The following is a 57,671-nucleotide window of genomic DNA, read 5'->3' as shown; positions in this document are numbered from 1 at the left end:
GGCGCAAACCAAAATGCCGCTACCAATCCTGGCGAATACTGCGCCCCGGCGGGCGCTAGCATGAAGCCATGACCAGCGAGGATGCAGTCCCCAGCAGCGTGCCGGCGACGCCCGGCACCCGGATCGAGGCCGACGTCGTCGTTGTCGGCGCGGGCCTGGCCGGCCTGGTGGCGGCGGCCGAAGCCTATGCGGCCGGCCGCCGGGTGGCGGTCCTGGACCAGGAGCCCGCGGCCTCAGTCGGCGGCCAGGCGCACTGGTCCTTCGGCGGCCTGTTCCTGGTCAACACCCCCGAACAGCGCCGGCTGGGCGTCCGCGACAGCGCCGAACTCGCCCTCGCCGACTGGCTGTCCTCCGCGGCCTTCGACCGCCCGGAGGATGCCCTTGCCCGGGACTGGGCCGAGGCCTACGTGAACTTTGCGGCGGGCGAGAAGCGCGCCTGGCTCGCTTCGCTCGGCGTCGGGCTCTTCCCGCTCGTGCAGTGGGCCGAGCGCGGTGGCTACGGCGCGGACGGCCACGGCAACACGGTGCCCCGCTTCCACGTCGCCTGGGGAACCGGGCCGGCGATCGTCGAGCCCTTCCTTGCCAAACTCCGCGAGGGCGAGGCAGCCGGCCGGGTCTCCTTCCACTTCCGGCACCGGGCCACCGAACTGACGACGACGGCGGGCCGGCTCAGCGGCATCCGAGGCGAGATCCTGGAACCCAGCGACGCCGCGCGGGGCGAGCAGTCCTCCCGCGTCGCCGCAGGCGCATTCGAGTGCTCCGCCGGGGCTGTCATCGTGACCTCCGGCGGGATCGGCGGCAACCACACCGCCGTCCGGCGGCAATGGCCCGGCGGCAGCGCGCCGGAGTCCATGCTGAGCGGCGTGCCGGCCTCGGTGGACGGCGACTTCCTCACCGCCGTGGACCACGCCGGCGGCCGGCTGATCAACGGCGACCGGATGTGGCACTACCCGGAGGGCATCCACAACCACAGCCCGGTCTGGCCGCAGCACGGCATCCGGATCCTGCCCGGCCCCTCGGCGCTCTGGCTCGACGCCACCGGAAGTCTGCTTCCTGCGCCGCTGTTCCCCGGCTTCGACTCTCTCGGCGCCCTGCGCCACATCCTTGGGACCGGGCACACCCACTCATGGTTCGTGCTGAACAAGGCGATCGCGCTCAAGGAGTTCGCCCTGTCCGGCTCCGAGCAGAACCCGGACCTGACCGGCAAAGACGTCCGTCTCCTCGCTGCCCGCCTAATACCGTCCGGCGACAGTCCATTGCAGCGGTTCCTCGACCGGGGCGTGGATTTCCTGCAGGCCGGCACGCCGACGGAGCTGGCTGCGAAAATGAACGGGCTCGCGGGGGCTCCGCTCATCGACGCAGCAGAGCTGGACCGGTTGATCAGGTCCCGTGACCGGCAGTTCGCAAGCGGACTGGGCAAGGATCCCCAGCTCGCCGCGATCCGCGCCGCCCGCCTTTTCACCACGGACAGGATCATGCGGGTGGCCCCGCCGCACCGGATGCTGGACCCCCGGCACGGGCCCCTGCTGGCGGTCCGGCTCTCCGTCCTCACCCGCAAGAGCCTCGGCGGGATCCAGACCGACCTGCACTCGCGGGTGCTGGACGGCACGGGCCGGCCGCTCGCCGGACTGTACGCCGCCGGGGAGGCCGCCGGCTTCGGCGGCGGCGGTATCCACGGATACCGCGCCCTCGAAGGGACGTTCCTGGGCGGGTGCCTGTTCTCGGGCCGCACGGCGGGCCGTGCCGCGGCCTCGGCACTCTAACCGGCAGGGAGGATCAGATGGACTGGCAGACGGACATCCTGGGCGACGACTTCGCGGCCTGCGCCTTCACGGCAGCCGGACCCGACGGGGTCGAGCGCACGGCCACCCTGGTCCGGCACATCCCCTCGGCCGGCGCCGGCCGGGCACCCGAGCGGGCCGTGCTCTTCCTGCACGGCTGGAGCGACTACTTCTTTAACGAGGAACTGGCCGAGTTTTGGACCGGCCAGGGCTTCGGCTTCTTCGCGCTCGACATGCACAACCACGGCCGGAGCCTCCAGCACGGTACGCACGGCGGCTACGTGGCGGACCTCGCCGACTACGACGCCGAAATCACGGCAGCCATCGACATCATCGAATCCCTGGGTCCCAAGGGTTCCCCTCCCCCGAAGATCACGCTGATGGGTCATTCAACCGGGGGACTCATCGCGGCCCTCTGGGTGAGCCGGCACCCGGGCCGCGCCGCCCAGTTGGTCCTCGACAGCCCCTGGCTGGAGATGCACGGCAGCCCGGCCGTCCGCCGCGCCGCCCGGACCATGCTGGAGCCGCTGGCCCGCTTCCGGCCCGAATCGGTCATCCGGCTTCCCGAGCGTGCTTTTTACTGGCGGAGCATCAGCAGCGCCGCCGAGGGCGAGTGGGTCCTGGACGACAACTACCGGCCGCCGCGGGCGTTCCCGGTGCGGGCCGGCTGGCTCAGCGCGGTGCTCGCCGGGCAGTCCCAGGTGGCCCGGGGCCTGAACATTGACGTTCCCATCCTCGTGATGATCTCCGGGGCCAGCGCCAACGGGATGTTCTGGAAGGAGTCCATGCGTCGCACCGACGCCGTCCTGGATGTCAACACGATTGCCCTGCGCGCCCTGAGCCTGGGCCGCAGCGTGACCCTGGAACGGATCGACGGGGCCCTGCACGACGTCTTTCTCTCGGCCCCGAGGGTCCGTGCGGACGCCTATGCCCGGCTGGCCCGCTGGATCCGCGCCTACGTGCTGGACGACGGCGGTCCGGCGTGACGGTGCCTGCGAGGCCAGGGTGGCAACGGGATGTGCTGGGAAGCCGGTTTGAGTCCCTGGAGCTGACGTTGAGTCCTGACGAAGAGGGACCCGTCGTCGCCACCCTGGTCCGGCATTCCGCCCCTGGCAGCGCGGAGGGCATGGCGGACACGAAGCGCGCCGACGGCCCGGGCCGGGGCGGGCGGGCGAAGGCGGTACTGTACCTGCACGGCTGGGCCGACTATTTCCTGCAGGCCGAACTCGCCGAACAGCTCGTTGCCGGTGGTTTCCACTTCTATGCGCTGGACCTGCGGAAGTTTGGGCGCAGCCTGCGGAGCTGGCAGACACCCGGCTATACGACGGACTTGGCGATCTACGACGAGGACCTCGCCGCCGCACTCGCTGCCGTCAAGGCGGACCTCGCTCGCCGGACGGGCAGCGAGGGAGAACCGACCATACACCTGCTGGCACATTCCTTCGGCGGCTTGGTGGCCGCGTTGTGGGCCGACCGGAATCCGGGGGCGCTGGGCACCCTCGTTCTGAACGCTCCCTGGCTCGAGCTTCAGGGCAGCAGCCTGATCCGGAACATCGCGATGCAGCTGGTGGAACCGCTGGCCAGAACCGATCCCCGCAGGCCGTTGCTGCTTCCCAGCATGCCGGGCTACTGGGACAGCCTCAGCGGCACAGCCCATGGGGAGTGGGATTTTGATCCCCGCTGGCGGCCCCGGGCCTCGTTCCCGATCCGCCCCGGATGGACGAAGGCAGTCCTGGCCGGCCACGCCGCCGTTCAGCGGAAGCTCGCCATTACGTCTCCGGTGCTGGTGCTGCTGTCCGGACGCACCCGGATACAGGCCGAATGGTCCGAGGAGTTGATGGAGCTTGATGCAGTGATCGATGTCGAGGAAACAGCGCGCAGGGCCCTCGGGTTGGGCCGCAGGACGGCAGTCTTCCGCTACCCGGGGGCAACCCACGACGTGTTCCTGTCCCGCCGCGCGGTGCGGCAGGAAGCCTACGAGGATCTGCTGCTATGGCTGAGCCTGTACCCGGGGTGACTGGCTTGCCCGGGCTGCGACGGCCCGTCCGCGTGCGGCGTGGTGCTTACGCCGAGCCGACGGGGGCGGCGGCGTCCACCGCTCCCCCATACCGGCGGTCCCGCTTCGCGTAGATCTCGACGGCGTCCCAGAGGGTGCGGCGGTCCACATCGGGCCACAGCGTGTCCAGGAAGACGAATTCGGCGTAGGCCGACTGCCAGAGCATGAAGTTGGACAGGCGCTGCTCGCCCGAGCTGCGCAGGAACAGGTCAACGTCCGGCAGGTCCGGCTCGTCCAGGTACTTCTGGATGGTGCGTTCGGTGATAGCACCGGGTTTGAGCCGGCCGGCGGCCACCTCTTCGGCGATGGCGGCCACGGCGTCGGCGATCTCCGCCCGCCCGCCGTAGTTGACACACATGTTCAAGGTGCAGGTGCTGTTGCCACGGGTAAACTCCTCGGCCTCTTCGAGCTCGCGGATCACCGAGCCCCAGAGCTTGGGCCGCCGGCCGGACCAGCGGATCCTGACTCCCCACTCATCCAGCTGGTTCCGCTGGCGCCGCAGGACGTCCTTGTTGAATCCCATCAGGAACCGGACTTCTTCGGGTGAGCGCCGCCAGTTTTCGGTGGAAAACGCATAGACACTGAGGTGCTCAATGCCGAGTTCGATCGCGCCGGCCACGACGTCCAGCAGGGCCGGCTCCCCCGCCTTGTGTCCCTCAATCCTGGGCAGTCCGCGCTGGTTGGCCCAGCGGCCGTTGCCGTCCATCACGATCGCGACATGCCGGGGAATGAGCTCCGCCGGGATGGCCGGAGGCACAGCGCCGGAGGGGTGCGGGTAGGGCGCCACTACCGGCGTACTGCGCTCACGGACCGGGTTCTTCTTCGCTGGAGATTTCTTGCCTAGGGCCACGGTTAGGTTCGCTCCACATGTTTGAGGGATTTCAGGACTCGTTCCAGGTGCCACTGGAGGTAGCTTGCCACCAGGCCTGCGGCCTCCCTGCGGTGCAAAGGCGCAGACGCATCCGCGGCCACCCAGTTTCCGGTCAGCAGCGCCCCCAGGAGCAGCACCGTCTCCCTGGCTGGCGCGGGCGAACCCGGCGGCCGGCACTCGCCGCAGACCATGCCGCCCAGCGGGGCGGAAAAAGCGGTGTGCGGTCCCGGGGCGCCGCAGCGGGCGCAGTCGGTGAAGCTGGGGGCCCAGCCGCCGGTGGAAAGCGCTCGGAGCAGGTAGGAGTCCAGGATGAGCTCCGGGGCGTGGTCGCCCCGGCTCAGGGAGGCCAGCGCCCCGACCAGCAGGTTGTACTGGGCGGTTCCCGCCTCGCCGTCGACGTCGGTGAGCTTTTCGGCGGTTTCGGTCATCGCCGCGGCCACGGTGTAGCGGCCGTAGTCGGCTGCGATGCTGGAGCCGTAGGCGCCCTTGGCGACGGCCTGGGTGACGACGTCCAGGGTGCGTCCGGAGATCAGCTGAAGGTCCGCGACCATGAACGGCTCGAGCCTGGCGCCGAAGCGGCTGCTGGTGCGGCGGACGCCCTTGGCGACGGCCCGGACCTGGCCGTGGTGCTTGGTCAGCAGGGTGATGATGCGGTCCGCTTCGCCGAGCTTATGGGTGCGCAGGACCACGGCGTCGTCGCGGTACGCACGGGCAGCAAAGGAGGAGGGTTGGGCCACAGTTAATCTTCGCACTGACTTTCGGGAAACGACGCCATTGGGAGAGCGCACCGGGGAAACAGCACTGCGCCGCCGGGGTCTCCGGCGGCGCAGGGCTCATGGCTTCGGGCCTGTGCAATCGCGCTGGAGGTTTAGGCGCGGGCGTCCCTGATGGCGCGGTTGACGGCGGAGATGACGGCCTTGAGCGAGGCCATGGACGTGTTGGCGTCGATGCCGACGCCCCACAGCACCCGTTCGCCGACGGCGCATTCAACGTAGGCGGCGGCCTGGGCGCTGCCGCCCTCGGACAAGGCGTGCTCGCTGTAGTCCAGCACGCGGACGTCGACGCCGTCCTCGCGCAGGATGCTCAGCAGGGCCGCGATCGGGCCGTTGCCGACTCCGGTGCGCCGCAGCGGCTTGCCGTCGACCTTGAGGGCGGCGGTCAGTGTCATGGTGCCGTCCTCTTCGGATTCGGTGCTGACCGCGCCGAGGGCGTAGCGGCCCCACTGGGCTTCGGCCGCAGCCGAGGGCAGGTATTCGTCCTGGAACAGCTGCCACAGCTGGGCACCGCTGACTTCGCCGCCCACCGTGTCCGTGCGGCGTTGGATCACGCCGGAGAATTCGATCTGGGCGCGTCGCGGCAGGTCCAGGTTGTGCTCGTTCTTGAGCAGGTAGGCCACGCCGCCCTTGCCGGACTGCGAGTTGACCCGGATGACGGCTTCGTAGCTGCGGCCGAGGTCCTTGGGATCGACCGGCAGGTAAGGAACCTGCCAGGCGTAATCCGCGACGTCCTTGCCTGCGGCGGCGGCGTCCTTCTCCAGCGCCTCCAGACCCTTCTTGATGGCGTCCTGGTGCGAGCCGGAGAAGGCCGTGAAGACCAGGTCGCCGCCGTAGGGTGAGCGCTCCGCGACGGGCAACTGGTTGCAGTACTCCACCGTGCGGCGGACGTCGTCGATGTCGGAGAAGTCGATCATCGGGTCGATGCCCTGGACGAACATGTTCAGGCCCAGGGTGACCAGGTCGACGTTGCCGGTCCGCTCGCCGTTGCCGAAGAGGCAGCCTTCGATCCGGTCCGCGCCGGCCAGGTAGCCGAGTTCGGCGGCCGCGACCCCGGTGCCCCGGTCGTTGTGCGGGTGCAGGGAGAGGATGATCCCTTCGCGCGGGTGCAGGTGACGGCTCATCCACTCGATCGAATCGGCGTACACATTCGGCGTGGCCATTTCGACCGTGGCCGGCAGGTTGATGATCACCTGGCGGTCGGCGGAGGCTTCGAAGACGTCGGCGACGGCGTTGCAGACCCGCACGGCGTAGGCGAGTTCAGTGCCGGTGAAGGACTCCGGGGAGTACTCGTAGGTGATGTGGGTGTCTTCGAGGGTTTCCTCGTACTTCTTGCACAGCCGGGCACCCTGCAGGGCGATGTCGAGGATGCCGTCTTCGTCCTGGTTGAACACGACCCGGCGCTGCAGGACCGACGTCGAGTTGTAGAGGTGCACGATGGCCTGCTTGGCGCCGACCAGGGACTCGTACGTCCGCTCGATCAGGTGCTCGCGGGCCTGGGTGAGGACCTGGATCGTGACGTCGTCCGGGATGTGGTTGCCCTCGATCAGCTGGCGGACGAAGTCAAAGTCGGTCTGCGAGGCCGAAGGGAAACCCACTTCGATCTCCTTGTAGCCCATCCGGACCAGCAGATCGAACATCTTCATCTTGCGGGCCGGGCTCATCGGGTCGATCAGGGCCTGGTTGCCATCACGCAGGTCGACCGCGCACCAGCGCGGGGCTTTGGTGATGACTTTGTCGGGCCAGGTGCGGTCCGGCAGTTCGACCGTGATCAGGTCCTGGAAGGGGACGTAGCGGTGGACCGGCATTCCTGAGGGCTGCTGTGCGTTTCGCATTACTATCGGGGCCTTTTCTGTGGTTCTTGGTGAAAGGGTGGCCGGGCAACACAAACTCCGCAGCGAGGGTTGGCCTTGCGCTAGATCGCGTCTGAGGCCTCGCCGCGGCAGCTAAGAAGAAGCAGTTCTGCGCGCACATTTTCACAGTAACACGGGTGCGTAAGATGAAGGAGCCATACCTCCGTAACGTCCACCATGCAGACGCCGGACCGGTGCCAGGCCCGGTCCGGCCACCCACTCGAAGGAGCAGCAGTGCCGCTTTCCGGGATCGACAAGTCCACCATCGACGACGGCGTCCGCCCCCAGGACGACCTGTACCGGCATTTCAACGGTGGCTGGCTGAAGGCCACCGCCATCCCGGACGACCGGCCGCTCGAGGGCACGTTTACCGCGTTGCGCGACGGCTCGGAGCTGGCGGTGAAGGAGATCATCCTGGACGCGGCGGGCCGGGGCGAGGCAGCCACCGGGATCGAACGCAAGATCGGCGGGCTGTACAACAGCTTCATGGATGAAGCCGCCGCGGAGGCGAAAGGCGCGGAGCCGATCCGGGATCGGCTGGCCGAAGTGTTCGCCACCGGCTCCGTGGCTGAACTGGTGCAGCTTGCCGGGCGGCTGTTCCGCGCGGACGTCTCCGGGCTGTTCTACATTTACCCGGCCCCCGACGCGGGCAACCCGGACCGGATCCTGCTCTACACCGGCCAGGGCGGCCTGGGCCTGCCGGATGAGTCGTACTACCGCGAAGAGAAATTCGCCCCGATGGTCCAGGCCTACCGTGAGCATGTCCGCACCATGTTCGGGCTGGCCGGCGTTCCCGACGCGGAGGCGGCGGCGGCCCGGGTGGTGGAGCTGGAGACGGCCCTCGCCGCACATCACTGGGACAAGGTGACGCTGCGCAATCCGCAGAAGACGTACAACCTGAAATCGGCCGAGGAGGTCTCGCAGCTGTTCCCGCTGCTGTCCGCCTGGTTCGACGCCGCTGCGATCGCCCGGGAGAAGCGCGCCGAGCTCGTCGTCAGCACGCCGGACTTCTTCGCGGGCGCCGCTGCCCTGCTGGAGACGGAGCCGCTGTCCGTCTGGCAGGAGTGGCTCGCCATGCGGGTGGTCAGCGCAGCCGCCCCGTACCTCTCGGCCGCGTTCGTGGACGCGAACTTCGCCTTCTACGGCACGACGCTCAGCGGTACGCCGCGCAACCGCGACCGCTGGAAGAGGGGCGTCGCCGTCGTCGAGGCCGCCCTGGGTGAAGCGGTCGGGCAGATCTACGTCGCCCGGCACTTCCCGGAAAGCCACAAGGAGCACATGCGTTCCCTGGTGGGCAATTTGATCGAGGCGTACCGCGAATCCATCAACGGCCTGGCCTGGATGGGTGAAGAGACCAAGGTCGAGGCGCTCAAGAAGTTGGATTCCTTCCGGGCGAAGATCGGCTACCCGGAGAAGTGGATCGACTACTCCGCGGTCGAGATCGACCCGGCGGACCTGCTCGGGAACGTGGAGCGGGCCCACAGCGCCGACGTCGACCGGCACCTGGACGAGGTGGGCAAGCCGGTGGACCGGGAGAAGTGGCTCATGACCCCGCAGACCGTGAACGCCTACTACCACCCGCTACTGAACGAGATCGTGTTCCCGGCAGCCATCCTGCAGCCGCCGTTCTTCACCGCCGACGCCGACGACGCCGTGAACTACGGCGGCATCGGCGCGGTGATCGGCCACGAAATCGGGCACGGCTTCGATGACCAGGGCTCCCAGTATGACGGCAGCGGCCTGCTCCGGAACTGGTGGACCGAGGCCGACCGGGCCGCTTTCGAGGAGCTCACCTCGAAGCTGGTGGCGCAATTCGACGCCCTCTCCCCCGCTGAGGCTCCGGGCCACCACGTCAACGGCAAGCTCACCCTGGGCGAAAACATCGGCGATCTGGGCGGGCTGACCATCGCCTACCAGGCCTACCTGATCAGCCTCGGCGGCCAGGAGGCGCCGGTGCTCGACGGGCTCACCGGGGCGCAGCGGTTCTTCGCGTCCTGGGCGGCGAGTTGGCGGCAGGTGATCCGGAGCGAGGAAGCCATCCGCCGGCTCGCCACGGATCCGCACTCCCCCAACGAATTCCGTACCAACAACATCGCCCAGAACCTCGATGCCTTCCATGCGGCCTTCGACACCAAGGAGCAGGACGGGATGTGGCTGGCGCCGGCGGAGCGCGTCAGCATCTGGTAGCCGGTGCACGCCACCGGCAAAGCCAGGCGACAGAGCTTGTAGACAGAAGGCGGCCCGGGTGGTTTCACCCGGGCCGCCTTTTGTCTACAAGTTCGTCTTCAGTTAGATCCTTGGGTACAGGTCCCGCCGATGGGCTACGGGACAATCAGCTCCGGATTCGCCTGCTGGCAGACGGTGTCGCCGGCGGTCTGGTTGACGATGTTCGGCGGCAACGACACCGGCGCTTCGGCCTGCTTGGTACCGCTCTTGTAGTCGGCACCCACGTAAACCTGGACGCCCGTGACACCAGCCGCCGGGAGCACCTGCTTCGCCCGGATGCCCAGCAATTTGGCCACGTCGGCCGCCACGTCGGCGAAGTCGGCGCCGTAGTACACGGCGGTCGCGTCCACGGCCTGCGCGTCGAACTGGCTCGTCTGGGTGAAGCCGCTGGCCTTGAGGATGGCCGCGAGTTCCTGGCCCCGTGCCGGGTTACCCGAGCCGTTGGCCACGGCGATGGGCTGCAGCGTCTTGTCATAGGCCGGCGCGGCGGGAGCCTTGCTGGCCGTCGGCTTGGCACTTGCCGTCGAACTGGCCGAAGCGGCTGCCGTGGCGCTCGGCTTGGCCGTCGGGTCGGTCAGGTCGATGTCCTTGCGCATCGCGGCGAACAGCTGGGAGGCTGCAGGCTCGGCCAGCTGCAGGCGGTTGGAGTCGGACACGGCGGGCTCGGTCGGGGCTGCGACGAACGCCACCTTGCCGACGTCGATATTCTTCAGCCGGTTTCCGACCGTGAGCAGCGTCGGAACGGAGGCCAGGCCCTCGTCGATGGTGAGGTTCTTGGTGATGGCATCCGCGATGCCAAGCATCCGCGCCGGGTTCGACAGGGTGCCGTCGTCTTTGATCTTGCGGACCAGGGAGGACAGGAAGCCCTGCTGCGCCTTGATCCGGCCCAGGTCGCTGCCGTCACCGAAGGCATGGCGGGTGCGAACGAAGGACAGTGCCTGTTCTCCCTTTACCTTGGAGGTTCCCTTGGGAAGCCGGAGGCCGGAGTCGGGGTCGTAGATGGCATCGCTGACGCAGACGTCCACGCCGCCGACGGCGTTGGAGAGTTCCTTGACGGCGTTGAAGTCGGCCATCATGAAGTGGTCGATCTCCAGTCCGGTGAGTTTGTTGACGGTGTCCACGGCACAGCCGATGCCCGCCTCGGACATCGCCGAGTTGATCATCACGCCCGACTGGGCCGGGTACTGCTTGTTGTTCTTGGGGTCTTTGCACTGGGGGGTGTCCACCAGCAGGTCACGCGGGAAGCTGATGACGCTCACGCGCTTGTTGTCCGCCGAGATGTCCATCAGCATCATGACGTCCGAGTGGCCGTAGCCGGAAGAGTCGTCCTTGGAGCCGTACTGGGAGTTCTTGCCGTCGCGGGTATCCGTGCCGAGGATCAGGATCTGCATCCGTCCGGTGGCGTCGTCGGGCGCGCTCTCGGTCCGGGTGTTGCCGGCGCCCAAGGCTTGAGTGGTGATGTTCCCCTGCAAGCGGACGAGCCAGTAGGCGCCGAAGGCAATGACACCCACAAGCAGTATGGAGAGGATGATCGTGGTGGCCTTCAGCCATCCGGGGATCCGTCGCGTAGCGCCCAGATGGCGCGCAAGGCCGACGGAGGGGTCCTCCGCGTGCCGGGCAGCCGAATGTGACCGAACCGGAGGGCCGGTTCCGTCTGCGCTGTTTTCACGGGGTCGAACCACGGGTGGTGCCTTCCTTAGCGAACGGGAGTTTCCCTATTTTAGTGTCCGAAACTGGGAAAATCCCGATGGGCATGCCCGGGCGGGGCCGCAGCGCTCTCCCGCGGCCCCCCTCCGGGCGGATTGCCGACGCCGGTGTAACGCCTACTAGAAGCCCAATTTCACCAGCTGCTTCGGATCCCGCTGCCAGTCCTTGGCGACCTTGACGTGCAGGTCGAGGTAGATGCGGGCACCCAGGAGTGCTTCGATGGCCTTCCGCGCCGTGGTGCCGACGTCTCGGAGCCGCGCCCCGCCCTTGCCGATGATGATCGCCTTCTGCGACGGCCGTTCGACATAGAGGTTGACGCGGACATCCAGGAAGGGACGGTCCTCGGGGCGGCCTTCACGCGGAACGATTTCGTCCACCACGACAGCCAGGGAGTGCGGGAGTTCGTCGCGGACGCCTTCGAGGGCAGCCTCGCGGATCAGCTCGGCGATCATCACCGCTTCAGGCTCGTCGGTCAGATGGCCGTCCGGGTACAGCGGGGGCGACGGCGGCATGTGGCTAATCAGCACGTCGGCGACGGTGCCAACCTGGAAGCCGTCCGTCGCGGAGACCGGAACGATGTCCTTCCAGCCGTCCTCGCCCAGCACCTCGCGGCCCAGGGCGGCGACGGCGAGCAACTGCTCGGTCAGAGCCTGGCGGTCCACGGTGTCGGCCTTCGTTACGATCGCGATGACCGGCTTGTTCCCGAGGGCGGCGAGCTGCGCGGCGATGAACTTGTCACCCGGGCCGATCTTCTCGTTGGCCGGCAGGCAGAAGCCGATTGCGTCGACCTCCGCGAGGGTGTCCGCCACGAGCTCGTTCAGCCGCTTGCCCAGCAGGGTCCGGGGCCGGTGCAGGCCGGGGGTGTCGACCATGATCAGCTGGGCGTCGTCGCGGTGCACGATGCCGCGGATGGTGTGCCGCGTGGTCTGCGGCTTCGCCGAGGTGATGGCGACCTTCTGGCCCACCAGGGCGTTGGTGAGGGTGGACTTCCCTGCGTTCGGTCGTCCCACCAGCACCGCGAAACCGGCCCGGTAACCGCCGAAGGGCGCTTCGCCGTCGGACTTATTCTGCTTGCTCACGTGGAACTCCCTGTTGCGTTAATTCAGACTCGTCGAGAAGGTCTTCAAGGTCAGTTTCTTCCTTTGGAACCGCAGCCGCAATGATGTGGCTGACGCGGTTCCGGCGGCCTTCCAGCCGGTCGGCCCGGAGGGTGACGCCGTCGACGCTGACCGTGCTGCCGACGATCGGTACCCGGCCGAGCGCCTTCGCGAGCAGGCCGCCCACGGTGTCCACCTCGTCGTCGTCGAGCTCCAGGTCGAAGAGCTCGCCGAGGTCGTCGATGCTCATCCGGGCGCTGACCCGGTAGCTTCCGTCACCCAGCTCCACCGCTTCCGCGGCCTCGGTGTCGTACTCATCGACGATCTCGCCGACGATTTCCTCGATCAGGTCCTCGAGCGTGACCAGCCCGGCGGTTCCGCCGTATTCGTCGATCACGATCGCCACGTGGGTGGATTCCTTCTGCAGCTCGCGAAGCAGATCGCTTACCGGCTTGGAGTCCGGCACGTAGCGGACCCCGCGGGCCAGTTCGTCGACCACCGGGGGTTCCTCGCCGGGCGCCAGGTTATGCACGACGGCGGCGACGTCCTTGAGGTACACGATGCCCAGGATCTGGTCCGTGTTTTCGCCGATGACGGGGATCCGCGAGTAGCCGGAGCGGAGGAACAGCGACATGGCCCGGTGCAGGCTGGAGCCGGAGTCGATGCAGAGGATGTCGGTCCGGGGCACCATGACCGAACGGACCAGGGTGTCGCCGAAATCGAAGACGGACTGGATGAGTTCGGCCTCGTTGTCCTCGATCACGTCCGATTCGCTGGCGCGTTCGACAAGTTCGCGGAACTCTTCCTCGCTGAAAAAGGCCTCGTTGTCCGCCGGCGCACCCGGCGCGACGGCGCTGCCGAGGGTGACCAGCCAGCCCGGGATCGGGCCGAGCACCCAGCAGAGCCAGCGGATCAGCGGCGCCGAGAAACGGACCATGCCCGCGGAGTGCACCCGGCCCAGCTGGCGTGGCGACACGCCGACGATCACGAAGCCCACGAGGGCCATGATGCCGGTGGCGGCGAGGCCGGCGAGCCAGACGTTGTCCAGCAGGCTGTTCAGCAGCACGGTGACGGCCACCGCGGAGGCCATCTCGAACCAGACGCGCCAGAACCGCAGCGCACGCATGTGCGCCACGGGCTGGGCCATGATCCGTTTGAGGGCCGTGCCGCGGCTTTGCAGGATTGCCTGCTCGGCGTCGTGGCGGGGAAGGTAGTTGAAGGCGGCCTCTGCCGCGGTCAATACAGCGGCAAAGCTGAGGAAGACCAGCGCCATGCCGGCCAGAATCAGTGGGGTCACTGAATCGTCTCTGCCGGGGCGTCCTTGCCGGTGAAGCCGGAGAGCAGTTCGCGCTGCAGGCCGAACATCTCTTCCTTCTCCTCCGGTTCCGCGTGGTCAAAGCCCAGCAGGTGCAGGATGCCGTGGGTGGTCAGCAGCAGCATTTCGTCCTGGGTCGAGTGGCCAGCGTTCTTGGCCTGCACCTCGGCCACCTGCGGGCAGATGGCGATGTCGCCCAGCATGCCCTGCGGGGTGGGCTTGTCCGGCGTGCCGGGAGTGAGCTCGTCCATCGGCACGGAGAGCACGTCGGTGGAACCGGGCTCGTCCATCAGTTCGATGTGCAGCTTCTCCATGGCGGGCTCATCGACCAGCAGGATGGACAGCTCCGCCTGCGGATGGATGAAGAGCCGCTCAAAGACGAAGCGGGCCAGCGCGACCAGCTGGGCTTCGTCCACCGCGACGCCGGATTCGTTGTTGACCTCGATGCTCATGCGTGTTCTCCCCGGTTCTCCCGGGCGACAGACTGCTTGACCCGGTTCCTTTGTGTCTCGTCCCAGACGCTGTAGGCGTTGACGATGTCGCCCACCAGACGGTGCCGGACGACGTCGGAGGCGTCCAGGACCGAGAAGTTGACGTCCTCAATCCCCTGCAGGATGTCCTCGACGATCCGCAACCCGGACCGGGTGCCGAACGGCAGGTCCACCTGGGTGACGTCACCCGTGACGACCATCTTGGACCCGAAGCCCAGCCGGGTGAGGAACATCTTCATCTGTTCCGGGGTGGTGTTCTGGGCCTCGTCCAGGATGATGAACGCATCGTTGAGCGTGCGCCCGCGCATGTAGGCGAGCGGCGCCACCTCGATGGTCCCCGCGGCCATCAGCCGCGGGATCGACTCGGGATCCATCATGTCGTGCAGGGCGTCGTAGAGCGGGCGCAGGTAGGGATCGATCTTGTCGCTCAGCGTGCCGGGCAGGAAGCCGAGCCGCTCCCCCGCTTCGACGGCCGGCCTGGTCAGGATGATCCGGTTGACTTCCTTTTGCTGCAGCGCCTGGACGGCCTTCGCCATGGCCAGGTAGGTCTTGCCGGTGCCGGCCGGGCCGATCCCGAAAATCACCGTGTTCGCGTCGATGGCGTCCACATAGTTCTTCTGGTTCAGGGTCTTGGGCCGGATGGTCTTGCCGCGGCTGGAAAGGATGTTGTGCGTGAGTACGTCCACCGGGTTCTGCAGCGACTGGCTGCGCAGCAGGGATACGAGCTGCTGCAGGACCACCGGGGTTATGACGGTTCCGCGTGCCACCAGGCCGCGCACCTCGTTGAGCAGCCGCATGATGCGGGGCACGTCGGCGGCAGGGCCGTTGATGGAGAGCTCATTGCCACGGACGTGGAAGTCGACGTTGGGGAACTGGGTCTCGATGAAGCGCAGGGCTTCGTCATGGCTTCCCAGGGATTGCACCATCTGGTCGGAATTGTCGAACAGGACCACCTCCGTCCGCAGACCTGGGAGGGAGTGGGGAAATTCCCCTGCGGTGCGCTCGTTCGCGCTGATCCGGGCCTTGCCGTTGGCTGCTTCAGTCATGGTGTTGGCCCGTAGGCCTCTGGTCCCCTCCAGTTCGGAAATGGTCTCGCCGCGTCGGGTGCGGGCCGACGGCAATCCGGGCCGTCCGCGCCGGTTTCAGCGGGTTCTTCCATCTTACGCCAGCGCGGCCCGGTACCGGCGCGCGCGGGCGGCGCGGGGCCGGCACGGGCCTCCGCCTGGGCCTTCGTTTGGGCCTCCGGCACGACATTAGGTATCAACTTCATATCGTCCTCATATCGTTCCCGTTGCAGTTCGCCGGACCGCCCCGAATCCCGTCCGGAGCGCGGTCTCCCTGTGTAATGCTGGATTCGGCCCTGCCGCGCCCGCGGCGCGAGGCCCACAGCGAAGGGAACAGGGCAATCATCCAGCGCGGAGTGACCGGGACTGCAGCAGGGCGGCGTACGCGCCGCGGCTTGCTGCATCTTGTGCTGCCCGCGGCCTTGGCGCTGTCCGGCTGCGTGGCCACGCCCCAGCCCGGAATCACGAACTCGAACACGCCGACGCACACCGTCCCCGGAACTGCGGCGGGCGTCGCGACCACCAGCGCCCCGCTGGAATCGACGCAGGCTTCGAACAAGGCACCGGTCTACTGGATCGGGCGCAGCAACAACAACGTCTTCCTGTACCGCGAATTCCGCGACGTGTCCGAAGAGGACAACCCGATCACGCGGGCCCTGCGGGTGATGATGTCGCAGAAGCCGCTCGATCCCGATTTCTTCACCCCGTGGCAGAACCCCAGGATGCTGGCCACCTCGATTTCCGGCAAGAACGTCATCACGGTGGACGTGTCGGCCGATGCGTTCAACAGCAATGTCGACGCCGACATAGCCGAACGTGCGATCCAGCAACTCGTCTATACAGCCACAGCCGCCGGTGCCAGCGCGGGGCTGACCGACACCGGACAGCAGATCCAGGTCGTCATCCTCGTGGATGGACACACCGACTACGTCGCTTTCAACCGGGTCCGGCTCGGTTCACCGACCTCACGCAGCGCCGGAATGGTCGCCCCCGTGTGGATCATCGATCCGCAGGAGGGCACCGAGGTAGCGGACGGAAAGGTCAAGATTTCCGGCCGGAGCACGGTCCCGGGCGGCAAGCTGCGCTGGGAGATAATGCGGGTCGACGGCGCCAGCAAGACGCCCTACCTCGACGGCACCACCACCGCCTCGGCCGACGCCTCGGAGTCCGGGCTGTTCAACCTCACGCTGAACCTGGGTCCGGGAGAGTATGAGGTCCGCGTGTCGCAGATCGACCCCGCCAGCAAGGTCCAGGACCTGAATGTCGATACCCGCGGGTTCACTGTCCGCTAAGGGTTATCTCCGCCCTGCACTCCGGCCCGCGCCGGAGCTGTGACGTCAGCGGGTTGCCGCTACCAGCGTCCCAGAATGTCGCTGGCCAGCACGGTGGCGGCGGGTCCGGCGGTAGAGGAACGCAGCACGTGGTGGCCCAGCAGGGCCGTGACGGCCCCCGCATCGCAGAGCCGCGTTACCTCGCGCGGGCTGATGCCGCCCTCGGGTCCCACGATCAGGAGCACCTCCCGGGCTACGCCGTCGTCGGTCAGCTGCTGGGACCACGCCTCCAGCACCTGCCGCAGGGGCCGAACCGCGTCCTCATGCAGGATCACCGCGAGGTCCGCGGCGGCAACGGCCGCCTGCAGGCCGTTGCCGTCCACCGCGGCGCGGACCTCCGGGATCCAGGCCCGGCGGGCCTGCTTCGCCGCCGCCGTCACGACCGACTGCCATTTGGCGTGCGCCTTCGCGGCGCGTTCTGGTTTCCACCGGACGATCGACCGTTCGGCCTGCCAGGGAACGACGGCGTCGATCCCCAGTTCAGTCACCGTCTCGGCCGCCAGCTCGTCCCGGTCGCCCTTGGCCAGCGCCTGCACCAGCACCAGGGAAACGCCCGGCTTTGGCTCGACCGCCACTTCGCCGCACTCCACCGTCAGCTCCTGCGGGGCGACGGCGGTCACGGTGCCGGTGATTCGCTTGCCGGCGCCGTCGGCGATGTCCACGGCCTCCCCCACGGCCAGGCGCTTGACCGTCACCGCATGGCGCGCTTCGGCGCCTTCGAGGACGAACGTCGCACCGGGAACCAGCTGGTCCAGGGTGCCTGCGGGGGTGAAGAAAACCGGGTTACTCACCGCTACAGGTTACCGAGCCGGTCCCGCAGTTTGGCGAAGACGCCGCCGCTTGCGGCCAGCTTTCCCTCGGTGAACTGCTCGCCGCGGAGTTTGGCGAGCTGGCGGAGCAGGTCTTCCTGGGCGGCGTCGAGCTTGGCCGGGGTTTCCACCTGGAGGTGGACCTTCAGGTCGCCACGGCCGTAGCCGCGCAGGTGCGTTACGCCCAGGCCGCGGAGCGTGATGACCTCGCCGGACTGGGTGCCAGCCTTGACGTCAATTTCCTGCGATCCGTCGAAGGTCTCCAGGGTCAGCTCGGTGCCAAGCGCCGCGGCCGTCATGGGGATGCTGAGGCTTGCGTGCAGGTCATCGCCTTCGCGCACATAAGTGGGGTCGTTGTTGACCCGGATCTCGACGTACAGGTCACCGGAGGGACCGCCGGCCGGACCGGCCTCACCCTGGCCGGAGAGCTGGATGCGGGTGCCGGTGGCGACGCCGGCTGGGACCTTGACGGTGAGCGACCGGCGGCTGCGGATCCGGCCCTGGCCGGCGCATTCGTTGCACGGGTCCTTGATCACGGTGCCGAAGCCTTCGCAGCTGCCGCAGGGGGCGGTGGTCATGACCTGGCCGAGGATGGAGCGCACTGCGCGCTGGACCTGGCCGCTGCCGCCGCAGATGTCGCAACGCTCGGGGTGGCTGCCTTCGCGGCAGCAGGAGCCCTCACAGGTGGGGCAGGTGACGGCGGTGTCGACTTCGAGCTTCTTGTTGACGCCGAAGACCGCATCGCGCAGGTCGATCCGGACGCTGATCAGGGCGTCCTGGCCGCGGCGCACCCGGGATGCCGGGCCGCCCTGGCCGCCGGCTCCGCCGAAGAAGGTCTCGAAGATGTCCTGGAAGGCGAAGCCCTGGCCGGCGTACCCGCCGCCGAAGCCGTTGTCGGTACCGTTCTCGTTGCCCGTCGTGTCGTAGACCCGGCGCTTCTGCGGGTCGGACAGCACCTCGTAGGCGTGGGTCACCGCCTTGAAGCGCTCGGAAGCGTCGTCGCCGGGGTTCACGTCCGGGTGCAGGGTGCGCGCAAGCTTGCGGTAGGCCTTCTTGATCTCTTCCCCCGTCGCTTCACGGGAGACTCCAAGAACGTCATAGTGGCTGCTCAAAGTGTGTATCTCTTCCTTTTTGTACTGCCAGTGGGTACTGCCTGTAGTGGCGAGAAGTCCGGTGCACGGTCCGGCCGGTCAGGGCCCGAGGATCCGCGAAAGGTAGCGGGCCACCGCACGGACGGCGGCCATGGTGGTGGGATAGTCCATCCGGGTGGGGCCGAGCACTCCGACCTTGGCTGTGGCGTCCGGACCGTAGCCGGTGGCCACCACGGATGCTTCGGAGAGGCCGTCGTAGGGGTTCTCCCGGCCGATGCTGACGGTGACACCGCGCGGGTCCTGCGCCATGTCGCTGAGCAGGCGCAGCATCACTACCTGCTCCTCGAGGGCCTCCAGCACGGGGCCGATGCTCAGCGGGAAGTCCACGTTGGACCGGGCCAGGTTGGCGGTACCGGCCATGACCATCCGTTCCTCCCGGCTGCTCGCGGCAAGCGATTCAAGTCCGCGGGCCAGGGCCTGGGCAGCGCCGCGCCGCACGGGCGGACAGCTGTCCACCACGGCCTGCAGCGACTGGGGCAGCAGGCTCAGCGGGGTGCCGGAGAGTTTTGCCAGGAACAGGGAGCGGAGATCGGCGAGGGCCTCGTCGCCAAAGTCCTGGCCGACGTCGATCACGCGCTGCTCCACCTTGCCGGTGTCCGCGATCAGGACCGTGAGGACCTTGCGCGGCGCCAGGAGCACGAATTCGATGTGCCGGACGCGGGCACGGCTCAAGAGCGGGTACTGCACGACGGCGACCTGGTTGGTCAGCTGCGAGAGCAGCCGCACCGTCCGGTCGAGGACGTCGTCGAGGTCATCGGACCCTTCGAGCAGGGCCTGGATGGCGCGCCGCTCTGCCGGCGATAGCGGTTTAACCGCCGAAATCTGGTCCACGAACAGGCGGTAGCCCTTGTCCGTGGGAATCCGCCCGGCGCTCGTGTGCGGCGCCGTGATCAGGCCCTCATCTTCCAACGCGGCCATGTCATTGCGGATCGTTGCGCTGGACACGCCCAGGTGGTGCCGTTCCACCAGGGCTTTGGATCCAACCGGTTCGCGGGAATGGACGTAGTCCTCCACGATGGCGCGCAGCACTTCGAGTTTGCGTGGCTCGCTCACGCTCCACCTCCAATCGACCCGTATCGGTTCGCCGGTGCCGCCGGACGTGAAAGAAGACCCGGTGTTAGCACTCGACATGCCTAAGTGCTAACCAGTCTAATATGACTCGCGCCGTTGTTAGCATTGGATTCGCTGCGGGCGTGACCACCGGGACCGGTGTTTCCCGGCACACCACAGGCCGCGCCCCCGTTCCCTCCCCCGTAATTCCCAAGTGATTCCCAAGTGCAAAGCAGTGTGTAACCGATGTCGTACCAGAACTGGGGCCCGCAGGATCTCTCCGCGCCCGCCAAGGCCCAGCTGCCCGAAATCCCGGTGGAACGCGGCATGGTGCTAGAGGACGTGCAGTCAGGCTGGGTCGGCGCCGTAACCCGCGTGGAGAAGTCCGGCGGCATGCACGTGGTGGCCCTCGAGGACCGGCGCGGCAAATCCCGCTCGTTCCGGCTCGGCTTCGGCTTCCTGCTCGAGGGGCAGCCCATCCGGCTGATGCCGCCCGCCCCGCGGGTACCGGCAGCGGCCCCCGGTGCACGGACGGCCTCCGGCTCGGTCCGGGTGGAGGGCCAGCGCGCCCAGGTCGCGAAGGCCAGCCGGATCTGGGTCGAAGGCAAGCACGACGCCGAACTGGTCGAGAAAGTCTGGGGTGACGATCTCCGCGTCGAGGGCATCGTGGTTGAGCCGCTGCACGGCATCGACGACCTGGCTGCCGCTGTGAAAGATTTCCGGCCCGGCCCGGGGCGCCGCCTCGGCGTGCTGGTGGACCACCTCGTTCCCGACTCAAAGGAGTCACGCATCGCCGATGCAGTGATGGCCACGCCGGGCGCAGCGGGGAACGTGCTGATCGTCGGGCACCCGTATGTGGACGTCTGGCAGGCGATCCGCCCCGCCGTGCTGGGCATAGAACGGTGGCCGGTCATCCCGCGCGGCGTGGACTGGAAGACCGGCATCCTGACCGCCTTCGGCTGGCCGCACAGCACCAAGGAGGACATCGGCCTGGGCTGGCAAAAACTCCTCGGCGCGGTGCGCAGCTACGCAGACCTGGAGCCTTCCCTGCTGGGCCGGGTGGAAGAGGTCATCGACTTCCTCACGGTGCCGTAGCCCCGTCCGCGTGCTTCATACGCGTCGCGAGCAAGTATTCTTGGAAGAGCGGCCGCTGCATTTTGTTGCGGCCGCGGCTCGTAGAGGTACCAACGCTCCACCGCAATCCAAAGGACGAAACGTGGCAGAAGACGCACGCGACCACACGGACCACCAGGCCGGCCATGGCCAGTCGCAGTATCATGGCGTTCCCGCAAATGCCCTGCCGCTGACGGCGAGTGAAGACCGGCAATGGGCTACCCTTGCGCACTTTGGCGGCATCCTGGGTTGCATTCCCGCGCTGCTGATTTACCTGATCTTCAAGGACCGCGGCCCGTTCACGGCACAGGAGTCGAAGGAAGCCCTGAACTTCACGCTTCCGCCCACGATCGCCGCTGTGGTGGCCAACCTGCTCGTCTTTGTCCCCGTGGTGGGCAACCTGTTCGCCGTCCTGGCAACCGCCATCTGGATCGCCCTCGCCTGCTTCTCAGTGGCCGCCGGCATCCACGTCAACCGCGGCCAGCCGCACCGGTACGAGTACAACCTCCGCTGGATCAAGTAGCGCGGTTAGGCGATCTAGGCGCTCGCGCCCTGACTGCCTAGTCGGGCAGGATCCGTCGGACCACTGCATCGGCGAGAAGCCGGCCTTTGAGCGTGAGCACCAGCCGGCCCTTGAAGGCCGCTGCGGGGTCCACCAGCCCCTCCGCAATCAGCCCGGCAACCGCATGACGCCCGGTGTCCCCCAGCCCACCCAGGCTTGCGATCTCAAGGCCGGTGACCAGGCGGGCCTCGAGCATGACGCGTTCCACGTTGCGGGTCTCCGCGTCGAGGGTCTCCCGGCCCGCGGCAGGCGAGACGCCCGAGCCCAGCCGGCCGGCATAGGCGGTGGGGTGCTTGACGTTCCACCAGCGGACCCCGCCGACGTGCGAGTGTGCGCCGGGGCCGATGCCCCACCAGTCATCCCCGCGCCAGTAGGCCAGGTTGTGGCGGCAGGCCTGATCCGGGGTGCGCGCCCAGTTGCTGACCTCGTACCAGCCCAGGCCGGCTGCGACGATCAGTTCATCGGCCAGCTCGTACTTGGCGGCGTGGTCGTCGTCGTCGATGCCGGGCACTTCGCCGCGGCGGATCTGGGCGGCGAGCTTCGTGCCCTCCTCGACGATCAGCGCGTAGGCGCTGATGTGGTCCGGGCCGTAGGACAGGGCTGTTTCCAGCGAGTACCGCCAGTCCTCAAGCGACTCCCCCGGTGTTCCGTAGATCAGGTCCAGGCTCACTGCGAGGCCCGCCTCGCGCGCCCACTGGACGACCTGCGGCACGCGGCTGGGCGTGTGAGTGCGGTCCAGGACCTTGAGGACGTGCGGCACGGCCGACTGCATGCCGAAGGAGACGCGGGTGAAGCCGGCGTCGGCGAGCAATTGCAGGGATTCCGGCGTGACCGAATCGGGGTTGGCTTCCGTGGTGACCTCGGCGCCGGGCTCCAGCCCCCAGGTATCGATCGCGGCGCCTAGGATGCGCGCCAGGTCCGAGGCGGGAAGCAGCGTCGGCGTGCCGCCGCCGAAGAACACCGTGCTGAGCCGGCGTTCCGGCAAGCCGGAAGCCTTCAGCACCCGACCGGCGAAATCCACCTCCGCGACGGCGGTGCCGGCGTAGGCATCCTGCGATGCGCCGCCGCCGAGTTCGGTGGCGGTGTACGTGTTGAAATCGCAGTAGCCGCAGCGCACGGCGCAGAACGGAATATGGACGTAGAGCCCGAAGGCCCGGTCCGCGGCGCCCGCCGCCGCCTGGCCGGGCAGGAGCCCGTCCGACGGCGCCGGGTCACCGAGGGGAAGTGCGCTTGGCATGGCTACTTCTTGGCCTTGTCCTTGGACTCTTCCGTGGTCAGCGCGGCAATGAAGGCTTCCTGGGGCACCTCGACGCGGCCCACCATCTTCATGCGCTTCTTGCCTTCCTTCTGCTTCTCCAGCAGTTTGCGCTTTCGGGTGATGTCACCGCCGTAGCACTTGGCCAGGACGTCCTTGCGGATCGCCCGGATGCTCTCACGGGCGATGATCCGGGAACCGATGGCTGCCTGGATCGGCACCTCGAACTGCTGGCGCGGGATGAGTTCGCGCAGCTTGCCGGTCATCATCACACCGTAGGCGTAGGCCTTGTCGCGGTGGGTGATGGCGCTGAAGGCATCGACCTGTTCGCCCTGGAGCATGATGTCCACCTTGACCAGGTCGGCGACCTGGTCGCCGTCGGCCTTCCAGTCCAGCGAGCCGTAGCCGCGGGTCTTGGACTTGAGGATGTCGAAGAAGTCGAAGACGATTTCTGCCAGCGGCAGCCGGTAGCGGATCTCCACCCGGTCCTCGGAGAGGTAATCCATGCCGCCCATCACGCCGCGGCGGCTCTGGCACAGTTCCATGATGGCGCCGACAAATTCGTTGGGCGCGAGGATTGTGGCGGAGACCATCGGCTCCCGGACCTCGGAAACCTTGCCGGTGGGGTACTCGCTGGGGTTGGTCACGTGGACGACCTTCTTGTCCTCCAGCGTCACCTCGTACTCAACGTTCGGCGCGGTGGAGATCAGGTCCAGCTTGTACTCGCGTTCGAGCCGCTCGCGGGTGATTTCCAGGTGCAACAGGCCGAGGAACCCGACGCGGAAGCCGAAGCCCAGCGCAGCGGACGTCTCCGGTTCATAGACCAGCGCGGCGTCGTTGAGCATGAGCTTCTCAAGCGCGTCGCGGAGCACCGGATAGTCGGTGCCGTCCAGCGGATACAGGCCGGAGAAGACCATCGGCTTGGCGTCGGCGTAGCCGGGCAGCGAATCCGTGGCCGGCTTGGCCAGGTTGGTGACGGTGTCGCCGACCTTGGACTGGCGGACGTCCTTCACGCCGGTGATGAGGTAGCCGACCTCGCCGACGCCCAGGCCCTTGGACGGGGTGGGTTCCGGGGAGCTCACGCCGATTTCGAGCAGTTCGTGGGTGGCGCGGGTGGACATCATCTGGATGCGTTCGCGCGGGTGCAGCATGCCGTCGACCACGCGGACGTAGGTGACGACCCCGCGGTAGGTGTCGTAGACGGAGTCGAAGATCATCGCGCGGGCGGGGGCGTTCGGGTCGCCCACCGGCGCGGGAAGGTCGCGGACGATCTTGTCCAGCAGGAGTTCGACGCCGGCACCGGTCTTGCCGGAGACGCGCAGCACGTCGTCCGGGTCGCCGCCGATCAGGTTAGCCAGTTCTTCGGCGTACTTCTCCGGCTGCGCGGCGGGCAGGTCGATCTTGTTCAGGACCGGGATGATCGTGAGGTTGTTCTCCATCGCCAGGTAGAGGTTGGCGAGGGTCTGGGCCTCAATGCCCTGGGCGGCGTCAACGAGCAGCACGGCGCCCTCGCAGGCGGCGAGCGACCGGGAAACTTCGTAAGTGAAGTCGACGTGGCCCGGGGTGTCGATCATGTTCAGCGCGTAGCTGGTGCCGTCGAGCTCCCACGGCATCCGGACGGCCTGGGACTTGATGGTGATGCCGCGTTCGCGCTCGATGTCCATCCGGTCCAGGTACTGGGCCTTCATGTCCCGGGACTGGACGACGCCGGTGTACTGGAGCATGCGGTCGGCCAGTGTGGACTTGCCGTGGTCAATATGCGCAATGATGCAGAAGTTCCGGATGAGGGCCGGATCTGTTGCGGCAGGCACCGGGGCGGTGCGGGCCATGGGAGACACGCAGGGTCCTTACTCTTGGCAATACTTGGGGGCTGTATTAGTGGTCTGTACAGCCGGACTGTTCTACGGACGGGCGCAGCCGGTGTTTCGCGTTGCGGGTTCCACCGTGCTGCGGCAAGCCGCTTTTCTCGTTCCTATAGTCTCCCACGTCCCGGCGGGTGGCCATGCATTCGCGCCGGTTGCGAGCCGGGACGGTCGGCGGGGAGCACCACTCCCCGTCCCCACGCGGCGTTCCGCCGGTCCTCGAGGGTGGTCCGGCCCGTCCTCGCGGGCCGTCGGCGGACGGCCGGTAGGGTTTCCCCATGGCCTTGAATCTTCGTTCCCTCGGCAGCGCCGTCCGCGGCGCCCTGCGTTTCCTTGACCGGCTCGGCGGCGCGCCCGCCCCAACCCGCCGTCCCACCGGAAAGGCCCCAGGCAAGGCCCCCGCGCGGCAGGTGGGCCGCGGTCCCGCCCGCCTGACCGGCATCTACCCGGGCGACTTCGTGGGCAAAGCCAAAGTACAGTACAGCCCCGCCGCGAATGGCCGGCCCGAGCCAGGCGAGATCGTCTGGACCTGGGTGCCGTTCGAGGAGGACCGCTCCCAGGGCAAGGACCGGCCGGTGCTGCTCGTGGGAAGCCGGGGCCGCTACCTTCTGGGCCTTATGCTCACCAGCAAGGATCACGACGGCGACGCGCGCCGCGCGGATGACTACGTCGACATCGGCACCGGCCCCTGGGACCGGCAGTGGCGCCCCAGCGAAGCACGGCTGGACCGGATCCTGCAGATCAACCCGCAGGACGTCCGCCGCGAGGGCGCAATCCTCGACGCCGGGCGGTTCCGGGATATCTCCGCGGCGCTGCGCAGCCGGCACGGCTGGTCCTGACATCGCGGCGGGGCGGCCGCACCGGCGTCGGACGCTCCCGACCCGCGCGGCGCCCCGGAAATCGCCACCGGGTTCGCGTCTCTGCTATTATTGACAGCTGTGTGTCCGTGCAGGTCGACGGCCACAGATGGTTGGTCGCCATAGGTATCCCCACGCCGCTCAGTCAATGGCCAATCTGAAAGCCCTCTAGACCATTTTCCGCATTGAAAAAGAGAGTTCACACGTGGCTAATATCAAGTCCCAGAAGAAGCGCATCCTGACCAACGAAAAGGCTCGCCTGCGCAACAACGCAGTCAAGTCCGAGCTGAAGACGGCCATCCGCGCCGTCAACTCCGCCGTTGAGTCCACCGACAAGGATGCCGCTACTGCTGCACTGGTTACTGCCAGCCGGAAGCTCGACAAGGCTGTCAGCAAGGGTGTTCTTCACAAGAACAACGCTGCAAACCGCAAGTCCGCGATCTCCAAGAAGGTCAACGCACTCTAAGGTTTTCCAGTTCAACTGAACTGACGATTGTGGCCGGCACCCCTGGGTGCCGGCCACAGCCAGTTAAAGCGCCGCGACGGCCGATCGAGGCCGACGGCGCACCGACCGGGCGGAGTGATGTGCCGAGCCGCCCGGTGGAGTGAACCCCTCGCTAGCGGCGCACCGAACCCGCGATCACCGTGACAGCGTGCTCGACGGCGTAGACCGGGTCGCGGGAGAGCCCCTTGACCTGGGCGTCGGCTTCGGCCGTGACCTGAATGGACCGGACCAGGCCCTCGGGCGTCCAGCGCCTGACGTCCCGCTGAGCCTGTTCGACGAGCCAGGGCTGCATGCCCAGCTGCTTGGCGATCTGGGCCGATGAGCCCTGCGCCCCCGCCACTTTGGCCAGGGACCGCAGCTTCGCGGCGAGGGCGGCGACGATCGGCACCGGGTCGGCTCCGGTGTCCAGTGCGTGCCGGAGGGTGGAGAGGGCCAGCGGAGCGTTGCCGGCCATGGCCGCATCGGCGACCTTGAAAGCCGTGGCTTCCACCCTTCCGCCGTAGTAGCGGTCCACCATTTCGGAGTCAACGGCGGTGGTGGCATCGGCGATCAGCTGGCTGCAGGCCGCGGCCAGTTCTGCCAGGTTCGCCCCCACAGCGTTGACCAGGGCGTGCACGGCGTCGGGCTCGATCCGCCGGGAGCCGGCCTTGAATTCAGTGGTGACAAAAGCCGCCTTGTCCGCGTCCTTCTTCAACGGCTGGCAATCGACCACGGGCCAGCCGCCCGCCTTGATCGCGTCTAGGAGCTTCTTTCCCCGCACTCCCCCGCCGTGGCGCAGCACCAGCACGGCGTCCGGCTCGGGCTGGGCAAGATATTTCAAGGCATCGGTGAGGAAAGCGTCGTTCATCGCCTCCAGGCCTTCCACCTCAATCAGCTTTTGTTCGCCAAAAAGGGACGGGCTGACGTTCATGGCCAGCATGCCGGGTTCGTAATTGCCGGCATTGAGCCGGGTGACCTCGACGTCGGGAGCGGAGGCGCGGACCTGGGAGCGAATCCGGTCCAGCGCACGGGAACCCAGATAGTCCTCGGGTCCGCCGACCAGCACGACCGGCGCGGGCGTCACGTCGCGCCAGGTGGCGGTGTTCGCGGCCGTGGTCCGGGTGCGTTGGGTTTGGGCAGCAGCCACTCTTGGTTCCTCCGGGAAGTTGGTTTGCAGACTCTAAGCGTGCCACGGCGTGGGCGGACCACCAAGCCGCGCCGGCCGGCCAAGGCCTGGGCGCGGGCGGTGCCGGGCGGGCCCGGACGAAGCTGGGCAATGCGGGTGAGGCACAGTGTGGTTTGGTCATGCATTTTCAGGACCAGGAGCAGGGCGGCTGAGGGGTGGGTCACGAGCCACAAAGCGGCCAGTGACAGACCGGAGAACAGCACCATAGTGGCGGTGCCGAAGGCGCCCTCCGGCCAGGGCAACACCGCTCCCGGCATGGCCGCGAAGTAGCGGGCGATGCCGGCCACACCCGCTGCAATGGTTCCGGCAAGGGCGATGGGAAGAGCCGCCAACGCCGGGACTAGGGGCACGAGCGGCACGGCAGCCGTACCGAGGAGCGTCACCGGTGCCACCAGTGCTGCGGCCGCCAGATTCGCGGGCAGCGCGTAACTGGAGAACTGCGGCTGGAGCAGCACGATCACCGGTCCGCAGAAGAGCTGGGCGGATAACGGCACCGCGAGTCCGGCAGCCACCCAGCGTGGCACGGCGGCGGGCAGCCACCCCATTATCGCCCTGCCAGCCGCGACAATGCCCAGGGTGGCCGATACGGAGAGCACGAACCCGAAATCGGTGGCCAGAGCCGGGTCCGCCAGGAGCAGTCCGGTCGAGGCCACGCACAGCAGGCTCAGGCCGCGCCCGGCTCGGCCGACCGCAAGAGCCGCGAGGTCGATCGCCCCCATGAGTGCGGCCCGCAGAACGCTGGCGTCGGGGCCCACCATCAGGACGAACAGCCCGAGCCCGGCGAGGGCGAGGGAAGCAGCCACCGGCCGGGGCAGCCGCAGGATGCGCGCCGCCAGCAGCAGCGCCCCGAGCACCAGGCTGCAGTTGGCTCCGCTCACGGCAGTCAGGTGGGTCATTCCGACCGTTTTCATGGCCGCGGCGAGCTCGGGGTCCACCCCACCGGTATCGCCGGTCACCATCCCGGGCAGGAGTCCGCTCGCGTCGCCGGGAAGGCCCGCGGCGGCCGCATTGAAACCGCTTCGCAGGCCTGAAGGGATGCGTTCCCAGCCGTCGGCGGTGCGCAGAAGTTGCGGCGCTGAGGACGCTGCGAGGATTCCGGCTTCCGCCTCGCCTGCACCGGCCGGCTTGAGGCTCCCGGTGGCCCGGAAGCGCTGGCCCGGCGCGGCGTGTTCCCAGTCCTGCCCGCCGAGAACCAGCAGCTTCGCGGAGGCTTCCACGCGTCGGCCGTCGAAGACCAGGACGAGCAACGTTGCCGGTACGGCCCACCGGCCTGACTGCCCGGAGCCGCCCGACCTGGAGCTGCGCGGCCCGGAGCCGCCCGGGGCGGCGAGCCGCCGTGGCATGCCCGCAACGGCGATCTCGGCCACCACGGACGCACGCGCAGCGACGGCCTCGGCGACGGCGCCGTCGTTCCGCTGCGAAGACGCCACAGCCGAATGGGCTCCGGCGGCACACGAGAGCAGCAGTGCGAGGGCCAGGGTTGCCCGGAAGCTGCGGGCCGCCAGCCTTCTACGGCGGGCTACCGGACCCAGCAACAGGGCAGCCGCTGCCGTCGCCAACCCGGCGCACAGGGCCGCGAGGGCGCCGGGCTCCAGCCATACGCCGGCCACGGCCGTTGCCCATACGAGCAGCACGGCGGGCACCAGGCGGAGGTCGGTCCGCCGCTGCCGTTGCCGGCCGGAAGCCACGGGACCGTCTGCCGCCAAGAGGCGACCCAGCACTTCGCGCATGCGCCCGACGGCTCCGGCCGTGACGCCAGCAGCCAGTATCCCTGTCCGGGACGATCCGGTAGGCGTCCCGCCCGCCGTCGGGGCTGTGAACGTGGCTCTTGACGGGGCTGCTCCCGGCACCGCTACAGGTACGGGGACCGGGCCCGACGGATCCTGGCTCCCATTCAGCGAACCGGCTGCGGCGTCCCGGTAGGCCTGCCAGCGAGGCGGCGGGTGCCCGGGCATGTCAGACCTGCACCAGCGGTAGCAAGGCTTCGAGCAACTTGGGGCCCACGCCCTCGACTGCGTCGAGTTCCTCGACGCGGCCAAAGCCGCCATGCTGCTTCCGCCAGTCCACAATCCGCTGGGCCAGCACCGGCCCGACGCGTGGCAGCGTCGCCAGCTCCTCGACGTCGGCGGTATTGAGGTTGATCTTTCCTGCTGGCGCCTCACCGCTGCCGGAGGTCCCGGCGCCGCCGGTAGCCGTGGAGGGGCCGGAAGGTTCCACCGGGTCCGGGCCCCCGAGCACGGGAACGAGGATTTTCTGGCCGTCCTCAAGAATGGCGGCAAGGTTGAGCCGGTCCAGGTCGGCCGTGCGGGTGCTCCCGCCCGCGGCTTTGATGGCCTCGTGGACGCGACTTCCGCGCGGTAGCAGCACCACCCCGGGCCTGGCCACGGCACCAGCCACGTGGACGACGATAACGCTGGCCAACGTCGCGCCAGGTAAGCCCGCGGCTGCCGGGTCCGCGTTCGCTGGCGCCCCGTCGGAAACCGTCCCATTGTCCCCGCCTGGCCCGGCCGCGTCCGACATCTCCGGACCGGGTGGTTGGCCCAGAGGCTGGACCCGGGGTGCGCCGTCGACCGCCTGCCACCAGAACCAGCCTGCCAACAGCATTGAGATCACGGCGAGCAGGACGGCGGCGTTCCGGCCGCTGCGCCACCTGAACGTCGCGGGCGTTCGCTCCACAGCAACAGCGGCTTGCCCCGAAGCGTCCCAGTCCGGGGACCCCTCAGCCGGAGCTCCCGTAGCGGGTGCATCACCGAGCAGCGCTCCACTGAGACGCCCTTTACCGGGCTGGCCTTCATCAGGCGCGGGGCCAAGGCTGGCGGCCCAACGGTGCCGGGCCAGCGTCGGTTCCCGGCGAGTTCTGCTGCGGGCTCCGGCTCCGGCGTATCGACGCGACATGCAACCAGCCTAGGGACGGCAGCCGGCCACTTGACAGGCACTGACGGGCTATGTGGAAAGAGTCCCGGGAGCTCCAGAGGACGGCCCAGCGGCGGGCAGCGGGGTGCTGCTCTCCCCCACGATCACGGCGAGTACGCCGAGCCCGGCGTGGGCGGCCAGCACGGCAGGGAGCGAGCTGATCTGGGCCGGCGGGCACTCGGGCAGCAGCCGCGCCAGCCGGGAGGCGAGCTGCTCCGCCTCGGCCCGGTTGCCAAAGTGGTGCACCGCGATCCTGGCCTCGCCGCTGGGGCGGGACAGCGCGTCCGCGGCGGCGATTTCCTCCAGCCGGGCGATGGCGCGTGCGGCAGACCGGACCTTCTCGAGCGGTACGACTTTGCCGCCGTCGACCGCCAGAATCGGCTTGATTGCGAACATGGTCCCCCACAGGGAGGCGGCCGCACCGATCCGGCCGCCGCGGCGCAGTTGCTCCAGGCTCGGCACATAGAAGTAGACCTTGGTGCGGGCCAGGCGTTCCTGGGCGAAGGCGCTGACTTGCTCCGCCCCGCGGCCGTCGGCCGCCGCGACCACTGCGCTTTGCACGCCCATGCCCTGCGCCATGCCAACGGTCCGGGAATCCACCACCGTCACCGGGATTTCCACTTTGGCCGCGGCGAGCCGGGCGGACTCCGCGGTACCGGAGAGCTCACCGGAAATGTGAAGCGAGACCACGGACTCGAAGCCGCGCGCCGACGCGGCGCGGTAGGCCTGTTCGAACTGGCCGGGTGAGGGCCTCGACGTTCGGACCGGCAGGCCGCTGGCCAGCGCCACGGCAATGGTCTCGGCGATGTCGTCCTCGCCCTCGCCGTAAATCTCGGCGCCCACCATGACCGGCATGGGCACCACTGTCAGGCGGCCGTCGGCGGTGAAGTCCCGCACCCACTCCGGCGGCAGGGCGGCAGCCGAGTCAGTGACCACCGCAGTCCGCACCGCCACGGCCTGCACCGGTTCGGCGACCGCCCCGGGACGGGCGGCTTGCCGGAGCCTGGCCAGGCGCTCGCGCAGCCACGGCCAGCCCGGGGGCTCTCGGTCCGGCACGAAGCACCTCCTGGAAAGAGTTCCGGCCGCCGGCATTTGCCGGCGGCCGGTTCACGAACGGCTGGTCCGGCTAGGCCGGAACGATGTTGACCAGTTTAGGTGCCCGCACGATCACCGTGCGGATTCCGCGGCCGTCCATTGCGCGCTGAACGTTCTCCGAGGCCAGCGCCAGTTCGCGCAGCTCGTCCTCGGAGATGCCCGGGGACACCTCGAGCCGGTCCCGCACCTTGCCCTGGACCTGGACCACGGCGGTCACCGTGTCCTGTACCAGCAGGGTTTCGTCGTGCGTGGGCCAACCGGCATTGGCCACCGAGGCCGGGTGTCCCAGCACGTTCCACAGGTCCTCGGCGGTGTAGGGCGCGAACAGGCTCAGGATGACCGCTACGGCCTCGACCGCCTCGCGGACGGCCGGGTTTGCGCCGCCTGCACCGCTGTCGATGGTCTTGCGGGTCGCGTTGACCAGCTCCATCAGCTTCGCGACCACGACGTTGAACTTGTTGTGGTCCAGCAGCGCCTGCGCGTCGGCGATGGTGCGGTGGGTGACAGTGCGCAGGGCACGGTCCCCGGCGGCGAAATCGACGCCGGGCTCGCTGGTGACGTCCTGGCCCAGGCGCCAGGCGCGGGCCAGGAACTTCGCGGAGCCCGACGGCGAGACGTCCGCCCAGTCGACGTCGTCCTCCGGCGGGGAGGCGAAGATCATGGTCAGGCGCACGGCGTCGACGCCGAACTTGTCCAGCTGCTCGCCCAGGTCCACGCCGTTGCCGAGGGACTTGCTCATCGCCTTGCCGCCGTTGAGCACCTGGCCCTGGTTCAGCAGCGCCTTGAAGGGCTCGTCGGCCTCGATCAGGCCCAGGTCGTGAATGACCTTGGTGAAGAAGCGGGCGTAGAGCAGGTGCAGGATGGCGTGCTCCACCCCGCCGACGTACTGGCCGACCGGCATCCAGTCGTTGATCTTGGCCGGATCGAAGGGGCCCTCGGTGTAGTCGGGCGAAACGAAGCGCAGGAAGTACCAGGACGAGTCCACGAAGGTGTCCATGGTGTCCGTGTCTCGTTTGGCCGGGCCGTGGCAGCTGGGGCACTCGACGTTGACCCAGGCTTCCGCGGCGGCCAGCGGGGAGGTGCCCTTCGGGGACAGGTCCTCGCCGCGCAGGTCCTCCGGCAGGGTCACCGGCAGCTGGTCGTCCGGAACCGGGACTTCGCCGCAGGCCGGGCAGTGGATGATCGGGATGGGGGTTCCCCAGAAGCGCTGCCGGCTCAGCAGCCAGTCACGCAGGCGGAAGTTCACGAACTTCTCCCCGGTCCCCTGCTGCTCCAGGATCGCGATGGCGGCCGGGATAGCCTCGGCCTTGGGCAGGCCGTCCAGCGCACCGGAGTTGATCAGGGTGCCCTCGCCGGTGGTCGCCGTGCCGGACACTGCCGGGTCTTCTTCACCGGTGTCCAGGACTGCCCGCACGGGCAGGTCGAAGGTCTTGGCGAAGTCCAGGTCGCGCTGGTCGTGGGCCGGCACGGCCATGATGGCGCCGGTGCCGTAGTCGGCCAGCACGTAGTCGGCGGCCCAGACCGGCAGCTTCTCGCCGTTCAACGGGTTGATGGAGTAGCGGCCGGTGAAAACGCCCGTCTTTTCCCGCTCGGTGGACTGGCGCTCAATCTCGGACAGCGCCTTGACCTGCTCGCGGTAGGCGTCCAGGGCCGCGGCGTGTTCCTCGGTGACGAGTTCGACGGCGATCGGCGCGTCGGCTGCGACCACGAAGAACGTCGCGCCGTACAGGGTGTCCGGGCGCGTGGTGAAGACGGTGACGTCCTTGGCGGGCTTGCCGCCGTCGGCCTCGACGACGAAGTTGACGTGGGCGCCCTCGGATCGGCCGATCCAGTTCTTCTGCATGGCCAGGACCCGCTCGGGCCAGTGCCCGCGCAGTTCGTCCATGTCGTCCAGCAGCCGGTCGGCGTAGTCGGTGATCTTGAAGTACCACTGGTTCAGGGACTTCTTCGTCACGGCGGTGCCGCACCGTTCGCAGGCGCCGTTGACGACCTGCTCGTTGGCCAGCACGGTCTGGTCCTTGGGGCACCAGTTCACCGGGGAGTTCTTGCGGTAGGCCAGTCCGCGCTCGTAGAAGCGCTTGAACAGCCACTGGGTCCAGCGGTAGTAGCCGGGATCCGAGGTGTGCAACCGGCGTGACCAGTCCGCGGAGATGGCGTAGCGCTTGAAGGATGCCGCCTGGGTGTCGATGTTGGCGTACGTCCACTCGCTGGGGTGCGCGTTGCGCTTGATGGCGGCGTTTTCCGCCGGCAGGCCGAAGGAGTCCCAGCCGATCGGGTGCAGCACGTCGAATCCCTGCTGGCGCAGGTAGCGGGCGACGACGTCGCCCATCGCGAACGCTTCGGCGTGGCCCATGTGCAGGTCGCCGGACGGGTACGGGAACATGTCCAGCACGTAGCGGCGTTCCTTCGAGCCGTCGTCCAGGGGCGTGAAGACCTTGAGGTCCTCCCAGACCTGCGGCCATTTGGCCTCCATGGCGGCGAAGCTGTAGGCGCCCTCTTCGGGGCCTTCACTCGCGGCGGCTGCTGCTGTTCCGGTCTCTGTCTCCGGCTGAACGCTCACTGCTGGCCTCTTCTGTTCTTTCGATCTTGTCGGATCAGGACTATCCCGCCTGATCCCTTGGTCCCCTGCTGCGGGCCGGTAAATGTCCCGGACACACAAAAGCCCCTCGACACGGAGGGGCTGCCGCTCGGCAATCCGGTCTTCACCGGGATGCCGGGCGGCTAACTAAGCAGGAGGATCGCACGCATACGACTACTCTAGCGCACCCACAAACCCCTCACCGTAGTCGCCACGAGCGGCTGAAGCAGGACGCACTGGAGAGGGAGGCCGCACCCCGCCAGGGTGTGGTGGGCACCGCGAAGCGGGCAGGGCGGGTGCGGCCTCCCTCGACAGAGGCTGGGTCTTACTTCACGTCTTCGTCGACCCAGTCCATGGACTTGGTAACGGCCTTCTTCCAGAGTCGCATCTGGCGCTCACGCTCCGCCTGATCCATCTGCGGTTCCCAGCGCTTGTCCTCGGACCAGTTGGCCGAGCACTCGCCGAGGTCCTTCCAGAAGCCGACGGCGAGGCCGGCGGCGTAGGCTGCGCCGAGCGAGGTCGTCTCGACGACCTTCGGCCGGATCACGGGCACGCCCAGGATGTCCGCCTGGAACTGCATCAGCGCGTCGTTGGCGACCATGCCGCCGTCGACCTTCAGCTCCGTCAGCGGAACCCCCGAGTCGGCGTTGACGGCGTCGAGCACCTCGCGGGTCTGGAAGGCGGTGGCCTCCAGGGCCGCGCGGGCGATGTGGTTCTTGTTCACGAACCGGGTCAGGCCGACGATCGCGCCGCGGGCGTCGGAGCGCCAGTACGGTGCGAACAGGCCGGAGAAGGCCGGAACGATGTACACGCCGCCGTTGTCCTCGACCGAAGCGGCCAGGGTCTCAACTTCCGGGGCGCTGCTGATCATGCCCAGGTTGTCGCGCAGCCACTGCACCAGCGAACCGGTGACAGCGATCGACCCCTCCAGGGCGTAGTGCGGCTTGGCGTCACCAAGCTTGTAGCCGACGGTGGTCAGCAGCCCGTTCTTGGAGTGGACGATTTCCTCACCGGTGTTGAAGATGAGGAAGCAGCCCGTGCCGTAGGTGTTCTTCGCTTCGCCGGTGTCGAAGGCAGCCTGGCCGAAGGTAGCCGCCTGCTGGTCACCCAGGATGCCGGCGACCGGAACTTCACGCAGCAGCTGCGAGGTGTGCACCGTGCCGTACACCTCGGACGAGGACTTGATGGCCGGCATCATCGAGGCCGGGACACCGAACGCATCCAGGATTTCCTGGTCCCAGGAAAGCGTGTCGAGGTCCATGAACATCGTCCGCGAAGCGTTGGTGACGTCGGTGACGTGCACGCCGCCGTCCGTTCCGCCGGTGAGGTTCCACAGCACCCAGCTGTCAGTGTTGCCGAAGACCAGGTCGCCGGCCTCGGCCTTGGCGCGGGCGCCCTCGACGTTGTCCAGGATCCATTTGATCTTGGTGCCGGAGAAGTAGGTCGCCAGGGGCAGGCCCACCTTCTGCTTGAAGCGTTCCGGGCCGCCGTCCTTGGCCAGCTCATCGACGATCGCCTGGGTGCGGGTGTCCTGCCAGACGATCGCGTTGTAGACGGCCTTGCCCGTGGTCTTGTCCCAGACCACAGCGGTTTCGCGCTGGTTGGTGATGCCGACGGCGGCAATGTCGTGGCGGGTCAGGTTGGCCTTGGACAGTGCAGAGGCGATGACCTCGCGGGTGTTGTTCCAGATCTCCGCGGGATCGTGCTCCACCCATCCTGCCTGCGGGAAGATCTGCTCGTGTTCCATCTGGCCGGAGGAAACGATGTTGCCGCTGTGGTCGAACACGATGGCGCGGGTGCTCGTGGTTCCCTGGTCAATGGCGATTACATACTGGTTCATGCTGACGTCCTTGTCTGTTGGGCCTGGCGGTTGAATTGATGCGATTCGAGCGGTTTTGGTTCAGCAGGTGCGGTCCGGCAGGACTAGGAAGCCGCCGCGGTCGCGATGATCGGCACCACGGCTGCCACGATGCCGGCAAGGCCGCCGCCAACCAGCGGTCCGACAACCGGAATCCACGAGTAGCTCCAGTCCGAGGAACCCTTGCCCTTGATCGGCAGCAGTGCGTGGGCGATGCGGGGGCCAAGGTCACGGGCCGGGTTGATGGCGTAGCCGGTGGGGCCACCAAGGGAGACACCGATGCCGACAACCAACAGGGCTACAGCCAGCGGGCCGAGTCCGGAGGGGGTCCCGCCGAAGGTCAGGATGACGAAGACCAGGACAAAGGTGCCGATGATTTCCGTGATGAGGTTCCACGGGGTGGAGCGGATCGCGGGGCCGGTGGAGAACACGCCCAGCTTGGAGGCGGGCTCGGGCTCAACGTCGAAGTGCTGCTTGTGGGCGAGCCACATCACGACGGCACCCAGGAAGGCGCCGAGCAGTTCCCCGCCGAAGTAGGTAAGGGTGGAGCCGAAGTCGACCGCGACACCGGGGGCGTACTCCTTCTTGCCGTTGAGCAGCAGGCCGAAGGTGACGGCCGGGTTCAGGTGCGCCCCGGATTTGGCTGCAACGAAGACACCGGCGAAGACGGCAATGCCCCATCCCCAGGTGACCATCAGGAACCCGCCGTTGTTGCCCTTCGTGCCTTTCAGCGCGACGTTGGCCACAACGCCACAACCCAGCAGGGTCAGCATTGCGGTGCCGAATACTTCGGACAGGAAAACTATTCCAAGAGACATCTTTGACTCCTCTATTTTCTGTTGTCAGCCCTTCGCGAGTTTGAAGGGCCGTTGGGCCGGCAGCGGTTTCGCGCTGCCGGCCGGCCACTGCGGGGATTCCCGGGGGAAACCCCGCAGTCTTTGCACCCGGACAAACCCGTCCGGACACGCAAGCTATCAGGCGACCAGGCTGTGTACCTGGACGCCGTGGAACCGCTGGAGCACCTCCTGGGCGTGGTTGATCTCGGCGGTCCGCGTCGCCGCGTCCCAGCCCAGCGGTCCGGAAAGAATTTCGGCGACCTCGTTCAGCAACTCGCCCGTGACAAGGCCCCTGAAGGCCAGCGAGGTGCGGCGGATCAGTACGTCCACCAGGTGTCCGAGCTGTTCGTTGCGCGCCATGAACTCCAGCTCCCGCACACTCAGTTCCCGGGTGGAGTGCAGCAGCCGGTCCGCCCCGGCGTCGAGGTACGCCATGACGTCCTCGGCGCGGGTGCCGTAACGGGTGAGCAGGACCGCGGTCCGGTCAGCGTCGCGGCCGGCCGTCATATGGGCCTTGATCCAGCGCTGGACGCCTTCCTCAGAGTCGGGGAAGCCGGCCCCGCCGCCGATGGCAAGCTTGGCGGTTGAGACCTTCCGTTCCATGCCGAGTTCGGCCAGGACGTCGTTGCTGAGGTGTTCGGCGAGGGCCCGGAAGGTGGTCCACTTGCCGCCCACGAGGCTGAGCACGACGGCGCCGTCGCCGGCCTTCGGTGCCGCGCCCTTGGCGGGTCCGCGGCGCTCGATCCGGTAGTCGCGGCTGACGAAGCCCGGCTGCGTAGCGTCGTGCCGGGGCAGCGGACGAACGCCGGAGAAGGTGTACACGATCTGCTCACGGTCCACCGCGATGTCCGGGAAGACGTGCCCGATGAGGTCGAAGAAGTAATCGATCTCGGCGTCGGTGCAGACGGCGTCCTGGGCCATGTCCGCGTCGATGTCCGTGGTGCCGACCAGGACCCGGTCACCCATCGGGTAGATAAGCACGATCCGGCCGTCGGTGTGTTCGAAGAAGATTTCGCGGCCCTGGCATGCCTCGAGCAGCCCCGGGTGGTCCAGGACGATATGCGATCCCTTGGTGCCGCCCATGAACGCCGACGCGGCGCCCATGGCCTGGTTGGTCAGGTCCACCCAGGCGCCGGTGGTGTTGACCACGACGTCGGCGCTGAAATCGAAGACCTCGCCGGTCAGTTCGTCCCGGAGCTGGACCGTGCCGCCCTTCGCCCCGGCAGCCGCGGCGCCGTTTCCGGCCGCGCCGCCCATCGAGACCAGGGAGAGGTAGTTGCTGGCGCGGGCGCCGTTGCCGCCCGCCTCGCCGGCCTTCTCGCCGTCCTGGAGCACGTCCAGGGTGAGCCGCTCCGGGTTGTGCACGGAGGCGTCGAAGTAGGTCGCGGCGTACTTGATGCCGGGGTGCAGCCGGGGCAGTTCGGCCAGGGCGCGCTTGCGGCCGCGGAACTGGTGACGCGGCACCGTGCCGCCGTCGCGGGAGAAGAAGTCATACATGCTCAGGCCCAGCTTGATCAGGAAAGCGCCGCGCTCGGTGTGCTTCCCCTGCTTGTGGGTCAGGAACCGCAGCGGCGCCGCCAGGATGCCCGAGAAGGTGCTGAAGATCGGGATGGTGGTCTGCAGCGGCTTTACGTAGTGGGGAGCGATGCGAAGCAGCCGGTTGCGTTCGACGACGGACTCCTGGACGAGGCGGAACTCGCCGTTTTCCAGGTACCTGATGCCGCCGTGGATCATGTGAGACGAGGCGCCGCTGGCGCCCTGGCAGAAGTCGCCCCGTTCGACGAGGGCAACGTCGACGCCCTGCAGGGCCAGGTCACGGAAGGTTCCAACTCCGTTGATGCCACCGCCGATGATGAGCACCTGTGCGTGCGGCCGGTTCCGCAACTGCTGCACGGACGTGCGCTGGGTATTCGACGCCGGATTGCCGGATGAAACCTTGTTTCCCAAAACTGCTCCTTGGGGCTTGGTGCTGTGCGGCGCGCCCGCTGGGCCCGCCGCCGTTCAACACTATTCTTTGGACTAATGGAAAATGGAGTCAAGCACTATGCACAAACGTGCAGATTGGATCTCCGATGTCACCAAGCCGCCAGTCCGACGCCCTTCGGGCCGCCCAGCTGTATTACCTCCAAGACCTGACGATGGACGCGATCGCCCGCGAGCTCCGGACGTCCCGCTCGACCGTCTCCCGGCTGCTGTCGGCAGCCCGGGAATCCGGACTCGTGCAGATCCAGATCCGGAGCCCGCTGGACACCGGCCCCGAGCTCGCCAGCATGATCCGCGCCCAGTACAAGGTCGACGTACACGTCGTCCCGGTGGTGGATACCCTCAACGAGGCCGAAACACTGGACCGCGTAGCGATGCAGGCCGCCCGCACCATAGGCCCGCTCGTGGATTCGAACGCGATCATCGGAGTGGCATGGGGTTCCACGCTGAGCGCGGTGAGCCGGCACCTGACCCGGAAGATCACGCACGACAGCATCATCGTCCAGCTCAACGGAGCCGGGAACATGCAGACCACGGGCATCACCTACGCCTCGGACATCATGYGGCGCTTCGGCAGCGCCTACGGAGCGCGCGTGGAACAGTTCCCGGTCCCGGCGTTCTTCGACCACGCCGCGACCAAGAAGGCCATGTGGAATGAACGCAGTGTGCAACGGATCCTGCAACTGCAGTCCCGGATGAGCATCGCCATTTTCGGCGTGGGATCGGTCGACGCCGACTACCCCAGCCACGTCTACGCGGGCGGCTACCTCGATGAGGACGACCTGAGCGTCCTGGCGAGTTCCGACGTCGTCGGCGACGTCGCCACGGTGTTCTTCCGCGCGGACGGCTCCTCCGACGGCATCACGCTCAACGAACGCTCCACCGGACCGGATCTCGCCCAGCTCCGGCAGGTACGGCGCCGGATCTGCGTGGTCTCCGGTGCCTCCAAGATTAACGGGCTGCGCGGCGCGCTCGCCGCGGGCCTGGCCACCGACCTGATCCTCGACGAAGCCAGCGCCCGCCGGCTGGTCAGTTCCGAGGGACTGTCCTGACGGCCCGGCACCCGCGGCCGGGCCGCCGGAATGGGTAGAGTCGTTGCTATGAGAATCTCCCCCCGGCTGACGCTGAACAACGGTGTGATGATGGACCGCCTCGGGTTCGGGCTTTACAAGGTTCCGCCCGAAGACGCCGCCGGGCTCGTGACCATGGCACTGGAGGCCGGGTACCGGCACTTCGATACCGCCGCCATGTACGGGAACGAGACGGGCGTCGGGAAGGCCATCGGCGCCCTGTCCGCCTTCAACGCGTCTTCCGGCGGATCGGGCGAGCTGCACCCCTCACTCGCCCGCGAGGACCTCTTCGTGACCACCAAGCTCTGGAACGACGACCAGGGCTACGATGCGACGCTGCGGGCCTTCGACACCTCGATCGCCAAGCTGGGACTCGAATACGTGGACCTGTACCTGATCCACTGGCCGTGCGCCCGGCGCGGACTCTTCACGGAGAGCTACCGCGCGCTCGAAACGCTCTACCGCGAAGGGAAGGTCCGGGCCATCGGGGTCTCCAACTTCCAGCCCGCACACCTGGACCGCCTGCTCCAGGGCGCGGAGGTCGTGCCCGCGGTCAACCAGATTGAACTGCATCCCTGGCTCCAGCAGGCTGAGCTGCGGGCCCTGCACGCCACGCTCGGCATCACCACCGAGGCCTGGAGCCCCCTGGGCCGAGGCCAGGTGCTGCAGGATCCGATGGTGCTGGAGCTCGCCGAGGCGCACGGCCGGACCGCCGCCCAGATCATCCTGCGCTGGCACCTGGAGCTTGGCAACGTTGTCATCCCCAAGGCCAGCTCTTACGCCCGGATCCGCGAAAACCACGACATCTTCGGGTTCAGCCTCGGCGCCGCGGACCTGGAGGCCCTGGCCGGCCTGGAGCGCGGATTCCGCACCGGCTCGAACCCCGACGACGTCAACTAGGACCGAACGAATGGAACCCGTGGCCACCGAGCCTTCCCCCCTGCCTCCCTTGCTTAGCGCCGAACTCGAAACGCGCAGCAACGCCTCCGCGGTGGATCTCAACGGCACCCGCGTCGCCTACTGGAGCTACGAGCCGCTCGAAGAGACCGCCGACACGCGGACCATCCTGGTCATCCACGGCTTCCGCGGCGACCACCACGGCCTGCTCCGGGTCGTCGACCAGCTCCCCGAGATGCGCCTCATCATGCCGGACCTGCCGGGGTTTGGCGCCTCCGGAGCGTTCCCGGCAGGCGGCCACAGCGTCAGCGGCTACAGCAGCTTCATCGCCGACTTCATGGCCGCGCTCGGGCTGGGACCGGACACCGTGCTGCTGGGCCACTCCTTCGGTTCCATCATCGCCAGCCACTTCGTGGCGGACCATCCCGGCGCCGTCGCCGAACTGGTCCTGATCAACCCCATCGCCGCGCCCGCGCTGGAGGGCCCCAAGGGCCTCATGACCAAAGCCGCGGTGCTGTACTACGAGGCCGCCGCCCGGCTCCCCCGCGGACTCGGGAACGCCCTGCTGCGCAACCAGCTGATCGTCCGGGTGATGAGTGAGACCATGGCCAAGACCCAGGACAAGGCGCTCCGTCGGTTCGTCCACGACCAGCACAGCGCCTACTTCTCCGCCTTCGCCGACCGCGACAGCCTCCTTGAGGCCTTCAAGGCCTCGGTGGGCAGCAACGTGGCCGAGGTGGCGCCGCGACTGGAGCTGCCGGTGTTGCTGGTGGCCGGCGAGGAGGACGAGATCGCCACCCTCCCCGACCAGCACAAGCTGCTCCCGCTGCTCCCGGACGGAACCCTCGAAGTCATTCCCGGCGTCGGGCACCTGATCCACTACGAAACCCCGGAGCCCGCCGCGGGCTTCATCCGACGCTTCCTGAAGGACCGCACCGCGTGAAAATCCTCATTGACGCCCGCTTCACCAGGCTCGACCACCACGACGGCATCAGCCGGTACGGTGCCAGCCTGATCGCCGCGACCGCCAAGATCGCCGACGTCTCCATGCTGATCAGCGACACCCGCCAGCTGGCACTGCTGCCGGACGTGCCGTACACCCTGATAAACAGCCCGCTCTCCCCGGCCGAGCTCTTCGTGGCCGCCAAAGTCAACCCGCTCGGGGCCGACGTCGTGGTTTGCCCGATGCAGACGATGGGCAGCTGGGGCCGCAAGTACGCCCTGGTCCTGACCCTGCACGACCTGATCTACTACGAACACCCGGCCCCTCCCGGGTTCCTTCCGGCCCCGGTCCGCGTCCTCTGGCGGCTATACCACAAGGCGTTCTGGCCCCAGCGCGTCCTGCTGAACCGGGCCGACGTCGTGGCAACCATCAGCTCCACCACCGAATCGTTGATGGCCAAGTACCGGCTGACCAAGCGGCCGGTCCGGATCGTCGGCAACGCCCCGCAGCCCGGACTGACGCCTCGAGACCCCGGCGCCGGCGCCGACAAGTCGCTGCTCTACATGGGTTCCTTCATGCCGTACAAGAACGTCGAGACCCTGATCAAGGGCATGGCGGAGCTGCCGGAGATGACCCTGCACCTGCTGAGCCGGATCACGCCCGAGCGCCGGGCCGAGTTGGAGGCGCTGGCCCCGGCAGGAGCCAATATTGTATTCCACAACGGCGTAACGGATGCCGAATATGAGGAGTTGCTCGCCCGCACCACGGCGCTGGTCAGCCTCTCCAAGGCCGAGGGCTACGGCCTGCCCCTGGTGGAGGCCATGTCCCACGGGACGCCGGTCATCGCCAGCGACATTCCAATCTTCCGCGAGGTGGGCGGGGACGCGGTCAGCTACGTAGAACCGGACTCGCCGTCCGCATTTGCCGCCGCGGTACGGGAACTTGAGCAGCCCGAGCTCTGGAAGCAGCGTTCCGGCCGGGCCGTGCAGCGTGCGGGCGAGTTCAGCTGGGATGCCTCCGCGAAGCGCCTGCTGGCCGCCGCCGAGGAGGCCGTAGCGCTCCGGAAGCGCCGGTAGCCCCGCCATTTCGCTGCTTCCCTGCCAGTTCGACGCGCGGAAGCGTCTATGGCACAGGCAACCGTCGAAACGGCGCCCCTAGAGCACGTCGACGCCGTCGAGCCTCACCTGGACCGGGTCGTCAGTGCGCTTGGCGGCTGCGGCGGCCTTAACCGCGCGGAGGGCCTTGGTGGCCTCGGCGGCTTCCGCGTACGGGATGAACAGCAGCGTCCGGACATCCTCGCCGCCGTGCCGCTCCGCACCGGCACCCGGCTTCGATGTTCCGGACCCAGCTCCGGACCCAGCTCCGGGCAGCGGTGCCGGCCCGGCCGAGCGCAGCACGATGGCCTGTTTCGCCAGCGCGTGCCCCACAGCATCGGTGAAGTGCCCGACGGCGGTGCGGCCGCCGGTGACGGACGCGATCCGGACCGCGGGCGGCAGCGACAGCTCTTTCCGCAACGCCAGCTCGCGCCCGGCGTACCCTGCCGGGTCCCAGCGCAGCAAGGCTCCGACGCCGGCGGCGTCCTCGGCCGTGATGACCACGAGCCCGCCGTCCGAGGCCGACCGGACCAAGGCTGCGGCGTTGAACCAGCGCCGGACGGCGTCCTCCCCCGCCCGGAGGTTCTCCCGGCGCAGCAGGGAGTCGCCATCGAGCAGCAGCGCGGCCGCGTAACCGCCTGCTGCCACTGGTTCGGCGCCCACCGTTGCAACCACAAGGGACTTGGTGTCAGGCACAGTGGCCAGGACACGGTCGCCGGAGGAGGTAATGACGGGTTTTCCCGGAAACGCCCGGCCCAGTTCCTCCGCCGTGCGCAGCGCACCGGTGGCGCCCCGCCGGAGCCGGACGCCGTTGCAATGCACGCAGTGCCAGTCCGGGGAGGCCGCGGAGCACCAGCGGCATGCGGGCACCGCGGCGCTGCCGCCGGGCCCGGAAATTGCCAGCGGGCCATTGCAAGCGGTGCAGCGTGCCGGCTCCCGGCAGCGTTCGCAGGCCAGCGACGGCGCGTACCCGGCCCGTGCGACCTGGACCAGGACGGGACCACGTTCCAGGCACTCCTTCGCTGCGCGCCAGGCGGCGCCGGGCAACCGCGCGATCCGCGCCAGCGGATCCCGCTCCTGCTCAAAGCTGTCGGCGGTGTTCACGACGCGCGGGACGGTCCGGCGCATCACCGAGCGATCCGCCTCGACCGGCCAGGCCCACCCGGACTCCACCAGACGTTGCGACTCCGTGCTGCGGGCGTGCCCGGCCAGCAGGCACGCGGCACCTTCGTGCGCCGCCCGGAGCAGCAGGACTTCACGGGCATGCGCGTACGGGGAACGCTGCTCAATGTGCAGGTCATCGCCGTCGTCCCAGCACACCACCAGGCCAAGGTTCTGCACCGGCGCGTAGGCGGCGGAGCGGGTCCCCACGGCCACCCCCGCGGCGCCACTGAGGATCCGAAGGAAGCTGCGGTAGCGCGGGGTCTGGCCGTCGTCGGCAGTGAGTCGGGCGACGTCGCCGGCCGGCAGGACTTCCAGCAGGGCCGCCTCGACCCGGTCCAAGTCCCGGTAGTCCGGCACCACGACGACGGCGCCGCGGCCGGAACGGCGGACGGCGGCAACGGCTTCCGCGACGAGCCGGGGCCAGCTGCCGGGACCAAACCCCTGCAGGGCGCTCAGCGCGGCACGGGGCGACTCCCCCGCCCCCAGGTGCTGGAGGAACGCCGGGCCGTTGTGGTAGTCCGCCCAGCCAGACGGCGCCACGGGCTGCTCAGCAGCGGACCTGCTGGCCCCGCCTGCCCCGCTGTCGCTCTCCCCGCCTTCGCCGTGGGCGAAAAGCTGCGGGTCCAACCGGCCGTCGGGGGCAAACTCCTTTTCCAGCTTGGCCATCCGCGGCGGGACTGCCACCCGGAGGACATCGCTGACGGTGCCGGCGTAGCGCGCCGCGACCCTCCCGGCCAGTTCGGCCACGGCCGGAATCAGCACCGGTACCGGGGACACCACCTTGTACAGCGGCACCAGCGGGTGGCCGGCGTCGGACGCCGCCGCGCGTTCGAGGAGGTAGCCGGCGAGTTCCTGGCCGCTGAATTTGACCTTCACCCTGACGCCCGGCTGGGCGGCGGCATCCAGCTCGGCCGGAACGCTGTAGTCAAAAGGCCGGTCCAGATGCGGCAGGGACGATTCCAGCAGCACCCGGGCCACCGGGAGGTCAGCGGCCAGGGCGGGCCCGGACGCGGCCGCGGAAGCGGGGAAGCCGTGCAGCAGCGAAAGCTGAAGCGGCTCCTCCGGCGCGGCGGCAGAGCGAGGTGGCGTCACGGTTCCTGCCTCCCTTCGGCGCCCTCCCCGGACGCATCAGCGGCCGGGCTATCGATCAATCTTAAAACTGTAGCCAGGCCGCCGTTCGGCGGCCTGGCTACAGCACATCACAGAGCTCTGACATTCAAAAACGCCGACGTCCCAGGGCTCCGACGTCCGGCACGTTTGGCCAAAGCTTAAGCGTTGAAGAACGCCTTCAGCTCGTCCACCCGGTCGAGTCGTTCCCAGGTGAAGTCAGGCTCCTCGCGGCCGAAGTGGCCGTGCGCGGCCGTCTTGGCGTAGATCGGACGCTTGAGGTCCAGCGCGTCGATGATGGCGCGCGGGCGCAGGTCGAAGATCTCGGCGATCGCGGCGCTGATCCGGGCCGGGTCGACGGTTTCGGTCCCGAACGTCTCCACGTAGGTGCCCACCGGACGGGCCTGGCCGATTGCGTAGGCGATCTGGATTTCCGCGCGCTTGGCGAGACCGGCAGCCACCACATTCTTGGCGACCCAGCGCATGGCGTAGGCGGCCGAGCGGTCCACCTTGGACGGATCCTTGCCCGAGAAGGCGCCGCCGCCGTGCCGGGCCATGCCGCCGTAGGTGTCAACGATGATTTTGCGGCCGGTCAGGCCGGCGTCTCCCACCGGGCCGCCGATCACGAAGGCGCCGGCCGGGTTCAGGATGTTGCGGGACCGGGAGGTGTCCAGGTTGGACAGGGCCATAACCGGGTCGACGACGTGCTCGGCGAGGTCGGCACGGAGCTGGTCCAGGCTGGCGCCTTCCGCGTGCTGGCTCGAGATCACGACGGTCTCGACCGAGACGGGACGGTCGCCGTCGTACCCCACAGTGACCTGGGTCTTCCCGTCGGGACGCAGGTAGCCCAGCTGGCCCGACTTGCGGACCTCGGTGAGCCGCTCGGAGAGCCGGTGCGCAAGCCAGATCGGGACCGGCATGTAGGAAGGAGTCTCGTCGCTGGCGTAGCCGAACATGATGCCCTGGTCGCCGGCGCCCTGCAGGTCGTAGTCGTCTTCCTGGCGGCCTTCGCGGGCTTCCAGGGAGTTGAACACGCCACCGGCGATGTCGTTGGACTGCTGGCCGATGGAGACGGACACGCCACAGCGGGCGCCGTCGAAGCCGTTTGCAGAGGAGTCGTAGCCGATCCCCAGAATGGTCTCGCGGACAATCTGCGGGATTTCGACGTAGGCGTCCGTGGTGACTTCGCCGGCCACGTGGACCAGACCGGTGGTGGCCAGGGTCTCGACGGCGACGCGGGACTCCGGGTCCTTGGCCAGCAGGGCATCGAGGATCGAATCGCTGATCTGGTCACAGATCTTGTCGGGGTGTCCTTCGGTCACCGACTCGGACGTGAAGAGCCGGAGCGAAGCGGGCGTGGACCCGTGGAAGTCTGGGATGTGCAGCGGTAAAGTCACTCAACTACCTTACTGGTTGGAAAACGGACGTCCGGCGGCGTGTGTCCCCCTACTAAGGAGACCTTGATTACGCCAGCGCTTATGCGGGCGGGACAACCCGGCTTAACTCGGCGCTGATGCGGTCAATGACGGCAGCCGCGACGTCGGATTTGGAACCCGACGCCTCTTGGGGTTCGGAGCCGGACCTCGCAAGGATGACTACGGAGTTGCTGTCCTGGCCAAAGACCTGGTCCTTGCCTACCTGGTTCACCACCAGCAGGTCACAAGCCTTGCGGCGCAGCTTGGCCTGGGCGTACTCGAGGACATCGCCCTCGGCGTCGCCGGTCTCGGCTGCGAAGCCCACGATCAGCTGGTTGCGGGAGGCCGCATCACGGACCTCGACGAGCTCACGGAGGATGTCCGGGTTGCGGACCAGCGAGATCACCGGATCGGCGACGTCGTCGCGCTTCTTGATTTTGGTGCCGGAGACATCGGCCGGGCGGAAGTCCGCCACGGCGGCTGCCATGATGACGACGTCGGAGTCGGCGGCCGCGTGCAGGGCGGCCTCGCGCAGTTCCAGCGCGGTCTCCACCTTGACGACGTCGACGCCGGCCGGGGCAGGGACGTCCATGTGTGCGGCGAGCAGCCGGACGCGGGCACCGGCGTCGCGCGCGGCGGCGGCCAGCGCCACGCCCTGCTTGCCGGAGGACCGGTTGCCCAGGAAACGGACCGGATCCAGGGGTTCGCGGGTGCCGCCCGCGCTGATGGTGACGGTGAGCCCGGCAAGACTCTGGTGCGCTGCGGCTGGAAGGGCCGTGTCCGACGTCGGAAGCTCGGGGGTATTGGGCACCGCCGGAGCGCCGGCGAGGGCCAGCGCTGCGGCGAAGATCGCCTCGGGTTCGGGCAGCCTGCCCGGGCCGGAGTCAGCGCCGGTCAGCCGGCCGGTGGCGGGTTCGAGCACAGTGACCCCGCGGTTGCGCAGCGTTTCGACGTTGGCCTGGGTCGCCGGGTGGCGCCACATTTCGGTGTGCATGGCCGGGGCCATCAGGACCGGCCCGCCAGCCATCAGCAGCGTGTTGGTCAGCAGGTCGTTGGCCTGGCCGGAGGCAGCACGGGCCAGCAGGTCCGCCGTCGCCGGTGCCACCACGATCAGCTCCGCCTCGTGTCCGAGCCGGACGTGGTTGACCGTGTGCACCTCGTCGAACACGCTGTTGCTCACCGGGTGCCCGGAGAGTGCCTCCCAGGTGGCCACGCCGACGAAGCGGGTGGCGGCCTCGGTGGGAATGACGGTGACGTCATGGCCGGCTTCAGTAAAAAGCCGGAGGAGCGATGCCACCTTGTAGGCGGCGATCCCTCCCCCGACTCCGAGGACTATGCGCACGTGACCTCCGTCAGGCAGCAGAGTTGTTACTCTGCGGCGGCTTCGATCGGCGTGGAAACGAGTTTGCCTTCGTTGATCTCGCGCAGGGCGATGGACAGCGACTTTTCGTTCAGCTTGGTGTCGACCAGCGGGCCGACGTACTCGAACAGGCCCTCGTGCAGCTGGGCGTAGTAGGCGTTGATCTGCCGGGCGCGCTTGGCACCGAAAATCACCAGTCCGTACTTCGAGTCGGCAGCCTTCAGCAGCTCGTCGATCGGCGGGTTGATGATGCCTTCAAGGTTCGTGGACACGAATTCTCCAAATTCTAACGGGCCAATCCGACCCTGCGGTTAGTGCGGGTGCGGCGTAAGCCCCATGAGTGAAACAAGCTCATCCGCTGCCCGACGTACGTCATCATTGATGACCGTGTGATCGAACTCCGGTTCAGCGGCTAGTTCTACTTTACCGGTTTCCAGCCGTCGCTGCTGTTCTTCGGCGGATTCAGTGCCGCGGCCCACCAAGCGGCGCACCAATTCTTCCCAGCTCGGCGGGGCGAGGAAGACGAACTGTGCGTCCGGAACAGCCTTCTTCACCTGCCGTGCGCCCTGCAGGTCGATCTCCAGCAGAACCGAGCGGCCCTCGGCAATGGCCGCGTCTACCGTGCTCTTGAGGGTGCCGTACGTATTCTGCCCGTGCACCACCGCCCATTCCAGGAGTTCTCCGGCCGCCACGAGGGCGTCGAACTCCTCTTTGGTTTTGAAGTAGTAATGCACCCCGTCGATTTCACCGGGCCGCGGCGGGCGCGTGGTTGCCGATACTGAGAGCCAGACTTCGGGATAGTTGTCCCGAATATAGGTGGACACTGTGCCTTTGCCGACAGCCGTCGGACCGGCGAGGACTGTCAGTCCGGGTTTCTTGGTCACGTATTCCTTTGGGCGGTTGGGGAAGCTCGGTAAACCAAGCTATTTCTCGTCTATAAAATCTACCAGCGCCCGGCGTTGGTGGATTCCCAGCCCCCGCACCCGGCGTGAGGCGGCAATCCCGAGCCGGTCCATGATCGCCGCGGCACGCACGTGTCCGATGCCCGGCAGCGCTTCGAGCAGTTCCACTACCCGCATCCGGGCGATCGCTTCGTCCGTCTCCCCCGCACTGAGCAGCTCGGCGATTGACAGCTTCCCCGACTTCAGCCGCTCCTTTGCGTTCGCCCGGGCCAGCCTGGCGGCCGCGGCCTTGTGCAGGGCGTCGGCACGCTCCTGCGGCGTGAGGGGTCGCAAGCTCACTGAGGTCCTCCCTGCATTGTCAGCCGAGACCACGCAAACGGCCTGGTCAGACGTGACCGTGAGACGGGCCGCGCATACCCCGGCTGGTACCGCGGACTTGTCCTGAACTTACAGTCTGGAGTCGCCGGAAAGCAATGGATCACGTCCGGCGCTACACCTGCGGCCGACGCCTTGGTGGCCGGGGCGTGGACGTGGGGGTTGCTGGGCGGCGGAAGGATCCGCCGGGACAGACGACGCCGGCCGTTTGCCACAGATGGCCGGAATGCCAGGTCTATAGCGGCATTCTGTGGCGAATCGGCGCATTCAAGGCAGCGGCCCGACTCCGACCCGGCTGACCCAGCGTGGAGGGTTGGCGGTGTGCCGCCAACCGTCCGCCAGAGATGGCCGCAATGCCGGGTCCGTAGCGGCCATCTGTGGCGAATCGGCGCATTCAAGGCAGCGGCCCGACTCCGACCCGGCTGACCCAGCGTGGAGGGTTGGTGGTGTGGCGCCCACCGTCCGCCAGAGATGGCCGGAATACCGGGCCTAAAGCGGCCATCTGCGACCGATGGGCACATCTAAGGCTGCGGACCACCCTTTGCCTGCCTGGCGAGCCGGTAGCCGTTACCCATTCGCCAGAGATGGCCTCAATACCGAGTCCGTAGCGGCCATCTGTGGCAAACCGGCGCGGCGCCAACCGTTCGCCACGGATGGCCGGAACACCACGTCTAAAGCGGCCATCTGCGGCAAATCGGCGCAGCTAGGACCGCGGACCAGTTCCAACCCGTCTGTCCCAGCGTGGAGGCTGGTGTGGCGCCAACCGTCCGCCAGAGATGGCCGCAATGCCGGGTCCGTAGCGGCCATCTGTGGCGAATCGGCGCAGCTAGGGCCGCGGACATGCCGGGGCCGGCCTAACGGACGCCCGGCGCCCTGCGTTTGCCACAAAGGGCCGCAATGCCGGCCCCGTAGAGGCCTTCTGTGGCAAACGACGCGGCAAACCCGCACGGCCGGCCCAGTGCCGACCAGCCGAGCCCGGATCGCTATACGGCGCGGAGTTCGTCCAGGGTGCGCTGCGCGGCTTCCCGCAGCCCCGCAGGCTGCGGGCCCGCGCGGAGGATGTCCCGGCTTGAGGTGCCGAGGACCTGGCCGTAGGCGCTGCCGAAGGTGCGTCGCAAATCGGCTGCCGTGGCTCCCTGGGCGCCGAGGCCCGGGGCGAGGATCGGGCCGCGGACTGCCGCGAGATCCAGGTCCAGGTCCGCCAGCGCCGTGCCAACCGTCGCGCCGACCACCAGGCCCACGGAGCCAAGGTCTCCGGCGTAGCGCTGGTTCTCCTCCGCTGCGGCGCGGACGATCCGCCGCGCCACGGAATCCGCTCCGCCGACGTGCTGGACGGAAGCGCCTTCCGGGTTGGAGGTCAGGGCCAGGACGAAGACGCCGCGCCCGGCGTCGGCCGCAAGATCCAGCGCGGGCCGGAGCGACTCAAAGCCCAGGTAAGGACTCAGCGTCACCGAGTCCGCAGCCAGGGCTGACCCGTCGCGCAGCCAGGCGTCGGCGTAGGCCGCCATAGTGGAGCCGATGTCGCCGCGCTTGGCGTCCGCGATGCTGAGCACCCCTGCCTCCGCGGACGCCGCGAGGGTGCGCTCCAGCACGGCCATGCCGGCCGAGCCGTGGCGCTCGTAGAGCGCCACCTGCGGCTTCACCGCGGCAGCGAGCGAGGCCACCGCCTCCAGAACGGTGAGCGAGAAGCGCTCCAGGCTGGCGACGTCGTCGTTCAGGCCCCAGTGCTGCAGCAGCGCCGGGTGCGGGTCGATGCCGACGCAGAGCGGGCCGCGCTCTGCCATGGCCCGGCCGAGCCGGGAGCCGAAGGACTCCCGGCCGGCCGTGTCAGCGGCGACGGCCTCAGGCACCGGCGTTCGCTTCCTGGGCGACCCGCTGCTGCGAGGCCATCAGGGCCGCGGCGTGCTCCTGCAGGCTCGTGACGGACCACTCGTAGGTCCGCATCGCCTCGATCGCCTGGACGGCAGCGTTGAACTCGGCCACCGTGGTGATGCACGGGATGCCGATCGAGGTGGCTGCGGCGCGGATTTCGTAGCCGTCGCCGCGGGCTTCGCCGCCGGAGGGCGTGTTGAAGACCATGTCGATTTCGCCCGCGACGATGAGGTCCGCGATGGTGCCCTCACCTTCGGCGCTGGAGCCTTCGGCGACCTTGCGGACCGTGGTGGCCTGCAGGCCGTTGCGGCGCAGCACATCGGCCGTGCCGCCGGTGGAGACGATCTCGAAGCCGAGGTCGGAGAGCCGCTTGACCGCCATGATGACGGCGCGCTTGTCCCGGTTGGCAACGGAGACGAAGACCTTGCCCTCGGTGGGCAGCGCGTTGTTGGCCGCGGCCTGGCTCTTGGCGAAGGCGGTGTCGAAGTGCTTGTCGATGCCCATCACCTCACCGGTGGAGCGCATTTCCGGGCCCAGCAGGGAGTCGACAACCTTGCCCTCCAGGGTGCGGAAGCGGCTGAACGGAAGGACCGCCTCCTTGACCGCCACCGGCGCGTCCAGCGGCAGCGTGGAACCGTCGCCGGACTCCGGCAGCATCTTGTACGCGGTGCGGAGCTGGTTGACGGTGACGCCCGTGCCGATCAGGGCCGCGGCCTTCGCCATCTGCACGCCGGTGGCCTTGGAGACGAACGGCACGGTGCGGGAGGCGCGCGGGTTGGCTTCGAGCACGTAGAGCACGTCGGAGGCGAGGGCGAACTGGATGTTGATCAGGCCGCGGACGCCGACGCCTTCGGCGATGGCCCGGGTGGCGGTCCGGACGCGGTCAATCACGTTGTTGCCCAGCGTGATGGGCGGCAGCACGCAGGCGGAGTCGCCGGAGTGGATCCCGGCTTCCTCGATGTGCTCCATGATGCCACCGAGGTACAGGTCCTTGCCGTCGTAGAGGGCGTCGACGTCGATCTCGACGGCGTCCTCGAGGAAGCGGTCGATCAGCACCGGGTGGTCCGGGGTGATTTCGGTGGCGTTGGCGATGTAGCGGGAGAGGTTCGGTTCGTCGTAGACGATCTCCATGCCGCGGCCGCCGAGGACGTAGGACGGGCGGACCAGGACAGGGTAGCCGATCTCGTCCGCGATCTTCTTGGCGTCCTCGAAGGAGACGGCGGTGCCGTTCTTCGGGGAGATCAGCCCTGCCTCGTCGAGCACCCGGGAAAAGGCGCCGCGGTGCTCGGCCAGGTCGATGGCCTCCGGCGAGGTGCCAAGGATCGGCACGCCGGCGTCGGCGAGCTGCTGGGCGAGTTTGAGCGGGGTCTGGCCACCGAGCTGGACGAACACACCCATCACGCCGCCGGTGCGCTCCTCGGCCGCGATGACCTCGAGGACGTCCTCAAGGGTCAGCGGTTCGAAGTAGAGCCGGGTCGACACGTCGTAGTCGGTGGAGACGGTTTCCGGGTTGCAGTTGACCATCACGGTCTCGTAGCCGGCCTTGCGCAGCGCCATCGACGCGTGCACGCAGGAGTAGTCGAACTCGATGCCCTGCCCGATCCGGTTCGGCCCGGAGCCGAGGATGATGATCGACGGCTTGGCGTGCAGCGCCACCTCGTCCTCCTCGTCGTAGGAGGAGTAGTGGTACGGCGTGTACGCCGCGAACTCGGCGGCGCAGGTGTCCACGGTCTTGTAGACCGGACGGATGCCCAGGGCCTGCCGCACGCCGCGGACGACGTCCTCGGAGTTGTGCGTCAGGGCGCCGATCTGGGCGTCGGAGAAGCCGTGCCGCTTGGCGCGCTGCAGCATCTCCTGGGTGAGGGCGTTGGAGTGCCGGATTTCCTGCGAGATTTCGTTCAGCAGCTGGAGCTGGTCAAGGTACCAGGGGTCGATCCCGGTCGCCTCGAACAGCTGCTCAACGGTGGCGCCGCCGAGCAGCGCGCGCTGGACCTGGTGCAGGCGTTCGGTGCTGGGGCGCTTGGCCTTCTCGATCAGCTCCGGCACTTCCCATTCGGGGACGGCGCTGAAGTCCAGCTGCGACCCCTTCTGCTCCAGCGACCGCAGCGCCTTCTGCAGCGCCTCGGTGAAGTTCCGGCCCATGGCCATGGCCTCGCCCACCGACTTCATGGTGGTGGTCAGGGTGGAGTCCGCGGCGGGGAACTTCTCGAAGGCGAAGCGCGGGACCTTGACGACGACGTAGTCGAGGGTCGGTTCGAAGGAGGCCGGCGTCTTCTGCGTGATGTCGTTCGGGATCTCGTCCAGGGTGTAGCCGAGCGAGAGCTTGGTGGCGATCTTGGCGATCGCGAACCCGGTGGCCTTGGAGGCCAGGGCCGAGGAGCGTGAGACGCGGGGGTTCATCTCGATCACCACGACACGGCCGGTGTCCGGCTCGACGGCGAATTGGATGTTGCAGCCGCCGGTGTCGACGCCGACTTCGCGGATGACGGCGATCGAGATGTCGCGCAGCCGCTGGTACTCGCGGTCGGTCAGGGTCAGCGCCGGAGCGACCGTGATGGAGTCGCCGGTGTGCACGCCCACCGGGTCGAAGTTCTCGATCGAGCAGACAACCACGACATTGTCGTTCTTGTCCCGCATCATTTCGAGCTCATATTCCTTCCAGCCGAGGATGCTCTCTTCGAGCAGCACCTCGGACGTGGGGCTGTACTGCAGGCCCTGGCCGACGATCCGGCGCAGGTCATCCTCGTTGTAAGCCAGGCCCGAGCCCAGGCCGCCCATGGTGAAGGAGGGCCGGACCACCATCGGGTAGCCCAGGTCCTCGGCCGCGGTGAGGGCCTCGTCCATGCTGTGGATGATGTGGCTGCGCGCGGATTCGGCACCGCAGCGCTCCACCACGCCCTTGAACTTCTCGCGGTCCTCGCCGAGCTCGATCGCGGCGATGTTGGCGCCGATCAGCTCCACGTTGTACTTCTCCAGCACACCGTTCTTGTCCAGGGCGATGGCCGTGTTCAGCGCCGTCTGGCCGCCGAGGGTGGGCAGGATCGCGTCGGGGCGTTCCTTGGCGATGATCTTCTCGACGACCTCTGGGGTGATCGGCTCGATGTAAGTGGCATCGGCGAACTCCGGGTCGGTCATGATCGTGGCCGGGTTGGAGTTGACGAGGATGACACGCAGGCCTTCCTCCTTGAGGACGCGCAGTGCCTGGGTCCCGGAGTAGTCGAATTCGGCCGCCTGGCCGATCACGATCGGGCCGGAACCGATGACCAGGACGCTTTTCAGGTCAGTTCTCTTGGGCATTACTTCTTGTCCTCAGTCTTGGAGTCGGTGGAGGTTTGCTTGCTGTTCGCCATCAGCTCGATGAAGCGGTCGAAGAGGTACGCGGCGTCGTGCGGGCCGGAGGCCGCTTCGGGGTGGTACTGGACCGAGAAGGCGGGGATGTCGAGGCAGTGCAGACCCTCGACGACGTCGTCGTTGAGGCTGACGTGGCTGACCTCGACACGGCCAAAGCGCTCCTCGGGAGCCTTCGTCGCGCCCTCGAGCGGGGCGTCGACGGCGAAGCCGTGGTTCTGCGAGGTGATCTCGACCTTGCCGGTTCTGCGGTCCATCACAGGCTGGTTGATGCCGCGGTGGCCGTAGCGCAGCTTGTAGGTGCCGAAGCCGAGCGCGCGGCCCAGGATCTGGTTGCCGAAGCAGATGCCGAAGTAGGGCAGCTTGGCGTCCAGCACGGAGCGCAGCAGGTTCACCTGGCTGTCGGCGGTGGCGGGGTCGCCGGGGCCGTTGGACATGAAGACGCCGTCGGGGTTGACGGCTTTGACGTCCTCGAGGGTGGCGGTGGCCGGCAGGACATGGACCCTGACGCCGCGCTCGGCGAAGCGGATCGGGGTCATGCGCTTGATGCCAAGGTCGATCGCGGCGATGCTGAACCGCGGTTCGCCTTCCCAGCCCCAGTCGGCGGGTTCGACCGTGTAGGCCTCGTCGACGCTGACCTCCTCGGCGAGCCGGGAGCCTTCCATCGGTGCACTGGCCAGCACGGCGTCCACGAGTTCCTTGTCCGTGGCCGCCGCGGCGTCGCCGGAGAAGATCCCGGCGCGCATGGTCTTGTGTTCGCGCAGGTGACGGGTGATGGCACGGGTGTCGACGCCCTGGATTCCGACAATGCCCTGCTCGACAAGCTCGTCGTCAAGGCTCCGCTCCGAGCGCCAGTTCGAGGGGCGGCGTGCGGCGTCGCGGACGACGTAGCCGGCCACCCAGATGCGCCGGGACTCGGCGTCGTCCTTGTTCACGCCGGTGTTGCCGATGTGGGGTGCGGTCTGCACCACCAGCTGGCGGGCGTAGGAGGGGTCGGTGATGGTTTCCTGGTAGCCGGTCATGCCGGTCGCGAAGACCGCCTCGCCCAGCGCGGTGCCGGTGGCGCCGTAGCTGCGGCCGCGGAAGATCCGGCCGTCCTCCAGCACGAGCACGGCGGGGGCGGATGCTGCTGCTGCGTTTGCTGTCACTGTCTTTTCGTTCACTGTTTCTTCTGACACGTCTGTCTTCTTCACTTCTGCGTTCGCTGGCATGGATTCCGTCACGTCGCTACTTTCCACTATCGGCTTCTGCCTGAGGGGCTGCGGAGATCAAATCTTTGAGGGTGGTGAGGAGCAGGGCCTTGTCCTCGGCCCGGCGGGGGCGGAAGCCGGTGTCCAACTCCTTGGCACCGAGCATCCAGCTGATGACCAGGAGTCCGTCCTTCTCCACGAACTTTCCGGCCATGCCGCTTTCCTGCCGGACGCCGGTGAGGCTGTCGGCCGGGATGAACACGGGTCCGGCGCCGGAGCGGTCGAACAGCACGCCTTCGCGGTGGACGCTGAGGTGGGAGTTGGTGCGCAGGCCCAGCTGGTGGACGGCGATCCGGTCCAGCCAGTCGCCGGCGGTGGTGGAGGCGACGTACTGTCCCTCGGCCGCGGCGATCGGCCCGCCGAGTTCCGCGGGGACGGCCGGAAGCGGCTCGACGTCCGCCTGGCGTCGCAGCCGGTTGCGCCAGCCGACCCAGATCAGGACCAGCGCGACGACGATCAGCGCCAGCGTGAAGAGCAGGGAGAGTTCCTTGACCATCAGGGCTGGACCGCCGTGGCGGGGGCATCCGGGCTTTCGGGGAGCCACCGGTACGGTGTGTTGAGTTTCCCGTTCAGGACCGTCGGGTGGCCCTTGAAGAAGGTGGCCACCACCTTGCCCGGGAGTTCCCGGCCGGCAAACGGAGAGTTACGGCCCATGGTTGCCATCTTAGAAGGGTCCACGGTCCAGCGCGCAGCCGGGTCCACGAGTGTGACGTTGGCGGGTTCGCCCGCTTCCAGCGGCCGGCCCTGGTCCTGGAGTCGGCCGATGGCGGCCGGCGTGGTGGAGGTCACGCGGGCGAAGTCGGCCCAGGTCATCAGCCCGGTCTCGATCATGGTGTGCTGCACCACGGACAGGGCAGTTTCCAGCCCGGTCATGCCCATCGCGGCCTGCGCCCACTCGCACTCCTTGTGCTCGCTCGGGTGCGGGGCGTGGTCGGTGCCGACGACGTCGATCGTTCCGTCCGCCAGCGCGGCGCGCAGAGCCTGGACGTCCTCATCGGTGCGCAGCGGCGGGTTGACCTTGTAGACCGGGTCGTAGCTGCGGACCAGTTCGTCGGTCAGCCAGAGGTGGTGGGGCGTGACCTCGGCGGTGACGTTGATGCCGCGCGACTTGGCCCAGCGCACGATTTCCACCGAACCCGCGGTGGAGACGTGGCAGACGTGCAGCCGGGATCCAACGTGCTGGGCGAGCAGGACATCGCGGGCGATGATGCTCTCCTCGGCGACGGCGGGCCAGCCGGTGAGGCCGAGCACCGCGGAGACGACGCCCTCGTTCATCTGCGCACCGGCGGTGAGGCGGGGCTCCTGCGCGTGCTGGGCGACGACGCCGTCGAACGCCTTGACGTATTCGAGGGCGCGGCGCATCAGGACCGGATCGCTGACGCAGATGCCGTCGTCGGAGAAGACACGGACCTGGGCGCGGGAGTCGGCCATGGCGCCGAGTTCGGCAAGTTGCTCGCCGGCCAGGCCGACCGTGACGGCGCCGACCGGGCGGACGTCCACCCAGCCGGCGGTGCGGCCCAGGGTGAAGACCTGCTCGACGACGCCGGCGGTGTCCGCCACCGGGGTGCTGTTGGCCATCGCGTGCACGGCGGTGTAACCGCCCAGTGCCGCGGCGCGGGTGCCTGTCTCGACCGTTTCGGCGTCTTCGCGGCCCGGTTCGCGCAGGTGCGTGTGGATATCCACCATGCCGGGCAGGGCGACGAGGCCAGCCGCCTCGATGACAGTTGCTTTCCCAAAGGCGCCGTCCGCGGACAGGTCCTGGCCGCGGGCGGCGATGACGCCGTCGCGGATCAGCAGATCCTCAGCGGCTCCGCCGAGGATCGACGCGCCCCGGATGAGGTAGGCGCCAGTGCTGCCTGTGTCCTGTTGCTGTGATGCCATCAGTGGCTCTCCTTGGAGTAGGCGGCGGTGGAGGTTGCTGGTTCGCGGGTATCCCCGGAAAGCAGGAGGTAGAGGGCGGCCATCCGGATGGACACGCCGTTGCGCACCTGTGCCAGCACGGTGGAGCGCGGCGAGTCGGCGGCGGCGGAGGATATTTCCAGTCCGCGGTTCATCGGACCCGGGTGCATGATGATCGTGTCCTTCAGGCCCAGGCTGTCCAGGGCGCGGAGGCGGTTGTCGTCGAAGCCCCAGCGCCGCGAGTACTCGCGGGTGGTGGGGAAGAACGAGGCGTTCATGCGTTCGCCCTGCACGCGCAGCATCATCATCGCGTCCACGCCCCGGGCGAGGGTTTCGTCGAGGTCGTAGCTGACGGAGCAGGGCCACTGTTCCACGCCGACAGGCAGCAGCGTGGGCGGCGCCACGAGGGTGACTTCCGCGCCCAGGGTGCGCAGCAACCAGACGTTGGAGCGGGCCACCCGGGAGTGCAGCACGTCGCCGGCGATCGCGACCCGCATGCCCTTCAGGTCCGCGCCGGTGCTCGGGCTGCCGGCGAGCCGCGACCAGTGGCGGCGCATGGTGAAGGCGTCCAGCAGCGCCTGGGTGGGGTGCTCGTGGGTGCCGTCGCCGGCGTTGATGACTGCGGCGTCGATCCAGTCGGTGGCTGCCAGCCGGTGCGGGGCGCCGGAGGCCCAGTGCCGGATCACGACGGCGTCGGCGCCCATGGCGGCGAGCGTCTGGGCCGTGTCCTTCAGTGATTCGCCCTTCGAGACGGACGATCCCTTGGCTGCGAAGTTGATGACGTCCGCGGAGAGCCGTTTGGCCGCAGCTTCGAACGA

General features: G+C 68.2%; 46 protein-coding genes (1 of these 46 running past the window's edge). 13 read left to right on the top strand and 33 right to left on the bottom strand.

Annotation, left to right across the window (positions count from 1 at the left end):
* Positions 1-68 precede the first annotated feature (68 nt).
* The 3 genes from AC1DK9_RS06510 to AC1DK9_RS06500 all read left to right on the top strand — a co-directional run bounded on the left by AC1DK9_RS06510 (position 69) and on the right by AC1DK9_RS06500 (position 3,798).
* The gene (locus AC1DK9_RS06510) at positions 69-1,763 is read left to right on the top strand and encodes an FAD-binding dehydrogenase (protein ID WP_476915373.1); all 1,695 of its coding nucleotides are present in this window, start codon (positions 69-71) and stop codon (positions 1,761-1,763) included.
* A 17-nt stretch (positions 1,764-1,780) separates the two neighbouring features.
* Positions 1,781-2,767: an alpha/beta hydrolase gene (locus AC1DK9_RS06505; RefSeq protein ID WP_476915372.1), complete on the top strand. Its 987-nt coding sequence runs from the start codon at positions 1,781-1,783 to the stop codon at positions 2,765-2,767.
* 68 nt (positions 2,768-2,835) lie between these two features.
* Positions 2,836-3,798, top strand: a complete 963-nt coding sequence (locus tag AC1DK9_RS06500; RefSeq protein ID WP_476915371.1) for an alpha/beta hydrolase — start codon at positions 2,836-2,838, stop codon at positions 3,796-3,798.
* Positions 3,799-3,844: 46 nt separating this feature from the next.
* On the opposite strand, the gene AC1DK9_RS06495 is transcribed toward AC1DK9_RS06500, so the two are convergent.
* The 3 genes from AC1DK9_RS06495 to leuA form a co-directional block, all read right to left on the bottom strand.
* Positions 3,845-4,687 carry an isoprenyl transferase gene (locus AC1DK9_RS06495; RefSeq protein WP_476915370.1) on the bottom strand — a complete coding sequence of 281 codons (843 nt, stop codon included), beginning with the start codon at positions 4,685-4,687 and terminating at the stop codon, positions 3,845-3,847.
* A gap of 2 nt (positions 4,688-4,689) precedes the next feature.
* On the bottom strand, positions 4,690-5,445 hold the full coding sequence (gene recO, locus AC1DK9_RS06490; protein ID WP_476915369.1) for a DNA repair protein RecO: 756 nt from the start codon (positions 5,443-5,445) through the stop codon (positions 4,690-4,692).
* A 131-nt stretch (positions 5,446-5,576) separates the two neighbouring features.
* Complete coding sequence (gene leuA / locus AC1DK9_RS06485) at positions 5,577-7,316, bottom strand: 2-isopropylmalate synthase (RefSeq protein ID WP_476860630.1); 1,740 nt, start codon at positions 7,314-7,316, stop codon at positions 5,577-5,579.
* A gap of 252 nt (positions 7,317-7,568) precedes the next feature.
* Between leuA and AC1DK9_RS06480 the strand changes: the two genes are divergently transcribed.
* Positions 7,569-9,521 (top strand): M13 family metallopeptidase, encoded by a 1,953-nt coding sequence (locus AC1DK9_RS06480; RefSeq protein ID WP_476915368.1) that lies wholly within the window; start codon positions 7,569-7,571, stop codon positions 9,519-9,521.
* Positions 9,522-9,655: 134 nt separating this feature from the next.
* Here AC1DK9_RS06480 and AC1DK9_RS06475 read toward each other — a convergent pair whose 3' ends face one another.
* From AC1DK9_RS06475 to AC1DK9_RS06455, 5 genes are all read right to left on the bottom strand, one after another.
* The gene (locus AC1DK9_RS06475; RefSeq protein WP_476915367.1) at positions 9,656-11,242 is read right to left on the bottom strand and encodes an LCP family protein; all 1,587 of its coding nucleotides are present in this window, start codon (positions 11,240-11,242) and stop codon (positions 9,656-9,658) included.
* A gap of 144 nt (positions 11,243-11,386) precedes the next feature.
* Positions 11,387-12,346: a GTPase Era gene (gene era, locus AC1DK9_RS06470; protein WP_476915366.1), complete on the bottom strand. Its 960-nt coding sequence runs from the start codon at positions 12,344-12,346 to the stop codon at positions 11,387-11,389.
* A complete protein-coding gene (locus AC1DK9_RS06465; protein WP_476915365.1) occupies positions 12,330-13,661 on the bottom strand; it encodes a hemolysin family protein in 1,332 nt (443 codons plus the stop codon). Before AC1DK9_RS06465 ends, era begins: the two co-directional genes overlap by 17 nt.
* Positions 13,658-14,131, bottom strand: a complete 474-nt coding sequence (ybeY, locus tag AC1DK9_RS06460) for an rRNA maturation RNase YbeY (protein ID WP_476860625.1) — start codon at positions 14,129-14,131, stop codon at positions 13,658-13,660. The genes AC1DK9_RS06465 and ybeY overlap by 4 nt, the downstream gene beginning before the upstream one ends.
* On the bottom strand, positions 14,128-15,216 hold the full coding sequence (locus tag AC1DK9_RS06455) for a PhoH family protein (RefSeq protein ID WP_476860624.1): 1,089 nt from the start codon (positions 15,214-15,216) through the stop codon (positions 14,128-14,130). Before AC1DK9_RS06455 ends, ybeY begins: the two co-directional genes overlap by 4 nt.
* Before the next feature lie 413 nt (positions 15,217-15,629).
* On the opposite strand from AC1DK9_RS06455, the gene AC1DK9_RS06450 reads away from it, so the two are divergent.
* Positions 15,630-16,526, top strand: coding sequence for a GerMN domain-containing protein (locus AC1DK9_RS06450; protein ID WP_476915364.1), 897 nt, complete (start codon positions 15,630-15,632; stop codon positions 16,524-16,526).
* 59 nt (positions 16,527-16,585) lie between these two features.
* On the opposite strand, the gene AC1DK9_RS06445 is transcribed toward AC1DK9_RS06450, so the two are convergent.
* The 3 genes from AC1DK9_RS06445 to hrcA form a co-directional block, all read right to left on the bottom strand.
* A complete protein-coding gene (locus AC1DK9_RS06445) occupies positions 16,586-17,356 on the bottom strand; it encodes a 16S rRNA (uracil(1498)-N(3))-methyltransferase (protein ID WP_476915363.1) in 771 nt (256 codons plus the stop codon).
* A 2-nt stretch (positions 17,357-17,358) separates the two neighbouring features.
* Positions 17,359-18,486, bottom strand: coding sequence for a molecular chaperone DnaJ (dnaJ, locus tag AC1DK9_RS06440; protein ID WP_476915362.1), 1,128 nt, complete (start codon positions 18,484-18,486; stop codon positions 17,359-17,361).
* Positions 18,487-18,564: 78 nt separating this feature from the next.
* Complete coding sequence (gene hrcA, locus AC1DK9_RS06435; RefSeq protein WP_476915361.1) at positions 18,565-19,578, bottom strand: heat-inducible transcriptional repressor HrcA; 1,014 nt, start codon at positions 19,576-19,578, stop codon at positions 18,565-18,567.
* Positions 19,579-19,821: 243 nt separating this feature from the next.
* On the opposite strand from hrcA, the gene AC1DK9_RS06430 reads away from it, so the two are divergent.
* Positions 19,822-20,670, top strand: a complete 849-nt coding sequence (locus AC1DK9_RS06430; protein ID WP_476915360.1) for a DUF3097 domain-containing protein — start codon at positions 19,822-19,824, stop codon at positions 20,668-20,670.
* Between the two features lie 121 nt (positions 20,671-20,791).
* Positions 20,792-21,211 (top strand): DUF4870 domain-containing protein, encoded by a 420-nt coding sequence (locus tag AC1DK9_RS06425; RefSeq protein WP_476860618.1) that lies wholly within the window; start codon positions 20,792-20,794, stop codon positions 21,209-21,211.
* Between the two features lie 37 nt (positions 21,212-21,248).
* Here AC1DK9_RS06425 and hemW read toward each other — a convergent pair whose 3' ends face one another.
* Positions 21,249-22,487 (bottom strand): radical SAM family heme chaperone HemW, encoded by a 1,239-nt coding sequence (hemW, locus tag AC1DK9_RS06420; protein ID WP_476915359.1) that lies wholly within the window; start codon positions 22,485-22,487, stop codon positions 21,249-21,251.
* Positions 22,488-22,489: 2 nt separating this feature from the next.
* A complete protein-coding gene (lepA, locus tag AC1DK9_RS06415; RefSeq protein WP_476860616.1) occupies positions 22,490-24,343 on the bottom strand; it encodes a translation elongation factor 4 in 1,854 nt (617 codons plus the stop codon).
* 302 nt (positions 24,344-24,645) lie between these two features.
* Between lepA and AC1DK9_RS06410 the strand changes: the two genes are divergently transcribed.
* Entirely contained in the window at positions 24,646-25,206 is a 561-nt protein-coding gene (locus tag AC1DK9_RS06410) for a type II toxin-antitoxin system PemK/MazF family toxin (protein WP_476915358.1), read from the top strand.
* Positions 25,207-25,429: 223 nt separating this feature from the next.
* The gene (rpsT, locus tag AC1DK9_RS06405) at positions 25,430-25,690 is read left to right on the top strand and encodes a 30S ribosomal protein S20 (RefSeq protein ID WP_476860614.1); all 261 of its coding nucleotides are present in this window, start codon (positions 25,430-25,432) and stop codon (positions 25,688-25,690) included.
* Positions 25,691-25,841: 151 nt separating this feature from the next.
* Here the strand turns inward: rpsT and holA are convergent, their stop codons facing one another.
* From holA to AC1DK9_RS06365, 8 genes are all read right to left on the bottom strand, one after another.
* Entirely contained in the window at positions 25,842-26,855 is a 1,014-nt protein-coding gene (gene holA, locus AC1DK9_RS06400; protein WP_476860613.1) for a DNA polymerase III subunit delta, read from the bottom strand.
* On the bottom strand, positions 26,789-28,600 hold the full coding sequence (locus AC1DK9_RS06395) for a ComEC/Rec2 family competence protein (protein ID WP_476915357.1): 1,812 nt from the start codon (positions 28,598-28,600) through the stop codon (positions 26,789-26,791). The genes holA and AC1DK9_RS06395 overlap by 67 nt, the downstream gene beginning before the upstream one ends.
* Before the next feature lie 250 nt (positions 28,601-28,850).
* The gene (locus AC1DK9_RS06390; RefSeq protein ID WP_476860611.1) at positions 28,851-29,570 is read right to left on the bottom strand and encodes a ComEA family DNA-binding protein; all 720 of its coding nucleotides are present in this window, start codon (positions 29,568-29,570) and stop codon (positions 28,851-28,853) included.
* A gap of 267 nt (positions 29,571-29,837) precedes the next feature.
* On the bottom strand, positions 29,838-30,863 hold the full coding sequence (locus tag AC1DK9_RS06385; protein ID WP_476915356.1) for a DegV family protein: 1,026 nt from the start codon (positions 30,861-30,863) through the stop codon (positions 29,838-29,840).
* 70 nt (positions 30,864-30,933) lie between these two features.
* Positions 30,934-33,462 carry a leucine--tRNA ligase gene (gene leuS / locus AC1DK9_RS06380; RefSeq protein ID WP_476915355.1) on the bottom strand — a complete coding sequence of 843 codons (2,529 nt, stop codon included), beginning with the start codon at positions 33,460-33,462 and terminating at the stop codon, positions 30,934-30,936.
* 343 nt (positions 33,463-33,805) lie between these two features.
* Positions 33,806-35,320 (bottom strand): glycerol kinase GlpK, encoded by a 1,515-nt coding sequence (gene glpK / locus AC1DK9_RS06375; RefSeq protein WP_476860608.1) that lies wholly within the window; start codon positions 35,318-35,320, stop codon positions 33,806-33,808.
* 83 nt (positions 35,321-35,403) lie between these two features.
* On the bottom strand, positions 35,404-36,156 hold the full coding sequence (locus AC1DK9_RS06370; protein WP_476860607.1) for an MIP/aquaporin family protein: 753 nt from the start codon (positions 36,154-36,156) through the stop codon (positions 35,404-35,406).
* Between the two features lie 156 nt (positions 36,157-36,312).
* The gene (locus AC1DK9_RS06365) at positions 36,313-38,121 is read right to left on the bottom strand and encodes a glycerol-3-phosphate dehydrogenase/oxidase (RefSeq protein WP_476915354.1); all 1,809 of its coding nucleotides are present in this window, start codon (positions 38,119-38,121) and stop codon (positions 36,313-36,315) included.
* A gap of 125 nt (positions 38,122-38,246) precedes the next feature.
* On the opposite strand from AC1DK9_RS06365, the gene AC1DK9_RS06360 reads away from it, so the two are divergent.
* The 4 genes from AC1DK9_RS06360 to AC1DK9_RS06345 are packed head-to-tail and all read left to right on the top strand — an operon-like array spanning position 38,247 to position 42,143.
* Positions 38,247-39,209, top strand: a complete 963-nt coding sequence (locus AC1DK9_RS06360; protein WP_476915353.1) for a sugar-binding transcriptional regulator — start codon at positions 38,247-38,249, stop codon at positions 39,207-39,209.
* Positions 39,210-39,257: 48 nt separating this feature from the next.
* Positions 39,258-40,127 carry an aldo/keto reductase gene (locus tag AC1DK9_RS06355; RefSeq protein ID WP_476860604.1) on the top strand — a complete coding sequence of 290 codons (870 nt, stop codon included), beginning with the start codon at positions 39,258-39,260 and terminating at the stop codon, positions 40,125-40,127.
* A gap of 10 nt (positions 40,128-40,137) precedes the next feature.
* The gene (locus tag AC1DK9_RS06350; RefSeq protein ID WP_476915352.1) at positions 40,138-41,067 is read left to right on the top strand and encodes an alpha/beta fold hydrolase; all 930 of its coding nucleotides are present in this window, start codon (positions 40,138-40,140) and stop codon (positions 41,065-41,067) included.
* Positions 41,064-42,143, top strand: a complete 1,080-nt coding sequence (locus AC1DK9_RS06345; RefSeq protein WP_476915351.1) for a glycosyltransferase family 4 protein — start codon at positions 41,064-41,066, stop codon at positions 42,141-42,143. Before AC1DK9_RS06350 ends, AC1DK9_RS06345 begins: the two co-directional genes overlap by 4 nt.
* Positions 42,144-42,221: 78 nt before the next feature.
* On the opposite strand, the gene AC1DK9_RS06340 is transcribed toward AC1DK9_RS06345, so the two are convergent.
* The 12 genes from AC1DK9_RS06340 to AC1DK9_RS06285 form a co-directional block, all read right to left on the bottom strand.
* Entirely contained in the window at positions 42,222-44,417 is a 2,196-nt protein-coding gene (locus tag AC1DK9_RS06340; protein WP_476915350.1) for a primosomal protein N', read from the bottom strand.
* A 176-nt stretch (positions 44,418-44,593) separates the two neighbouring features.
* Positions 44,594-45,829, bottom strand: coding sequence for a methionine adenosyltransferase (gene metK / locus AC1DK9_RS06335; protein ID WP_476860600.1), 1,236 nt, complete (start codon positions 45,827-45,829; stop codon positions 44,594-44,596).
* Between the two features lie 79 nt (positions 45,830-45,908).
* Complete coding sequence (locus tag AC1DK9_RS06330; RefSeq protein WP_476915349.1) at positions 45,909-47,189, bottom strand: bifunctional phosphopantothenoylcysteine decarboxylase/phosphopantothenate synthase; 1,281 nt, start codon at positions 47,187-47,189, stop codon at positions 45,909-45,911.
* 26 nt (positions 47,190-47,215) lie between these two features.
* Positions 47,216-47,479, bottom strand: a complete 264-nt coding sequence (gene rpoZ, locus AC1DK9_RS06325) for a DNA-directed RNA polymerase subunit omega (RefSeq protein ID WP_138769242.1) — start codon at positions 47,477-47,479, stop codon at positions 47,216-47,218.
* 39 nt (positions 47,480-47,518) lie between these two features.
* A complete protein-coding gene (gene gmk / locus AC1DK9_RS06320) occupies positions 47,519-48,091 on the bottom strand; it encodes a guanylate kinase (protein WP_476860598.1) in 573 nt (190 codons plus the stop codon).
* Positions 48,092-48,130: 39 nt separating this feature from the next.
* The gene (gene mihF / locus AC1DK9_RS06315) at positions 48,131-48,448 is read right to left on the bottom strand and encodes an integration host factor, actinobacterial type (RefSeq protein ID WP_476915348.1); all 318 of its coding nucleotides are present in this window, start codon (positions 48,446-48,448) and stop codon (positions 48,131-48,133) included.
* 1,019 nt (positions 48,449-49,467) lie between these two features.
* Complete coding sequence (gene pyrF / locus AC1DK9_RS06310) at positions 49,468-50,334, bottom strand: orotidine-5'-phosphate decarboxylase (RefSeq protein WP_476915347.1); 867 nt, start codon at positions 50,332-50,334, stop codon at positions 49,468-49,470.
* Complete coding sequence (gene carB / locus AC1DK9_RS06305; RefSeq protein ID WP_476860595.1) at positions 50,327-53,653, bottom strand: carbamoyl-phosphate synthase large subunit; 3,327 nt, start codon at positions 53,651-53,653, stop codon at positions 50,327-50,329. Before carB ends, pyrF begins: the two co-directional genes overlap by 8 nt.
* On the bottom strand, positions 53,653-54,915 hold the full coding sequence (gene carA, locus AC1DK9_RS06300; RefSeq protein ID WP_476915619.1) for a glutamine-hydrolyzing carbamoyl-phosphate synthase small subunit: 1,263 nt from the start codon (positions 54,913-54,915) through the stop codon (positions 53,653-53,655). The genes carB and carA overlap by 1 nt, the downstream gene beginning before the upstream one ends.
* 16 nt (positions 54,916-54,931) lie before the next feature.
* Positions 54,932-55,450 carry a PH-like domain-containing protein gene (locus AC1DK9_RS06295; protein ID WP_476915346.1) on the bottom strand — a complete coding sequence of 173 codons (519 nt, stop codon included), beginning with the start codon at positions 55,448-55,450 and terminating at the stop codon, positions 54,932-54,934.
* The gene (locus AC1DK9_RS06290; RefSeq protein WP_476915345.1) at positions 55,450-56,835 is read right to left on the bottom strand and encodes a dihydroorotase; all 1,386 of its coding nucleotides are present in this window, start codon (positions 56,833-56,835) and stop codon (positions 55,450-55,452) included. The genes AC1DK9_RS06295 and AC1DK9_RS06290 overlap by 1 nt, the downstream gene beginning before the upstream one ends.
* Positions 56,835-57,671, bottom strand: the 3' portion of a protein-coding gene (locus AC1DK9_RS06285; protein ID WP_476915344.1) for an aspartate carbamoyltransferase catalytic subunit. 171 nt of this gene lie beyond the right edge of the window; only the last 837 of its 1,008 coding nucleotides appear in the window; the start codon falls outside the window, past its right edge; its stop codon occupies positions 56,835-56,837. Before AC1DK9_RS06285 ends, AC1DK9_RS06290 begins: the two co-directional genes overlap by 1 nt.

This window comes from Arthrobacter sp. 01T414, assembly GCF_056398965.1.
The sequence above is the reverse complement of the archived record's forward strand: the minus strand, read 5'-3'. Positions and strand labels throughout refer to the sequence as shown.

Coding starts and splice junctions, on each gene's coding strand:
- leuA (WP_476860630.1), bottom strand. CDS start 7,316: ATGCGAAACGCACAGCAGCCCTCAGGAATGCCGGTCCACCGCTACGTC.
- glpK (WP_476860608.1), bottom strand. CDS start 35,320: ATGAACCAGTATGTAATCGCCATTGACCAGGGAACCACGAGCACCCGC.
- hemW (WP_476915359.1), bottom strand. CDS start 22,487: ATGCCAAGCGCACTTCCCCTCGGTGACCCGGCGCCGTCGGACGGGCTC.
- AC1DK9_RS06295 (WP_476915346.1), bottom strand. CDS start 55,450: ATGGTCAAGGAACTCTCCCTGCTCTTCACGCTGGCGCTGATCGTCGTC.
- AC1DK9_RS06350 (WP_476915352.1), top strand. CDS start 40,138: ATGGAACCCGTGGCCACCGAGCCTTCCCCCCTGCCTCCCTTGCTTAGC.
- AC1DK9_RS06290 (WP_476915345.1), bottom strand. CDS start 56,835: ATGGCATCACAGCAACAGGACACAGGCAGCACTGGCGCCTACCTCATC.
- AC1DK9_RS06370 (WP_476860607.1), bottom strand. CDS start 36,156: ATGTCTCTTGGAATAGTTTTCCTGTCCGAAGTATTCGGCACCGCAATG.
- AC1DK9_RS06430 (WP_476915360.1), top strand. CDS start 19,822: ATGTCGTACCAGAACTGGGGCCCGCAGGATCTCTCCGCGCCCGCCAAG.
- AC1DK9_RS06505 (WP_476915372.1), top strand. CDS start 1,781: ATGGACTGGCAGACGGACATCCTGGGCGACGACTTCGCGGCCTGCGCC.
- AC1DK9_RS06455 (WP_476860624.1), bottom strand. CDS start 15,216: ATGACTGAAGCAGCCAACGGCAAGGCCCGGATCAGCGCGAACGAGCGC.
- carB (WP_476860595.1), bottom strand. CDS start 53,653: ATGCCCAAGAGAACTGACCTGAAAAGCGTCCTGGTCATCGGTTCCGGC.
- AC1DK9_RS06410 (WP_476915358.1), top strand. CDS start 24,646: ATGGCCTTGAATCTTCGTTCCCTCGGCAGCGCCGTCCGCGGCGCCCTG.
- AC1DK9_RS06510 (WP_476915373.1), top strand. CDS start 69: ATGACCAGCGAGGATGCAGTCCCCAGCAGCGTGCCGGCGACGCCCGGC.
- ybeY (WP_476860625.1), bottom strand. CDS start 14,131: ATGAGCATCGAGGTCAACAACGAATCCGGCGTCGCGGTGGACGAAGCC.
- carA (WP_476915619.1), bottom strand. CDS start 54,915: ATGCCAGCGAACGCAGAAGTGAAGAAGACAGACGTGTCAGAAGAAACA.
- AC1DK9_RS06355 (WP_476860604.1), top strand. CDS start 39,258: ATGAGAATCTCCCCCCGGCTGACGCTGAACAACGGTGTGATGATGGAC.